Origin of the sequence: Chryseobacterium sp. CFS15 (assembly GCF_031118795.1) — a bacterium.
Taxonomy (GTDB): Bacteria; Bacteroidota; Bacteroidia; order Flavobacteriales; family Weeksellaceae; genus Chryseobacterium; species Chryseobacterium indoltheticum.
Map to the genome: position 1 here is coordinate 173,015 of NZ_JAVHYL010000008.1, position 41,113 is coordinate 214,127.

At 34.6% G+C, this 41,113-nt stretch carries 43 protein-coding genes and 1 tRNA gene (1 of these 44 only partly in view); 26 read left to right on the forward strand and 18 right to left on the reverse strand.

Annotated features, from left to right (window positions below):
* From fahA to OH814_RS14060, 6 genes are all read right to left on the reverse strand, one after another.
* Positions 1–998 carry the 5' portion of a fumarylacetoacetase gene (fahA, locus tag OH814_RS14035; protein WP_308828571.1) on the reverse strand. 250 nt of this gene lie to the left of the window's left edge, so only the first 998 of its 1,248 coding nucleotides appear in the window; its start codon is at positions 996–998; its stop codon lies off the left edge, out of view.
* 45 nt (positions 999–1,043) lie between these two features.
* Positions 1,044–1,523, reverse strand: a complete 480-nt coding sequence (locus OH814_RS14040; protein WP_308828572.1) for a hypothetical protein — start codon at positions 1,521–1,523, stop codon at positions 1,044–1,046.
* 71 nt (positions 1,524–1,594) lie between these two features.
* Complete coding sequence (hppD, locus tag OH814_RS14045; RefSeq protein ID WP_308828573.1) at positions 1,595–2,725, reverse strand: 4-hydroxyphenylpyruvate dioxygenase; 1,131 nt, start codon at positions 2,723–2,725, stop codon at positions 1,595–1,597.
* A 229-nt stretch (positions 2,726–2,954) separates the two neighbouring features.
* Positions 2,955–3,737, reverse strand: a complete 783-nt coding sequence (locus OH814_RS14050) for a hypothetical protein (protein WP_115621347.1) — start codon at positions 3,735–3,737, stop codon at positions 2,955–2,957.
* Positions 3,738–3,852: 115 nt separating this feature from the next.
* A complete protein-coding gene (locus tag OH814_RS14055; protein ID WP_308828574.1) occupies positions 3,853–5,127 on the reverse strand; it encodes an acetyl-CoA hydrolase/transferase C-terminal domain-containing protein in 1,275 nt (424 codons plus the stop codon).
* Between the two features lie 202 nt (positions 5,128–5,329).
* Positions 5,330–6,517, reverse strand: coding sequence for a homogentisate 1,2-dioxygenase (locus tag OH814_RS14060; RefSeq protein WP_308828606.1), 1,188 nt, complete (start codon positions 6,515–6,517; stop codon positions 5,330–5,332).
* Between the two features lie 121 nt (positions 6,518–6,638).
* Here OH814_RS14060 and OH814_RS14065 point away from each other — a divergent pair, with 121 nt between their 5' ends.
* Both OH814_RS14065 and OH814_RS14070 read left to right on the forward strand, forming a co-directional pair.
* Positions 6,639–8,711, forward strand: coding sequence for a TonB-dependent receptor (locus tag OH814_RS14065; RefSeq protein ID WP_308828575.1), 2,073 nt, complete (start codon positions 6,639–6,641; stop codon positions 8,709–8,711).
* 162 nt (positions 8,712–8,873) lie between these two features.
* A complete protein-coding gene (locus tag OH814_RS14070; RefSeq protein WP_308828576.1) occupies positions 8,874–9,338 on the forward strand; it encodes a thioredoxin fold domain-containing protein in 465 nt (154 codons plus the stop codon).
* Between the two features lie 71 nt (positions 9,339–9,409).
* On the opposite strand, the gene OH814_RS14075 is transcribed toward OH814_RS14070, so the two are convergent.
* From OH814_RS14075 to OH814_RS14090, 4 genes are all read right to left on the reverse strand, one after another.
* Positions 9,410–10,264: a glycine betaine ABC transporter substrate-binding protein gene (locus OH814_RS14075; protein WP_308828577.1), complete on the reverse strand. Its 855-nt coding sequence runs from the start codon at positions 10,262–10,264 to the stop codon at positions 9,410–9,412.
* Entirely contained in the window at positions 10,261–11,094 is an 834-nt protein-coding gene (locus OH814_RS14080) for a proline/glycine betaine ABC transporter permease (RefSeq protein ID WP_123887012.1), read from the reverse strand. Before OH814_RS14080 ends, OH814_RS14075 begins: the two co-directional genes overlap by 4 nt.
* A 1-nt stretch (position 11,095) precedes the next feature.
* On the reverse strand, positions 11,096–12,346 hold the full coding sequence (locus OH814_RS14085; RefSeq protein ID WP_308828578.1) for a glycine betaine/L-proline ABC transporter ATP-binding protein: 1,251 nt from the start codon (positions 12,344–12,346) through the stop codon (positions 11,096–11,098).
* 467 nt (positions 12,347–12,813) lie between these two features.
* Positions 12,814–13,179, reverse strand: a complete 366-nt coding sequence (locus OH814_RS14090) for a DUF1304 domain-containing protein (RefSeq protein ID WP_308828579.1) — start codon at positions 13,177–13,179, stop codon at positions 12,814–12,816.
* Positions 13,180–13,243: 64 nt separating this feature from the next.
* Here OH814_RS14090 and OH814_RS14095 point away from each other — a divergent pair, with 64 nt between their 5' ends.
* The 3 genes from OH814_RS14095 (at position 13,244) to OH814_RS14105 (ending at position 14,760) form a co-directional block, all read left to right on the forward strand.
* Complete coding sequence (locus tag OH814_RS14095) at positions 13,244–13,816, forward strand: Crp/Fnr family transcriptional regulator (protein ID WP_308828580.1); 573 nt, start codon at positions 13,244–13,246, stop codon at positions 13,814–13,816.
* A gap of 63 nt (positions 13,817–13,879) precedes the next feature.
* Complete coding sequence (locus OH814_RS14100) at positions 13,880–14,311, forward strand: DoxX family protein (RefSeq protein WP_308828581.1); 432 nt, start codon at positions 13,880–13,882, stop codon at positions 14,309–14,311.
* A 5-nt stretch (positions 14,312–14,316) separates the two neighbouring features.
* Positions 14,317–14,760, forward strand: a complete 444-nt coding sequence (locus tag OH814_RS14105; protein WP_308828582.1) for a carboxymuconolactone decarboxylase family protein — start codon at positions 14,317–14,319, stop codon at positions 14,758–14,760.
* Between the two features lie 78 nt (positions 14,761–14,838).
* On the opposite strand, the gene OH814_RS14110 is transcribed toward OH814_RS14105, so the two are convergent.
* From OH814_RS14110 to OH814_RS14130, 5 genes are all read right to left on the reverse strand, one after another.
* Positions 14,839–15,348 (reverse strand): DNA-binding protein, encoded by a 510-nt coding sequence (locus tag OH814_RS14110; protein WP_308828583.1) that lies wholly within the window; start codon positions 15,346–15,348, stop codon positions 14,839–14,841.
* A gap of 67 nt (positions 15,349–15,415) precedes the next feature.
* A complete protein-coding gene (locus OH814_RS14115; protein WP_308828584.1) occupies positions 15,416–16,399 on the reverse strand; it encodes an aldo/keto reductase in 984 nt (327 codons plus the stop codon).
* Between the two features lie 143 nt (positions 16,400–16,542).
* Complete coding sequence (locus OH814_RS14120) at positions 16,543–17,292, reverse strand: type 1 glutamine amidotransferase domain-containing protein (protein WP_308828585.1); 750 nt, start codon at positions 17,290–17,292, stop codon at positions 16,543–16,545.
* A 147-nt stretch (positions 17,293–17,439) separates the two neighbouring features.
* Positions 17,440–17,727, reverse strand: a complete 288-nt coding sequence (locus OH814_RS14125; protein WP_308828586.1) for a putative quinol monooxygenase — start codon at positions 17,725–17,727, stop codon at positions 17,440–17,442.
* Positions 17,727–18,341, reverse strand: coding sequence for an NAD(P)H-dependent oxidoreductase (locus OH814_RS14130; RefSeq protein WP_308828587.1), 615 nt, complete (start codon positions 18,339–18,341; stop codon positions 17,727–17,729). The genes OH814_RS14125 and OH814_RS14130 overlap by 1 nt, the downstream gene beginning before the upstream one ends.
* 203 nt (positions 18,342–18,544) lie before the next feature.
* On the opposite strand from OH814_RS14130, the gene OH814_RS14135 reads away from it, so the two are divergent.
* The gene (locus tag OH814_RS14135) at positions 18,545–19,453 is read left to right on the forward strand and encodes a LysR family transcriptional regulator (protein ID WP_308828588.1); all 909 of its coding nucleotides are present in this window, start codon (positions 18,545–18,547) and stop codon (positions 19,451–19,453) included.
* 347 nt (positions 19,454–19,800) lie between these two features.
* Entirely contained in the window at positions 19,801–21,390 is a 1,590-nt protein-coding gene (gene abc-f, locus OH814_RS14140; RefSeq protein WP_308828589.1) for a ribosomal protection-like ABC-F family protein, read from the forward strand.
* A 253-nt stretch (positions 21,391–21,643) separates the two neighbouring features.
* On the opposite strand, the gene OH814_RS14145 is transcribed toward abc-f, so the two are convergent.
* The 3 genes from OH814_RS14145 to OH814_RS14155 form a co-directional block, all read right to left on the reverse strand.
* On the reverse strand, positions 21,644–22,000 hold the full coding sequence (locus OH814_RS14145; RefSeq protein WP_308828607.1) for a serine aminopeptidase domain-containing protein: 357 nt from the start codon (positions 21,998–22,000) through the stop codon (positions 21,644–21,646).
* Positions 21,975–22,484 (reverse strand): alpha/beta fold hydrolase, encoded by a 510-nt coding sequence (locus OH814_RS14150; RefSeq protein ID WP_308828590.1) that lies wholly within the window; start codon positions 22,482–22,484, stop codon positions 21,975–21,977. The genes OH814_RS14145 and OH814_RS14150 overlap by 26 nt, the downstream gene beginning before the upstream one ends.
* 118 nt (positions 22,485–22,602) lie before the next feature.
* A complete protein-coding gene (locus OH814_RS14155; RefSeq protein WP_308828591.1) occupies positions 22,603–23,199 on the reverse strand; it encodes a hypothetical protein in 597 nt (198 codons plus the stop codon).
* 284 nt (positions 23,200–23,483) lie between these two features.
* Between OH814_RS14155 and OH814_RS14160 the strand changes: the two genes are divergently transcribed.
* The 19 genes from OH814_RS14160 to OH814_RS14250 all read left to right on the forward strand — a co-directional run bounded on the left by OH814_RS14160 (position 23,484) and on the right by OH814_RS14250 (position 40,996).
* Positions 23,484–24,770 (forward strand): adenylosuccinate synthase, encoded by a 1,287-nt coding sequence (locus OH814_RS14160; protein WP_076561120.1) that lies wholly within the window; start codon positions 23,484–23,486, stop codon positions 24,768–24,770.
* Positions 24,771–25,395: 625 nt separating this feature from the next.
* The gene (locus OH814_RS14165) at positions 25,396–26,244 is read left to right on the forward strand and encodes an energy transducer TonB (RefSeq protein ID WP_308828592.1); all 849 of its coding nucleotides are present in this window, start codon (positions 25,396–25,398) and stop codon (positions 26,242–26,244) included.
* Between the two features lie 164 nt (positions 26,245–26,408).
* Complete coding sequence (locus OH814_RS14170) at positions 26,409–27,182, forward strand: ParA family protein (RefSeq protein WP_076561123.1); 774 nt, start codon at positions 26,409–26,411, stop codon at positions 27,180–27,182.
* A 61-nt stretch (positions 27,183–27,243) separates the two neighbouring features.
* On the forward strand, positions 27,244–28,134 hold the full coding sequence (locus OH814_RS14175; RefSeq protein ID WP_076561124.1) for a ParB/RepB/Spo0J family partition protein: 891 nt from the start codon (positions 27,244–27,246) through the stop codon (positions 28,132–28,134).
* Entirely contained in the window at positions 28,135–28,779 is a 645-nt protein-coding gene (locus OH814_RS14180) for a DUF5683 domain-containing protein (RefSeq protein WP_308828593.1), read from the forward strand. It abuts the gene before it with no gap.
* Positions 28,780–28,818: 39 nt separating this feature from the next.
* A complete protein-coding gene (gene dapB, locus OH814_RS14185) occupies positions 28,819–29,520 on the forward strand; it encodes a 4-hydroxy-tetrahydrodipicolinate reductase (protein ID WP_308828594.1) in 702 nt (233 codons plus the stop codon).
* Between the two features lie 121 nt (positions 29,521–29,641).
* A complete protein-coding gene (gene lepB / locus OH814_RS14190; protein ID WP_308828595.1) occupies positions 29,642–31,285 on the forward strand; it encodes a signal peptidase I in 1,644 nt (547 codons plus the stop codon).
* 64 nt (positions 31,286–31,349) lie between these two features.
* Positions 31,350–31,964 (forward strand): WbqC family protein, encoded by a 615-nt coding sequence (locus tag OH814_RS14195; RefSeq protein ID WP_308828596.1) that lies wholly within the window; start codon positions 31,350–31,352, stop codon positions 31,962–31,964.
* A gap of 83 nt (positions 31,965–32,047) precedes the next feature.
* Complete coding sequence (locus OH814_RS14200; protein ID WP_308828597.1) at positions 32,048–33,733, forward strand: S8 family serine peptidase; 1,686 nt, start codon at positions 32,048–32,050, stop codon at positions 33,731–33,733.
* Positions 33,734–33,859: 126 nt separating this feature from the next.
* Positions 33,860–34,357 carry a lipocalin family protein gene (locus OH814_RS14205; RefSeq protein WP_308828598.1) on the forward strand — a complete coding sequence of 166 codons (498 nt, stop codon included), beginning with the start codon at positions 33,860–33,862 and terminating at the stop codon, positions 34,355–34,357.
* 18 nt (positions 34,358–34,375) lie between these two features.
* A complete protein-coding gene (locus OH814_RS14210; protein ID WP_076561131.1) occupies positions 34,376–35,065 on the forward strand; it encodes an OmpA family protein in 690 nt (229 codons plus the stop codon).
* A 110-nt stretch (positions 35,066–35,175) separates the two neighbouring features.
* A complete protein-coding gene (locus tag OH814_RS14215) occupies positions 35,176–36,087 on the forward strand; it encodes a UbiA prenyltransferase family protein (protein WP_308828599.1) in 912 nt (303 codons plus the stop codon).
* 2 nt (positions 36,088–36,089) lie between these two features.
* On the forward strand, positions 36,090–37,406 hold the full coding sequence (locus OH814_RS14220; RefSeq protein WP_308828600.1) for an FAD-binding oxidoreductase: 1,317 nt from the start codon (positions 36,090–36,092) through the stop codon (positions 37,404–37,406).
* Between the two features lies 1 nt (position 37,407).
* Entirely contained in the window at positions 37,408–38,133 is a 726-nt protein-coding gene (locus OH814_RS14225; RefSeq protein WP_308828601.1) for an SDR family NAD(P)-dependent oxidoreductase, read from the forward strand.
* Between the two features lie 7 nt (positions 38,134–38,140).
* Positions 38,141–38,728, forward strand: a complete 588-nt coding sequence (locus tag OH814_RS14230; protein WP_115621379.1) for an HAD-IB family hydrolase — start codon at positions 38,141–38,143, stop codon at positions 38,726–38,728.
* Positions 38,729–38,752: 24 nt separating this feature from the next.
* Complete coding sequence (locus OH814_RS14235; protein ID WP_308828602.1) at positions 38,753–39,223, forward strand: hypothetical protein; 471 nt, start codon at positions 38,753–38,755, stop codon at positions 39,221–39,223.
* A gap of 3 nt (positions 39,224–39,226) precedes the next feature.
* The gene (locus OH814_RS14240; protein ID WP_308828603.1) at positions 39,227–40,402 is read left to right on the forward strand and encodes a cysteine desulfurase family protein; all 1,176 of its coding nucleotides are present in this window, start codon (positions 39,227–39,229) and stop codon (positions 40,400–40,402) included.
* Positions 40,403–40,473: 71 nt separating this feature from the next.
* Complete coding sequence (trxA, locus tag OH814_RS14245; protein WP_034682284.1) at positions 40,474–40,791, forward strand: thioredoxin; 318 nt, start codon at positions 40,474–40,476, stop codon at positions 40,789–40,791.
* 131 nt (positions 40,792–40,922) lie between these two features.
* Positions 40,923–40,996: transfer RNA gene (locus tag OH814_RS14250), tRNA-Asp, on the forward strand.
* Positions 40,997–41,113: the final 117 nt, after the last annotated feature.

The window sequence follows — 41,113 nt, forward strand, 5'->3', positions numbered from 1 at the left end:
GTGTGATGAGCCAGTTGCTGAGCCATGTTCCAGTACATATGTTTGTAGTTGCTTTCAGAAATTAAGTTTGCTTCACCGTTTTCAGGCTGTAAATAAACTTCCAAACTGATATCGTAATTTTTGTCCCCTTCAAATTTTAAATAATCTAAAACTTCAGGATCTTGTGTTGGAGAAGTTGTTTTGAATGGTTCTAAAGCTTCCAAAGTAACTACCCATGGAGAAACTGATGAGCCAAAGTTTTTCGCCAAAAATGGTCCCAAAGGAACATATTCCCAAGATTGGATGTCTCTTGCCGACCAGTCGTTGAAAACGACCATTCCGAAAATTGCGTCTTCAGCTTCTTTTGTAGAAATGCTTTCGCCCATTTCGGTGTTTTTGTTGACGATGAATGCCATTTCAAGCTCAAAATCTAATTGTTTGCATGGTCCGAAAACCGGTTTGTCTGCATCTGCAGGTTTCATCTGACCTTTCGGACGATTGATATCAGTTCCCGAAACAACGATTGATGAAGCTCTACCGTGATATCCTACAGGCAGATGTTTCCAGTTTGGAAGTAATGCGTTTGCCGGATCTCTGAACATTTTTCCGACATTGGTTGCATGCTCAATGCTGCTGTAAAAATCGGTGTAATTTGGAATGTGAACAGGCATCATCATTTTTACCTGATCCAGATCGTAGAATGCTGCTTCTATCGTTTTTTCATCCTTAGATAGAATAGAACCTTCAAGTAATAACTCCTGTATTTTAAGACGTACGGCGTTGGTAACTGGTTTCCCAAGTTCGATAAATTCATTTAAAGTGTAAGCTTCAAAAATATTGTCATCAAGACCTTCGATTTCTTCAAAATACGCTAAATCATATAGGGTTGCCAGATCTACGACCTGGTCTCCGATTCTTGTACAGCATCCAATGAATTCTTTATTGAAAACAGCTACTCCAAAAGGAATATTGTGGATTGAAAAGTCTGAATTTGATGAATATTCTACAAATGATTTCATAATTTTTGTAATTTAATTTAGATTAGAATAAAATCAATAATGATTTTACTTTTTAGCTTTAATCTTCGGGTTAGAAAAAGATTCTTCATCGATCCATCTGTCTTTGTTGTTGACGTCGATAAGGTACAAAATACCATCCTGTCTTGTAAGTAACAGGGTTTTGGTAACCGGAATGGGAACTTTTTTACCTTCAAGCAAATCTGCTCTCAGCGAAATGATGTTTTTTCGGCTTCTTATAATATCACCGGAAAATACATTAGAAGTACTTTCTCCGGTAGCTTTATCGTCAAATATTTCAACATAAGTAGCTTGCTGGCCTTTTATAACAATGAAATTTCTTTCTGTATGATCTGCCAGATCTTTAATGAGAACAAACTTCTTATTATCTATATTGACAGATTCCAGATTTTGATTCACACCTTTTCTCTCTTCAAGACGGGTAAGAATTCCGTTTAATGTTCCATATTGGGCTTTAAAGCCAAAAGTGGCTCCCCAAAAAAAGATTCCTATCAAAAGTTTTCTCATAATACTGTGTTTTATAAAAAAGTTTTGTCAAGATCTGCATCCTGACAAAACTCTGTATTTATTATTTTAGATTAAAGATTTCCTCTTTTTTCCTGCTCTCTTTCTAATGCTTCGAATAATGCTTTGAAGTTACCTGCACCAAAACTTTGTGCACCGTGTCTTTCAATGATTTCGAAGAATAGAGTAGGACGGTCTTCTACAGGTTTTGTGAAGATTTGAAGCAGATATCCTTCCTCATCATGATCAATAAGTATACCTAAAGACTGAAGTTTTTTAAGATCTTCGTCAATGTGCCCAACTCTTTCAGGAACCAATTCGTAATAAGCTTCCGGTGGAGCTGAAAGAAATTCTACACCACGCTTTTTAAGCTCAGTTACGGTATGAATGATATCTTTTGTTGCAACAGCGATGTGCTGTACACCTTCACCTTCGTAGAAATCTAGATATTCTTCAACCTGAGATTTCTTTTTACCTTCTGCAGGCTCATTGATCGGGAATTTTGCGAAACCGTTACCGTTCGACATTACTTTAGACATCAAAGCAGAATATTCTGTGTTGATTTGCTTATCGTCAAAAGATAGGATGTTTACAAACCCCATTACTTTTTCGTACCATTCTACAGTGGGGATCATTCTGTCCCAATCTACGTTACCTACACAGTGATCAACATATAGTAACCCTGCCTCTTCAGGCTCGTAGTCGCTTTCCCATTTTTGATAACCAGGCATGAAAGGTCCTGTATAATTTTTTCTTTCGATAAACATGTGAACGGTTTCTCCGTATGTATAAATTCCCGACATTTTCACTTCACCGTGCTCATCAGTAAGGGTTACCGGCTCTAAATATGGTTTTCCACCTCTTTTTGTTGTTTCTTCGAAAGCTGCATATGCGTCATCAACCCAAAGTGCCAAAATTTTAACACCGTCGCCGTGTTTTTTTACATGCTCATTAATTGGAGAGTCAGATTTAAGACCTGTAGTAAGGATCAATCTGATTTTCCCCTGCTGTAGAACGTAAGATGCACGATCTCTTACACCTGTTTCAGGACCCGCATAAGCAACTGACTGAAAACCAAATGCGGTTTTATAATAATGTGCAGCCTGCTTAGCGTTACCTACATAAAATTCAATGTAATCTGTACCATTAATTGGTAAAAAATTCTCAGCTTGAGCAATTTTTTCGGCAAATGTTAGTGTTGACATATTTTCTATTTTTACTTTTATTTAACGGTTGCAAATTACAAAATTCCTGTAAATAATTAAAAACAAAATTGTTATGCAATCGATTGTCTTATTCGTAATGAATATTAAAGTTTGTTTAAGTATGTTTAAGTTTATTGTTATTTTATTATTTACTTTATATTTGTTAAAGATACAGGATGTTGAAAACAAAATTATTTCAAACAAAGAAAGCCGTAATTATTTACGGCTTTTACTTTTTATTATTTAACCTTCCCGCATCGGGATTATAATTATCCCATATTTTCCACTCATTATTTATTTTGCGGATAAAATAAATTTGTGTGTTGAGCTGGTTGACAAAGTGCTCTTCTCCGGTTTCTCCTACTTTGAAGAGAAGATTCCAAAATTCCTGGGTCTCAAGAATCTTTTTATCGGGATCGTCTGTTATAATGTTGACATCAAATATTTCAAAATTTGAACGATTGTTTTTAGTGACAAGTTCAAACTGTTTTTCACAAAGTTCTTTACTGAACGCTGAAGCTCTTTCAAGAAACGGAGAATTGTCAAATACCCAATCCTCGAATAAGTCTAATTTTAATGTGGGAAAATTTTTATATAAATTGAAAACGGCTTCGCAATACTGATAAACAATATCTGTTGAAAAAACATCGCTGCTTGCTTTTTCTTCGAGTATCTTGTTTTCTTTAATATCATGAATGTATGAGTTGAGATCTTTAAATCCCAAAAAGATGCATATTTTATCAAGTGTTTTTAAAAAACGCAGATCATTGTGGGTTTTATCTTGATAATCATTTTCGAAAAAACGCTGTAAGGTGATGTGCGAAATTGTATTTCCTAACTCAAATATTTTATCATTTTTGAGTTCTTCAGATGAAGCTAATTCTTCTTTAATGATTTCTGACAGAATGATGTAATGACTTCTTTTCCATTCGCCTACTGTTCCTAAAACTGAATCTTTAATTTTTGGATGCTTGGCAACCTTTTCTTTTATAGAATTATAAATCGTCTTCATTTGTGTAATATTTTAAACAACAAAAGTTTTTGACAAAGGATTGCCAAAAACTTCATGGTTATTTAACTAATGTAAGAAATTTTTTTGTTTGAAAAGCTATGTTTTTTATTTTTTTTTAATGCTTAAATCTCTCATAAGCTGCTCTTTCCAGCATTTCCCGGTCATCAGGATGTGCAATGCTGATTAATTCCTGGGCTCGCTGACGAAGATTTTTACCGTATAAATAAGCCGTTCCGTATTCGGTTACCACCCAATGAATATGGCCTCGTGTCGTCACTACTCCGGCTCCCTGTTTTAAAAAAGGTACAATTCTGGAAACTCCTCTTTTTGTTCTTGAGGTAATGGCAATAATTGGTTTTCCGTCTTCGCTTAATGCAGCTCCTCTCATGAAATCCATTTGTCCGCCAATTCCGCTGTATTGCATTGTTCCGATAGAATCTGCACAAACTTGTCCGGTTAAGTCGATTTCGATAGCCGAATTGATAGCAACCATTTTTTTGTTTCTCATAATATTAATCGGGAAATTAACATTACTTACATCATCAAATGAAAAAACGGTATTATCATCTACGTAATCATATAATTTTCTCGTTCCGAAACAGAAACTCGTAATGGTTTTGTTATCGTTGTAGCCTTTATATTTATTATTGATGACATCGTTTTGAATCAAATCGATCACTCCATCACTTAACATTTCGGTGTGAACACCAAGGTCTTTGTGATTTCCGAGACATTTTAAGACCGCATCCGGAATGGTTCCTATTCCCATCTGAAGAGTTGATCTGTCATCAATAAGTTCGGCAACGTTTTTTCCAACTAACATTTCATCGGGACCTACTTTAGCACCGTAATCAACGGTTGGAAGTTCTTCTTCATGCCAAACCAGTTTATTAATTTTACTGATATGGATCATTCCGTCACCATGAGTTCTAGGCATCAAAGGATTTACGATAGCGACAATAGTTTGAGCGGTGTCTACAGCTGCTCGGGCAATATCCACAGAAGTTCCCAATGTACAGAAACCATGTTTGTCTGGCGGAGATACAGTGATGAAAGCTACATCAAGCGGTAAAATATTTTTTCTGAAAAGAATTGGGATTTCACTTAAAAATACAGGAACAAAATCACCTCTGTCAGAATTCACGGCATTACGCACCGGCGTTGAAACAAATAATGAGTTCACAAAAAATTTGTCTTTGTATTCTGGTTTGGCAATTTCTACATTTCCCTGTTGGGTAATAGAAACCATTTCTACGTTATCAAGTCGGTGAGACTGTCTTGCCAATTCGTCAATTAAATGATTCGGAGTACATGCGCTGCCGTGAAAAAACACGCGGTTTCCGCTCTTTACAGTATATACAGCTTCTTCTGCACTTATATAATTGTACATTTTCTAAAATTTTACAGTTATAATTCTACGGTTTTCGTTGATTGTTTAAAGTTACTTCATATTGTTTGCACCGGAAATAAATAAGAGAAAATATTTATCATGTTTTAGTGAAATTAATAAAAATAAAGGACTGAATGTGTAAATTCAGTCCTTTATTTTTGATAACAAGTTTAGAGCTAAAAGCTAATTGCCAAAAGCTGTATTATTCCTGTGAACGATCTTCCAGACTATGATCTTCGCTTTCCAGCCAAGAAGTTTTGTAAGACGGATCTTCCACTTTCATTGCCTCTTCGGTAATTTTTAAAGGACGGAAAGGGTCTACCATTACAGCATATTCTTCAGTGAATTTTTTACCGATGCTTCTTTCCATTGCTCCGGGATGAGGCCCGTGAACGATGCCTCCCGGGTGAAGTGTAAAATCCATTAAGTCAATATGATTACGGCTCATAAAATCACCTTCTGTGTAGAATAAAACTTCGTCAGAATCAATATTCGAGTGGTTGTAAGGTGCTGGAATTGCCATCGGATGATAATCATACATTCTTGCACAAAACGAACAAACTACAAAATTGTGCGCCTCGAAAGTCTGGTGAACTGGCGGCGGTTGGTGTATTCTTCCTGTAATTGGTTCGAAATTTTTGATATTGAATTTATAAGGATAAAAATAACCGTCCCAACCTACAACATCAAACGGATGTGTTGCATAAATGAAATCGGTAATCTGGTTTTCTTTTTTTACTTTAATTAAAAATTCTCCTTTTTCGTCTTTGGGCTCAACAAAAGTAGGTGCGATAATGTCTCTTTCGCAAAATGGAGAATGTTCCAAAAGTTGTCCAAATTCGTTTCTGTATCTTTTTGGCGTGTAAATCGGGGAATGACTTTCTACAACAAAAAAAACGGTGTCTTCAGACTGTAGTTCAACCTGATAAATCGTTCCTCTCGGAATAATCAGATAATCACCAACAGAAAAATCTAGATTTCCTACAAAAGTTTTCAAAATACCGCTTCCGTTGTGAACATATAAAAGCTCATCACATTCGGCATTTTTGTAAAAATAATCCATTGACTTTCTTGGTTTTGCCAACCCCATTTTCAGGTCATTGTTCACCAAAAGAAACTTTCTGCTATCCATAAAATCATCTTCGGGAGTGACATTCATTCCTTTAAACATTCTTGGAGTAACGTTTTTGTCTACGGCAATTTTCGGTGTTACATCTTTCGGCTCGCCAATCGATTTTATTTGAGTGGGGCGATGAGTGTGATATAGCAAAGAAGAAATTCCATGAAAACCTTCCGTTCCGAAAAGCTGTTCGTAATAGAATTTATCTTCTGGAGATTTGAAAACTGTATGCCTTTTTTGAGGGATATTTCCCGACTGATGGTATCTCATTTTACTTTGTATGTTGAATCTCAAATTTAATATTTTTTAATGAATTGAAATTAAAAACAAAATTTATTTAAGTTTTGTTGTTCTAAAAATAAATGTTAGTTTTGTCTAACAATTTTATTTCATGAAGCGAATATTACTTTCTGCCGTTTTACTATCATCATTTTGTTTTGCTCAGAAAACAGAGAATTTAGGTTTGAATAGAACTCAAAAAACCGATTCTGTTAAAATTTCAATTAAAAAAGAAATGAGAACAAATGATATTGAAGATGTTGTAATTACCGGAACCATAAAACCAATTAGCAGGTCGAAAAGTCCGGTTGCTGTAGAAATTTACAGTCAGAAATTTTTTCAAAAAAATCCGACTCCAAATGTTTTTGAAGCGATTGCAATGGTAAATGGTGTAAAACCTCAGCTGAATTGCTCGGTTTGTAACACGGGAGATATTCACATCAACGGTTTGGAAGGACCTTACACGATGATTCTGATTGATGGAATGCCAATTGTGAGTTCACTTTCAACAGTATATGGTTTGAGTGGAATTCCGAATAGTTTGATTGACCGAATTGAAGTGGTAAAAGGTCCGGCTTCGTCGCTTTACGGATCTGAAGCGATGGGCGGAGTCATCAATATTATCACAAAAAATGCTTTGACAGCTCCGAAATTGAGTATTGATCTGATGACAACAAGCTGGGCAGAAAATAATGTCGATCTGTCTACGAAATTTAATTTGTCTGAAAAAATAGCGTCACTCTTAAGTTTAAATTATTTTAATTCGACCAAAAGATTCGACGAAAATAAAGACAATTTTACTGATGCAGCATTACAAAACCGAATTTCAGTTTTCAATAAATGGAATTTTAAAAGAAAAGAAAACCGACAGGCAAGTTTTGCATTAAGGTATTTATATGAAGACCGTTTTGGCGGAGAAATGCAGTGGAATAAGTCGTATCGTGGAAGTGATGAGGTGTATGGTGAAAGTATTTATACGAATCGGGTAGAAGCTTTTGGAGCCTATCAATGGCCGGTGAAAGAAAATATTGTGACGCAGTTTTCTTACAATTTTCATGACCAGAACTCTTTTTACGGAACCAATCCTTTTGAGGCGACTCAAAAAGTAGCTTTTGCTCAAACGTATTGGGACAAAAAACTAGGAAATCATGATTTGATTTTAGGCGTTACTTTCAAAAGAACTTTTTATGATGACAACACACCCGGAACTTTATCAAGCGATGGATTGACCAACGAACCGATGAAATCACCAATTTTAGGAGCTTTTATTCAAGATCAATGGGAAATTAATGATAAAAACACTTTGTTGCTTGGTTATCGATTTGATTATGATAAAATACATCACGCTGTGCATTCGCCTCGTTTTGCATGGAAATTTTCGCCGAATCCTTATCATACTTTACGCTTCAATTTCGGAACGGGTTTTAGGGTTGTCAATTTATTTACGGAAGATCATGCAGCGTTGACGGGCTCTCGAGATGTTGTAATTCAATCTAATTTAAAACCGGAAAAATCAGTTAACGGAAATCTGAATTATGTCTGGAAAATTCCTGTTGGTGACAAGTTGATCAATTTGGATGCTTCAGCGTTTTATACGTATTTCAGCAATAAAATTGTCGGCGATTTTGATACTGATCCTGAGAAAATTATTTATGATAATCTTAATGGCTACGGAATTTCAAAAGGTGCTTCGATGAATTTGGATTATAGTTTTAATTTTCCATTAAGTGTAAATCTGGGGGTCACCTATTTAGATGTGTATCAAAAATTTGATGGTGAAACTGAAAAATCCCAACAACTTCATGCTCCGAAATGGAGTGGAACATACAGTTTGACGTATAAATTTCAGAGTAATTTAACGATAGATTTTACAGGTCAGTTTTACGGACCGATGCGATTGCCGGTTTTACCAAACGATTACCGACCTGAATATTCACCGTTCTATAATCTTGCCAATATTCAGGTTTCGAAAAGCTTCAAATCCGGATTTGAAGTGTATTGCGGAATTAAAAATCTGTTCAACTTCACACCAAAAGATCCTTTAATGCGACCGTTTGATCCGTTTGATAAAAATGTTGATGACCCAATCTCTAATCCGAATCGTTATACTTTTGATACCACGTATGGATATGCTCCGATGCAGAAAATCAGAGGTTTTTTAGGCGTGAAATATATTTTGAAATAGATATAACCGCAAAAGAGACAAAAGAAATGATTAAAAAAAGATTTTTAAAGGTTACAAAATATAAAGTTTTATAAACATCATATTTTGTTTGCTTTTAATTATCTAAAAAAGGTTCAAAAATCTTTTGTCTCTTTTGCGGTTTAGAATAATAATTTCTCAGTGATGAAAAGTTTACTATTTTTATTTTTAATGTTGGTGCCGAGTTTTTGTCTTTCACAGATAAAAACAGGCACTTTTTCGGATTGGGAAATTCAGCAACAGAAAAAAGCAAAACCTACAATTATTCATATTTATACCGATTGGTGTTCGGTTTGTAAAATCGAATCTTTTCAATTAAAAAAAGACAAAAAATTGGTGGAAATGATGAATGAGAATTTTTATTTCATCAATTTTGAAGCTGAAAAAACAAAAGAAAAAATCAACTTTCAGGGAAAAGAATTTAGCTATTTACCCAACGGGAACTCCGGAATTCATGAGTTGGCTTTAGGTTTATCTAAAACTAAAAATCAGCCTGTTTATCCGTTGTGGATTATTTTAAATGAAAATCAGGAACTGATTTTTTATCATGAAGGGCAATTCAAACCTGAAAAAATGAAACAGAAATTGTTGGAGATTTTAGCTTTGTAATGTTTTATATCAACAAAAAATCCCCAGGCTTAAAAGCTGAGGATTATATCTGTACAGAAAACAGAGTAAAATCAATTTTTATCCAGCCATGAATTCACAAGCGTAGGATGAGCTTTCACCCATTGCCTAGCGGTGGCTTCTTTGTCTTTGCTGATTTCCATTTTAGTCAAAAGATCGGTCATGGTTTGGTCATCAAAGTACATCTTAGAAAAGAATTTTATCAGTTCAGGATGGTCTTCTCCAAAGCTTTTTCTGCTGTAGGTTTTGATTTTTTCTGCTTCTCCAAACGTTTTTTTCGGGTCTTCTAAAAATTTAAGTTTCATTTTACCAAACATCCAGTGAGGTTGCCATGCTGCTGCTGCAATCCATTCTTTACGTTTTATTGCATTCTGAAGCTCGGTAATCATGGCGATTGTAGAAGAATTGATCTGTCGATAATTTAATTTATAATCAACGATAGCTCGGTCTGTTGCAGAGGTTAATCCTGCTCCTTTTTCGATGCCGATGATTCTGTTTTTGAATTTCTCCTCATATTTCGGCAATTCTTCAATAGAATTTATAGGTACATAATCTGGAACTACCAAACCAATTTTTCCGTTGTCGTAATTTGTTCCAATGTTGATCAGCTCCGGAAATTTAGCTATTTTATTTGCGTGAGTGTAAGGTAGCCAAACTCCCAGAAAGAGGTCTGTGTCTTCGTTATTCATAGAAGCGAGAATCATATCTGTGGAAGCTTTTTGAATCACAACATGATATCCCTTTTCATCCAAAATAGCTTTTACAACGTGTGTCATTGCAACATCTTCTGCCCAGCCATCGACCATTCCGATGTTGATGTATTTGGAATTTTTTAAGTTTTTACAAGAATTAAATATTCCAAAAATAATAACAGAAGTAATTAATAATAAATAATTTATTCTTTTCATTTTACTGTTTTTTTCTTTACAAATCCTTGAGTAATCCGGTCGAGAATAATGGCTAAGATCACAACTGATAAACCACTTTCAAATCCTAAACCGATATCCAGGTTATTAATTCCTTCCAAAACTTTTTCACCCAAACCACCTGCCGCAATCATTCCGGCGATTACAACCATTGATAATGATAATAAAATAGTTTGATTGATTCCTGCTAAAATTGTGTTCGTGGCCAAAGGAAGTTCTACTTTAAATAAGATCTGTCGATTGGTTGCTCCGAAAGCTCGGGCTGCTTCTACAATATCTTTAGGAACTGACTCAATTCCCAAAGTCGTTAACCGTACTGCAGGTGGCATGGCAAAAATAATCGTTGCAAATGCGCCGGGAACTTTACCGATACTGAAAAATAATACAGCAGGAATTAAGTAAACAAAAGCAGGCATTGTTTGCATTAAATCGAGTAATGGACGAATAATTTTGGCCGCAAATTGATTTTTAGCAGCCCATATTCCGAGTGGGACAGACAGGATTAATGCGGTAAGTGTTGCCACAAAAATAAGTGCCAATGTTTCCATAGTTTCTTTCCAGAATCCCATTAAAAATATTAAAGTAAGTCCGGCTGCCGTCATAATTGCGGTTCCTTTTCCTGCTTTCCATAAAGCTAATAACGTGAAAAGTAGAATGATAATGTAAAAAGGAGTATTTACTAAGGCCCATTCAATACCTAAAATCGAAGAGTTGCCGACATTTTTTATGACATCAAATACAGGTTTTGCGTTATCTGTAAGCCAATTGATAGCGGTTTCTACATATTGGCCAATATCTATAGTTTTATTCATCTTATTGGTTGTTTGCGATTTCTTTTAATTCTATAATCTCTTCTTCATTAAACTTGGTAGCCTCGATGATGAGTGACAATTGAGTGACCAGACCTAAAAATTTATTGGTTTCATCAACCACAGCAATTGCTGATTTGCTTCCCGAGATCAAAGGCAGCATTTCTTCGACGGTGGCTTCCTGATATACCGACGGGACATTACTATTAATCACAGATTCAACAGTTGGTTCTTTTTTCTTTGCGATTTGAACAATATCACTAAGCGTCACAAAACCCAGGAATTTATTTTGAAAATCTACAACTGGTAAATTTTCCAGACCTGTCGTTCTCATTTTTCTAAGAGCACCTTCCGGACCGTCTTTTCTGAAGCGAACAACAGTTGGCTTATCAAACATTAAAGATTTCGCTGTAATAATCGTTTTACGGTCAACTTTTTCTACAAAAGCTTTCACATAATCGCTCGCCGGATTGGTTAAAATGTCTTCTGCAGTTCCTATTTGTTCGATGACACCGTCTTTCATAATGACAATTCGGTCTCCGATTTTAATGGCTTCATCCAAATCGTGAGTAATAAAGACGATTGTTTTCTGTAAAGTTTCCTGTAACTCGAGCAGCTGATCCTGCATTTCAGATTTTATCAACGGATCGAGTGCTGAGAAAGCCTCATCCATCAACAAAACTTCGGGATCGTTTGCTAAAGCTCTGGCTAAGCCGACTCTTTGCTGCATACCTCCTGAAAGCTGTGAAGGCAATTGATTTTCGAAACCATTTAAACCTACAATGTCTAATGCTTTTTGCGCTTTTTCTTCACGGACAGCTTTGCTTTCTCCCCGTATTTCAAGTCCGAAAGCGGCATTGCTTAAAACAGTATGATGAGGTAGTAATCCGAATTTCTGAAACACCATACTCATTTCCGTTCTTCTCACTTCCAGAAGGTCTTTATTATTTTTATCGGTAATATTATCGTTATTGATATATACTTTTCCTGCAGTCGGTTCATTCAGTCTGTTCAGACAACGCAGTAAAGTTGATTTTCCGCTTCCTGATAGACCCATAATGACAAAGAATTCTCCTTCGTATATTTCGAAGCTGGCTTTGTTGATTCCAACCGTACAGCCTGTTTTTTCAAGAATCTCTTTTTTAGAAAAACCTTTATCCAGAAGTTCTAGCGCCTTTTCTTTATTTTTTCCGAAAATGATCGTGAGATCTTCAACTTTAAGTTTTACTTTTCGATTAGTATCAATTGTATCCATATTCAGAGTTTGTTAATGTATTTGAAATAAGAAATTGAAACAATGCTGCTTTAATGAATGTACATACAAGCAAAATGTTTAGTATAAATTTTTATAATCACATTGAATCACAAAATATATACAAAAACATATCCACTTTGTGATTATGTTAACTGTTTCAAAAGGTTTTATTTTGACAAAGAATGTATTACGTAAAAAAAAGAAATCAATCTTTTTTAAATTGAATCAAAGAATAATTATCATCATGATAATTAAAGATATTTGCCAGAACAACTTTAATTTATAATCATGCTAAAAGCATAAAAAAAGCTGTACATCAATTTCTTATGACGGTGCAAATTTACGGATTTTATATTTAAACGAAATTTAAATAGGTAATGTGTTGGTTTATAATTAGTTGTTTTTGTTGTGTTTTTCGCTTGGAAAGAATTCTAATTAAAATAAATAATAATATTTTTTGAAATAATTTATTTTAATAAAACAGCAACAATCGCCAAAATTGCCGGCAAAGCCTGAACGAAAAAAATCTTCATCGTTGCTGAAATGGCACCGTAAATTCCTGCAATCGCGACACAGCTCAAGAAAAATAATGCAATATTGGTTTGCCATTTTTCATCTTCAATAAAAAAAGACCAGATCAATCCTGCGGCTAAAAAACCATTGTACAATCCCTGATTGGCGGCCAATCCTTTTGTGGGTTTAAACATTTCAGCTGGTAAAGCGGCTTTAAAAACTTCTTTTCCTTTGGTTTCCCATGCAAACATTTCCATCCAAAGAATGTAAAGGTGTTCTAATGCGACAACTGCGATTAAGATTTTGGCAACGATTTCCATGATTTTTTGTTTGTTATTGTAAAACTAAAAAAATAAAGTTAAGTTTGGTTACATAATTTCAAAAATGGAAACTTTCAAAGCACATTTAGATAAATTTATTGCAATCAGTGATGAAGAATTTATTTCGATATTTTCTTTCTTTCAGATTTTGGAACTGAAGAAGAAAGAGAATTTGATGCTTGAAGGTGACATTTGCAAATTCAAATATTTTGTTTTAAAAGGCTGTCTGAGAAAATTTTTCGTGAATGAAAAAGGCGTGGAGCAAACCACAGAATTTGCCATCGAAAACTGGTGGATTTCTGATACTTTTGCTTTTGAAAAACAAGTGAAAACAGATTTTAATATTCAGTCTGTTGAAAATTCTACAATTTTGGCGATTGATTTCCATTCTCAGGAACTGTTGCTGCAAAAACATCCGGTGATGGAACGTTATTTCAGAATGGTTTACCAAACCGCTTACGCAGCTGCAGAAAAAAGAATACGCTATATTTATGAGATGACGAAAGAGGAATACTATGTGCATTTCAGCACTCTGTATCCTTGGTTTATCCAAAGAATTCCGCAATATTTACTGGCTTCTTTTTTAGGTTTTACCCCGGAATATTTAAGTGAAATCAGAGCAAAATTACGTTCTTAAACCAGTTTAAGATTTTTACAATTCCTAATTCGCAACTTTGTCCTGTTCATAAAAACAAATGCAATGACAGGCAAAGATTCCATATTTCCACAGTTATTTTTAAGAGTAATAATTTCCGTAACAATGCTTTCTGCAGTGGCAGACAGATTCGGTTTGTGGGGTGATAACTCAGCTTGGGGAAACTGGGGAAACTTTGAAAAGTATACCCGACAATTGACATTTTTTCTACCCGAAATGTTAAGCAAATTTTCTGCTTATGCCGCTACATTTTTAGAAATACTTTTTCCATTGATGTTGATTTTAGGTTTCAAAACAAAAATAGCAGCTTACGGAACCGGGTTTTTATTGCTTGTTTTCGCTTTATCGATGGCCATTGCTTTAGGAATAAAAGCACCTTTGGATTATTCGGTTTGGATAGGAAGCGCAGCGGCTTTTTTATTGGCAACACAAAAAGAATTTTATTTTTCAATAGATACATTAACTAAAAAATCATAAACGTTATGAGTACAAGAATCAACATGGCAACTGCAGATGCTGCCGCTTACAAAGCAATGATGGGATTGGAAGGTTATCTTCAAACCATTTCTTTAAACCATATTCAGAAAGAATTAATCAAAATCAGAGCGTCACAAATCAACGGATGTGCTTTCTGTCTGGATATGCATACAAAAGACGCAATGAAATATGGTGAAACTCCTCAAAGAATTTATCTTCTAAACGCATGGAGAGAAGCGTTGGAGCTTTACACTGAAGAGGAACAAGTGCTTTTGGCAATGACGGAAGAAATTACTTTGATCAGCCAAAAAGGTCTGACTGAAGAAACGTATTATAAGGCTAAACAATTGTTTGATGAAAGCCAGATTGCTCAAATTATTATGGCAATTGTTACGATCAATTCATGGAACAGAATTGCAATTTCTACCCATTTGCCGATTGCAAAGTAAATTTAGATTTATTTAAAATAACTAATAAAAATCGCTTCTCAATTATTGAGAAGCGGTTTTCCTTTTAAGGAATTAATTTTACTGTTTGCAATTGAGCTGCAGAACATTTGCATTTAAAGGCTGTTCGATTTTTCGATCTAATTTTTCATTATTCAAAGTCACATACACTTCCATAGAACCTGTTCCGACATGCAGAGACAAAATGTGTCCGCCAAAAGCATTGAATTGATCATCAGTCGCCACGCCGTGAACGTGAATTGACGGACCTTTTTCGTTCCATGCGATTGAACCCGTCAAACTTCCCATTTCCACTTTACTGAATGTTTTTGGATTAAATTTTTTAGCATTAAAATCATAAAATCCAAAAGTTACTTCTGATGCAAAGCCAATTCCCGTAAAACTTGCAGACGGAATATTTTCTGTTTTCGCCAGATTTTCAATATTGGAAATTACATCATCACCTTGTCGCAATACCATCAGATAACCTGTCGGCGTTTTGATGTAACGACAATTGTCTTTTTGTTGTGCTGAAAAAGTATTCGTAATTAAAACTGTAAATAGCAATATAATAGTTTTTAATACCTTCATAATCAATTATATTTAAATTTTTAGAATGGAATTTTCACACCAAATCAACAATATATTTGCTTGGAAATTAAATTTCTTTTAGTTCAGAATTAATAAAATTCAATTCTTCTTGTGATAAATCGAGAGACATTGCTTTTGCATTTTCAATTGCTTGCTGTGCATTTCTTGCTCCGGCTAAAACCACTGTAATTGCTGGTTGTAAAGTTGTCCAACGCAAAACTAATTGAGAAAGAGTAGCTTCTTTGTCTTGTGCGATAGGTTCTATTTTTTCTAAGAAAGATTTCACTTTATGTAAGTCGAACTGTGAAAAATAGCCGTTTCTGTGATCGTTTTCTTTTAATTGATCTTCTTTGAAATATTTTCCTGTCAGAAGACCTCTTTCCATTGGACTGTAGACAATTATTCCTGAATTATTTTCTAAAGAATAAGGAACCAAATCATTTTCAATCGCACGGTTCAACATGCTGTAAGAAACCTGATTGCTTGCTAATTTCAGTCTTTTATTGGCTTCTTCCATTTGTTCAACAGAATAATTGCTCACACCAGCTGCACGGATTTTTCCTTGTTGAATCAACAGTTCCATCGCTTCCATGGTTTCACTAATTGGCGTTGTAGAATCTGGCCAGTGCAATTGTAAAAGATCGATGTAATCTGTTCCTAATCTTTTTAAACTTTCCTCAACTTCCTTAATAACGTTTTCTTTTGAAGCGAATTTGTACACGGGAAGTATTTTGCCGTCATCATTTGCATCAAAGAAAAATTCACCTTTTCCATTATTGCTTCCGTCCCAAACCAATCCGAATTTTGTCAACAACTGAATTTTCGAACGGTCTTTTCCTTTGATAGCTTCACCAATCATTTCTTCACTCAATCCGAAACCATAAAAAGGTGCAGTATCAATGGAAGTTACACCATGGTCTAGGGAAGCATGAATTGAGTTAATAGAATCTTGTTTTTCATTTCCACCCCACATATTTCCACCGATCGCAAACGCTCCGTGAGTAATCACTGAAAGTTCTAAACCTGTGTTTCCTAATTTTCTGTATTGCATTTTTGTTCTAATTTTTAAATTTATTTAACCACAAAAATTTTCTATTTCGTTTGTCATTCCGTAGGAATCTCAGCAAAATCAATTTAATTCTGAGAGTTTAGATTCCTGCGGAATGACAAAAAGGATGGTTAAATAACTATGTATTATTTTTTTAATTCCTTTAAAATAGCTTCACCTGCACTTTTCGCAGACTGAGGATTTTGTCCTGTAATCACTCTTTGATCGCTTACAACATGATTTTCCCAAAGCCCTGATTTTTCAAATTTCGCACCTCTTTCCTTCAACTTATCTTCCAAAAGGAAAGGAACTATGTTTGTTAATTTTACTTCAGCTTCCTCTTCATTCGTAAAAGCGTTGATTTTTTTACCATCCACCAAATACTTTCCGTTATCGAGTTTAATATTCACCAAACCAGCCGGACCGTGACAAACTGCGGCTACAATTCCTCCGTTTTCATAAATTTTTGAAGCAATTTTTGATAATTCTGTATTGTCTGCAAAATCCCACATTGCACCGTGACCGCCTGCATAAAAAATGGTAGAATAATCATTTGGATTTACTTGTGAAGGCTGTAAAGATTGGTCAATTTTACTTTTGTCTTTACTTTCCCAAAACTCTTTGTTGACAGGATCTTTTAAATCAAATCCATCAACAGGAGGAGTTCCGCCTTTCGGGCTTACAAAATCAATTTCGTAACCGGCTTTGTGAAGAACTTCCCAAGGATGCGAAACTTCACCCAGATAATATCCGGTTTCTTCGCCTGTGTCACCTTTTTTATCATGACTGGTCACGACAAATAGAATTTTCTTTTTGATTTTTTTAGATTTTTTGGTTTGTGATTGTACAAATCCTACTGTAAATAATGCAAGAATTAATAATGCTAATTTTTTCATATTTAATGATTTTTTAACCATTAAGGTTTATTTAAGAAGTTTAGAATATTAAGATGTAGCTACGCTTTAAGCGTTTGCTTTTAAAAAAAATCTGTTGATTTTCCTTAATTAATCTTAACATCTTAAATTTTTTTAATGGTTTAATGTTTAAATAATTTCAGTTAAATAAATTTGAGGTTTTTCCTGCAGCTTTTCATCAACCAAATTTCCAAAAGCTTTAATGTAAGGCTGTTCGTTATGCTGTTTCAATCCTTCTTCGCTTTTCCAGATTTCGTAGAAAACAAAATGATTTTTATCTTCAATTCCTTGATGAAGTGTGTACAATTCGTTGGCTTCTTCTTTTCTGGTTTCTATTACCATATTTTGAAGAGTTTCCAAAACTTCAGTTCTGTGCTCTTCTTTTGCTTTTATTATTGCAGTAAGATAGATTTTCATTAGACTAATTGTGGTTTTAATTCTTTTTCAAAAACGTTTGTAAGGTGTTCTCTGTATAATCTCATATCGCGCTCGATATTTGCATTTTTTTCGACATCATGGAAGTGGAAACTCTCCATTTTTTCTAAAGAAACGAATGCATTCATTCTGTGAAAACCAAATAATGGTCCATTGTCTACACTTGTTTCGTTGAAAAATTCTCCTGGAAGTGTGAAGGCTGTTTCAGGTGCATTCCAGCTTGTGGTCACCATATATTTTCTCCCACCCAACATTCCGCCTGTTCCGTAGTTGATTTTCGGATTTTCAGAAGTTCTTCCGTCGCTCATGTAAATTCCTTTTGCGTGACCGGCTGTGAAAACTTCATCAATATATTTTTTCAAACCATTCGGCAACTGAAACCACCAAATCGGAGTGTGGTAAATAATATAATCTGCCCAAACAAATTTTTCTACTTCGTCATTTTTGTTGAAATTGTCACTTACGTTGGTGATTTTCACTTCTACATTTTCAAATCTTTTTAAAACTTCCAATGTGTTGTCTGCAATTGTCTGATTATATTTTCCTCCTGAATGTCCGAAGTTTTGTCCACCGTTGATGATTAATACTTTTTTCATTTTGTATGATTGTTTAAATTTTACTCTGCAAAGTTATGTTGGGATTTTGTATAATTAAAATAATATAAATCATACCTTTGTATTATAATTCTGATGAACCGTGAAGTGAATAGTGAATAGTCAATTTGCTCCGTTGGTGAATTTATCAGATTTAAAATTGAAGATTGACTCCAAAGCAATTCGTAATTGAAAAACAAAAAATTATGGTAAATCTTGAATGGTACCGCACTTTTAAAGCAATCTATAAAACCGGAACATTAACCGGAGCTGCAGATTCTCTCTTTATTTCGCAACCCGGAGTAAGTTTGCATTTAGGTTCGCTTGAAGCGTATGTTGGGTACAAATTATTTGACAGAACAGGAAGAAAAATGATTCCGACCGAGAGAGGAAAGGTTTTATTTAATGCCGTCTCAGAACCTCTGACCAAGCTCGAAGAAGTTGAAAAAAACTTTCAGAAATCTACTGAAAAACATACGCCAACCATCAGTGTCGGAATGTGTTTTGAGACTTTTCAAACTACTTTAGAACAATATGTTTCGACGCTGGATTTTAATTTAATTATCAGTTTTGGTGAGTATCCTGAAATGCTCGACCAGCTCGATAAAGGAATTTTAGACTTAATTATCACTCCCAAAAAAGGAACGTCACCCAATATTTTGCATGAAGCATTTTCTTCTGAACAAATTATTTTGGTAGGAGGAAAAGATATTGATACAGAAAGTTTTGGTGAAGTTTTAAAAACCGAAGATTTTCAAAAAATTGAAAGCTGGCTGAAAAATGAAAAATGGTACGGTACAACGGGCGATATGGAACATCTTTTTCAGTTTTGGCTGATGAATTTTGGGCATAAACCTAATTTCAGACCCAATTATATTGTTCCAAACTTAAATTCGATTATCCGTTGTCTGAAAGGAGGAACCGGATTAGCTGTCGTTCCTGATTTTTTATGTAAAAATGAAATTGAAAGCGGTGAAATACAACTGATTTGGGAAGGCGATAAAAAATTAGAAAATACACTTTATTTCGGCTGCCGAAAAAAAACCATGTATCAATCTGAAATCGACCACATCAAAGGACTTTTCCGTCAGGTGATGAGTGGAGTTGAGGTTTGAGACTAAGGAATCACTATTTGAAATGGTATAGGAAGCATGAGCGTTAAGAAAATTTAATTAATCTGTTAAAAACTTCCCACTGTTTGAGCGTGTTGCAATTTTGGAAATTAATGATAAATTATAAATTCATGCGAGTTTTGGGAATTTTAGGATTAAATTTTAATTTTAGCGAAGGATTCCAAACCTTGAATTTTTGCTTCTTTTGTTTTAAGACAAAAGAAGAATATACTATATTTGCATCACACAAAACCCAAAACATCAGACATGTAGAATTTAATTTCTTTCAGATTTAATAAACAATAACGGAAAATGTTATTGCAGTTTAACCTTACTAAAAGAAAGAAATTATGCTTTTTCTACACAATATATCCTTTGGGTTTCCTGCGGGAAATCTGCTTTTTAATTCTATCAATTTAACGATACTTTCTCACTCAAAATCGGCTTTGGTCGGAAGTAACGGCATGGGGAAATCTACTTTGCTGAAAATTATTGCCAACGAAATTGAACCTTTGGCAGGAAATGTCAATATTCAGGGTGATCTATTTTATGTTCCGCAAATGTTTGGAAATTTTAATCATTTGACGGTTGCTGAATGTTTAAAAATCGATAAAAAACTCAATGCACTTCAAAAAATTACCGATGGCGAAGTGGACGAAATTTATTTTGAAACTTTAAATGACGATTGGGACATCGAAGAACGCTGTCAAATTGCCTTGCAATATTGGAAACTTGAAGATTTAAATTTAAATCAAACCTTAGAAAGCTTGAGTGGCGGACAAAAAACAAAGGTTTTTCTTGCCGGAATTCAAATCAATCAGCCTGAAATTATTTTACTCGACGAACCTACCAATCATCTCGATGTGGAAGGTCGAAATCTGTTGTATGATTTTATTGAAAAGACCAATTCAACGGTTGTGATTGTGAGTCATGACCGAACTTTGCTGAATTTAGTTGATACTATTTTTGAATTAAGTAATCAGGGAATTTCAACGTATGGAGGAAATTATGATTTTTATGCAGAACAAAAAGCAATCGAAAATGAAGCGTTACAAAACGATATTCATTCTAAAGAACGTGCTTTGAAAAAAGCTAAAGAAAAGGAACGTGAAACTTTGGAACGCAAACAAAAACTCGATGCACGAGGAAAAGGAAAGCAGGAAAAATCGGGTGTTGCAAGAATTATGATGAATACTTTGCGAAATAATGCCGAGAAAAATTCTTCAAGATTAAAATCTGTTCATGCCGAGAAAATCAATGATATTTCGGGGGATTTGCGGGATTTACGTTCGTCGGTGAAAAATGCTGACCAAATGAAAGTGAATTTTAATGATTCGAATTTGCATTCGGGAAAAATTTTGATTTCGGTGGAAGAGATTAATTTTAAATACGATCAAGAAAATCTTTGGAAAGAAAATCTCAAGCTTGAAATCCGAAGTGGTGATAGAATTTCTATCAAAGGTTCGAACGGTTCGGGGAAAACAACTTTGATAAAGCTTTTATTGGGAGATTTAAAACCTTCTGTCGGAACTATTTGGAAGTCCGATTTTCAGACGATTTATATTGATCAGGAATATTCTTTGATTGATAGAAATGCAACGGTTTATGAATTTGCCGAACAGTTCAATGATAATGCAATGCCGGAATCTGAAGTGAAAACATTGCTTTCAAGGTTTTTATTCGGAAAGGAAACCTGGGACAAAAAGTGTGATGTTCTGAGCGGCGGAGAACGCCTGCGACTTCTTCTGTGCGGACTTTCCATAAGCAACAAAGCTCCCGATATGATGATTCTCGATGAACCAACAAATAATTTAGACCTTCAAAATGTAGAAATTTTGACGAATTCTATTAAAGATTATCATGGGACTTTGCTGGTGATTTCGCATGATGAGGTGTTTTTGGAGGAGATTGGAGTTGATAAAGAGATTGTTTTAAAATAAGTCTATTTAAACTAAGCATATTTAAACTAATTTTAGATTTAACCACAAAAGGAACAAAAGACAATTATAAAGTTATCATTAGATATTCAAAGTTCTCAAAAGAATAAAAAATCTAAGATTTTTAAAAGCTTTTGTGTGCTTTTAAACCTTTAAATAGAAATATCAAAATCTTTTGACTCTTTTGTGGTTAAATAAAAAGTTTGAAAATTAAAAAGCTAAAATAGCTTCGGTAGTTGAGGTTACTGAAGTTATTTTATTTTAAAAGTTTTAAAATCCATTGATGGATTTCATTCAATACGTTTTCTCTGATTTCTTCATTCAGTATTTCATGACGCATTTCAGGATATATTTTCATATCTACGTTTTTAAATCCGTCGAGCTTTAAACTTCCAACAGTCTTTGTCACGCCTTTTCCAAAATCTCCGATGGGGTCATTTTGCCCGCTTACAAAAAGAAAAGGGAAGGACTTCGTAATGGTTTGTGCCCAATTTCTCGCTGTTGCTTTTTTGTAAATACTGAATAACGCATAAAACGCATTGTTGGTGAACGGAATTCCGCAAAGTGCATCCTCAGAAAATGCTTTTCTATTGGCGGGATTCAGCCAGTTTATTAGCTAAGGAAAAATAGGTTTTCACCAGATTAATTCCTGTTAAAGGTCCGCCAGTTCCAGTAATAATAACACCTGAAAACTTATTGCTTGTTTTTTGAAGAAGACACCGCGTAATAAAAGAACCCATCGAATGTCCCAAAATGAAATGCGAAACATTAGAATATTGCTCTATCAGAAATTTGCTCATCTTTTCGGCATCTGTAATCAATCTCTCGTCAGGATTGTTACGTTGAAAAAATCCAATATCTTTCCTTTCTCTTACCGATTTTCCGTGTCCTAAATGGTCATAAGTCAACACCGCAAATCCTCGGTCGGCAAAATATTCTGCAATTTCTGAATATCTTCCACTGTGTTCCTGCATCCCATGAACGATTTGTAAGGTTGCTTTTACAGGAATTTCTTCGGGATAGAATAAAGTGTAAAAGAGTTGGGTTTGATCGGTGGTGTTTTCAGATAAGTATCCTGATTTTTGCAGTGATTTCATGGTGTGGATTATCTTTGGTATTTTGGAAGAGATTGGATGAGTGGGAAATTGTATTAAAATATGTCTTTGTAAACTCTAAACCTAACAGGTTTTTAAAACCTGTTAGGTTTGATAATGATTATTTAATTTCTGAAAGTGTCCATCTGAGATAAATATTAGTACTGATAAGATCAATAAGTACATCTTCTAAATATTTATCAAAGTTGTGACCCAGATTCGCAGGTGTTTTTTGTAAAACTTCTTTAAGTTTTTCTTTAGTGTAATAGTGCCTTTTTACTTCATTGTTTTCATTACGTAAAAGATAATAGATTTTGTTTCTTAGTAAAACAGTTGTAAACTCGTCAAGTTCTTCATAATCTTCATATTCATCGTCTTCGTAAATGTCATTAATTATTAAATCATAATTGTTATTTTGAATATTATAATCTTTTTGGAAAATTCTTATTAGCCTTTCCTTATTCAATTTAGTAATGACCTCAAGTAAGGCTTGTTTTATACCTGTAGCACTTCCAAATTCAAATATTCTTCCGTCTTTTTTTACAAGAAGTATTGGACCTTGACCTACTAAACATACCTTTTTATCTTTTGCTTGGTAACCAAAAACGAAGAGTTCATCGTAATCTTCTGTGTAACTGACTTCAACATGATCTCCAGCATTATTTAGTACGTATTTTTCTGCGATTTTTAGATATTCATCTTTTGAGTTTTCTTGCATTCTATTTTAAATATTTTTTGTGAAGATTGTTTAAGAAGATTTTACGATTGAAGTCTTTAGCAAAACCTGAGTTTTCGCCTTTTCGCAATTCAGTTTGTAATTGTGATTGATTTTTCATAAGGTGTTTCTAAGGAATTTATTTTCAAATATAATCTAATTAAAAGGTAGATTTCTAAATACAACCATAATGATTTTCCACCCCACCCAAAAATAAAAATCCCTTCAAATTTGCCCACCCAATTTTTTAAAAGTAATTTTGCATGAATCTAAAATAAAAGTAAAATATGTCAACTTACGTAGTTGTAGGTCTTCAGTATGGAGATGAAGGTAAAGGAAAAATAACGGATGTTTTATCGGCAAAATCAGATTATGTGGTACGTTTCCAAGGGGGCGACAACGCTGGTCACACGGTTTATGTAGGCGATGAAAAGTTTGTTTTGCACCTTCTTCCATCGGGAGTTCTTCAGTGCAAAGGGAAGTGTATCATTGCCAATGGTGTAGTGGTAAATCCTAAATCTTTCATTAAGGAGGTGAATCAGATCGAAAGCAAAAACATGAGAACTGATCACATTTTCATCAGCAGAAGAGCGCATGTCATCATGCCTTACCACATTCTTTTGGATACTTACCGTGAAGAAGAGCACGGAGGAACACAAATCGGGACTACTAAAAAAGGAATCGGACCATGTTATGAAGATAAGATCGCAAGAATCGGTATCAGAATGGTAGATCTTTTGAATCCTGAGATTTTAAGAGACAAAATTGAGAAAAACTTAAAAGTTAAAAACTCTCTTTTCGAAAAATATTACGATAAGCCGACTTTAGATGTTGAAGAAATCTACAATGAATATTTAGAGATTGGAAAGCAGCTTCAAGATAGAATCGTAGATACTGAATTAGAATTAAACGAAGCCATCAGAGACGGTAAAAATGTATTGTTCGAAGGAGCGCAAGCTTTGATGTTAGACATCGACTTCGGAACATATCCTTACGTAACTTCATCTTCTCCGTCAACAGGAGGAGTTTGTACAGGAGCGGGAGTTCCACCAACTTCACTTCAAAACCTTATTGGTGTTGCCAAAGCATATTGTACAAGAGTAGGAAACGGACCTTTCCCTTCTGAATTAGATAACGAATTGGGTGAGAAAATCAGACAAATCGGTGGTGAATTTGGAGCAACTACTGGAAGACCGAGAAGAACAGGTTGGTTAGACCTTGTTTCTTTGAAGCACGCTTGTATGATTAATGGGATCAATAACTTGGTAATTACAAAATTAGATGTTCTTACAGGAATTGAAAACCTAAAAATCGTTACACATTACAAAACTGAAGACGGAAAGATCATCGATTATTTCACTTCTTCAACAGAAAAATTGTACAACTACGAACCAATCTATCAAGATTTACCGGGTTGGAACGAAGATTTGACAAAAGTAAGAAGCTACGACGAACTTCCTGATACGGCTCAAAAATACATCGAGTTTATCGAAAAATATTTAGGAATCAACGTATATTTAGTTTCTGTAGGCCCTGAAAGAAGCCAAAACATTATCAGAAAAGAATTATTCTAAGGAATATTTTCAAATAAATAAAAAAGAGACTATCAATTTGATGGTCTCTTTTTTTTGTGTCATTGCGAGAAGCGAAAGCTACGAAGCAATCTTAAACGAGCAAGAATAAATAAATCCAGTCATTCAGAGCGAGGCGAAAGCGCAGTGAAGAATCTCTATATACTCAAACTCTCTCATTCTCAAACCCTCAAACTCTCCGACTTAAATAAGAAGCTATTTCCCGCTGTCCACTATATCTTTTTTGTTTTTCCCGAACCTGATTTCCTTCACCAAGAAAAACAAAAAAGGATGCCGTTCCCATCGGGGCTAAGAAAGCGGTTCTCTGTTCCAAATAAGGTTGTAGCGAGTTTTTTTCACATTCTTAAACCACCCCGTCAAAAATTCTTCCGTATTTTCGCCACCCCTCCAAAGGAGGGTAATTCAAAACCTCCAACATCAAGCTTCCTTCACCCAACCTCAAAAACCTTATTCGTAAAATAGTTAAATTTTAAAGTTTAACACCGATTTTGATATAAGGTTAGGTTTTTGTTAAGTTTTTGGCAGAAATTTTGATATTGTTTCAAAGATTATTAACAATCATATTGAAAACTGATAATCTATATATTAACAATTTAATTTTATAGTGATGAAACATCTAGAACACAATCAGGAATTTCGACTGAATGAAATCCTTTTCGAAAACCGTAACAAAGCGTATGGTGCGTATGTATTAAGAACAGAATCAGACAGAATTTTAACCAAAGCATTTTTTATAGGTGTTGGTTTATTGGCTGCGGTTTCTATTATTCCAACTGTTATATCTGCTTTTAAAACAATTGAGCCGGAGCCAACTGGAACAACACAAGGACCCATTGTGTTGGTTATTCCAGATGAACCTGTTGTAAAACCACCTGAAAAAGTGACTCCACCTGAAAAGGTAACACCACCGCCGCCAAGTGTAAAGCAATATAATTCTACAGTTGCTACGCCTACAAGAAATGCAGACGAAAGCAATATTATAAAAGATATTCCGAAAGATGCCATTGCTGGAGTGAAAAATGATTTTGTAGCACCACCAGCTCCAAAAATTAATGTGCCTACAAGTGTAATCTCAGGTCCGGGAACAGTTGTTCCTCCAAAAGTGGTTCCGACGGTAGATCCAGGACCGGATAATTCTGTAAAAGATGCAAATGAACTAAGTGTAACTGCAAAATTCGAAGGAGGGATTGATGCTTTCAGAAATAAGGTGATGAACAAATTTGATGTTTCAGCTTTTGAAGATGAAGGAAGTGTAAATACAACGGTTACTTTTATTGTAGAAAAAGACGGAACTATTTCAGATATTAAAACCAACGGAAAAGATGCTTCTTTCAATGCTGAAGCAATCAGAACCATTAAAGCGGTAAAAGGAAAATGGATTCCGGGTAAAAATAAAAAAGGAGAATCTGTAAGAAGTTATTTCAAGTTTCCTATTTCAATGAAATTTGATAATTAATATCTTAAACACAAATCTCAATAGTTATCCACAAAGATTTATTTTTGTGGATAATTTTTTTAATGTCTAAAATGCTTGTTAACAATATTTTAACTCTATTTTCGTTTTAGTCATTCCCCAAGAGCAGAGAAAAAAGTGTATTTTTGAGGCTTAAAGTTTGAGCAATGGCAAAAATTATAGGTATCGCTAATCAGAAAGGTGGAGTAGGAAAGACTACTACTGCCGTAAATTTAGCTGCAGCATTAGGAGTTTTAGAAAAGAAAATACTGATCATTGATGCAGATCCACAGGCAAATGCAACATCTGGTCTTGGTGTGGAAGAAGTGCCGTATTCTACCTATAATCTTTTGGAACACAGTGTTGAAACCAGAAACTGTATTCAGAAAACAACGACTCCGAATCTTGATATCGTACCTTCTCATATCGATTTGGTAGCTGCCGAAATTGAATTGGTAGACAAAGATAACCGTGAGTATATGCTTAAAAAAGCATTGCAGGAAGTAAGAGACGATTACGATTATATCATCATCGACTGCGCACCGAGTTTAGGTTTGATTACGGTGAATGCATTAACAGCTGCAGATTCTGTGATTATCCCGATTCAGTGTGAATATTTTGCTTTGGAAGGTCTTGGTAAACTTTTGAATACGATTAAAAATGTTCAGAAAATTCACAATAAAGATTTAGATATCGAAGGATTGTTGTTGACGATGTATGACAGCCGTTTAAGACTTTCAAATCAGGTAGTGGAAGAGGTAAATGCACACTTTCCGGAAATGGTTTTTGAAACCATCATCAGCAGAAATGTAAGATTGAGTGAAGCGCCAAGTTTCGGTGAAAGTATCCTTAATTATGATGCTGAAAGTAAAGGCGCCATCCAGTATATTCAGCTTGCAGAAGAAGTGTTGCTGAGAAACGAAAATTTAGTAAAAAATTAAAATGATTTTTGTATTTAATAATTAAACAATTATCATTAATCAATAATCATTTATACAAAAAATGAAGGACAAAAAAAGAGCGATGGGACGTGGTTTGGGAGCAATTCTAAGTGCAGAATCCAAAGCTACGGTCAATACAGCTACTGATGAGGGAGCAGATAAATTTGTAGGAAATATCATGGAAGTTTCCATTGAAGATATTTATCCGAACCCGACACAGCCAAGAACTTATTTTGATGAAAAAGCATTAAACGAACTTGCACAGTCGATTACAAACTTAGGTGTTATACAGCCTATTACGTTAAGAAAAGATGGTGAGAAGTTTGAGATTATTTCCGGGGAAAGACGTTTCAGAGCGAGTAAAATTGCAGGATTAACCACTATTCCGGCATATATCCGTTTGGTGAATGATCAGGAGCTTTTGGAAATGGCTCTTGTGGAAAATATTCAGCGTGAAGATCTTGATGCCATCGAAATTGCGCTTACCTATCACAGACTTTTGGAAGAAATCGGCCTTACTCAGGAAAATTTAAGCCAAAGAATAGGAAAAGATAGAAGTACGATTACCAATTCGATGAGATTGTTGAGATTGAGTCCGGACATTCAGAATGCAATCCGAAGCGGAGAAATTTCTGCCGGCCACGGAAGAGCAATCATCAGTCTTGAAAATGAAGAGCATCAGCAAGTTTTATTTGATTTAATTATCAAAGAAAAACTGAATGTACGTCAGTCTGAACAAGCGGCGACTGCTTTGAAAAATCCAAAGTCTCCGGCTGCTAAAAGAGCAAAAGCTGAGCTTTCTAATAATTATAAAAGAGCTCAGAAAGCAATTTCAGATATTCTTGATGTGAAAGTGGAGATAAAAACAACAGGTACCGGCAAAAAAGGCAAAATTGTTTTAGATTTTAAAAATGAAGATGAGCTGGAATATATTTTATCTCATATTAAATAAATGAAAAAAATAGTTTTCACATTTTTTCTTTTTTTATCAGGATTAGCTTTCTCACAAACCAATCCGAGAGATACTATCAGATTAGAGCATTATGCGACTGATACAATTCCTGCTGCAAAACCTCAGGCTCAGGCTGAAGCTCAGGTAATTGATGATATAGAAAAAGCAAATGCACCGGCATCTCTGAAAGTAAAAAAGCTGAATCCCACAAAAGCAGGTCTTTATTCTGCTGTATTACCGGGTTTGGGACAGGTTTACAATAAAAAATACTGGAAAGTTCCCGTTGTTTTGGGAGCAGTAGGAACCGGAGTAGGTATCGCAGTCTGGAACCAAAATCAGTATAAAAAGTATCGTGAATATTATATTGCAAAACTTAATGGTGCCCAAAATGACTTCTTAGACAGAAATCCGACTCTTGATAAAGTGGCATTAGGAAATGCGCAAGACAGAGTGAAGAGGCAGAGAGATTATGCAATTGCGATTACAGGTTTAATTTATATTTTAAATATTGTAGATGCTGTTGTAGATGCTCATTTATATGAAGGTCGTAAAGATCCTGATTTAACATTAGCTCCTGCGGTAATCTATGATGATTTTAATACTAATCCTCCGAAAACAGGCTTGGCTTTAAGTTTCAGATTCTAGGAAAATAATAAATAGTAAGATAATAAGTTTCAAAATTTTATGAAAATAGCGTTAGTTGGATACGGAAGAATGGGGAAGATTATCGATGAGATTGCCTTAAAAAGAGGTCATGAAGTTGTTGCCCGACTGAAAGAAACTCCGACTGCTGAAAATCTTAACAATCCGGATGTCGTGATTGAGTTTTCACTTCCTGAAGTGGCATTTGATAACATTAAAGCTTGTCTTGAAAATAAAATTCCGGTGATCTGTGGAACTACAGGCTGGCTGGAAAGAAAATGTGAAGTTGAACAATTAGCCGTTGAAAATGAAACGGCGTTTTTATATGGTTCAAATTTTAGTTTAGGGGTGAATTTATTTTTTGCTTTAAATGAAAAACTGGCTGGTTTGATGAAGAATGTTGATGAATATTCTTGTCAGCTGGAAGAGATTCATCATATTCACAAATTGGATGCCCCAAGTGGAACCGCAATTTCTCTTGCTGAAGGAATCATTAAAAACAATGATAAATTTGATGCATGGAAACTGGAAGAAACTCAGGAAAAACAATTAGGTATTTTTGCCATCCGTGAAAATGAAGTTCCGGGAACTCACTCTGTTTATTACAGAAGTGAAGTAGACGAGATCGAAATAAAACATACAGCGTACAATAGAAACGGCTTTGCTTTGGGAGCGGTAGTTGCTGCTGAATGGATTAAAGATAAAAAAGGAAACTTTACAATGAAAGATGTTTTAGGACTCTAGATTTGTAACAAAATTCCTACATTGCAAACTAATACGAGTACATCGTGAATAGTCAATAGTGAATCTATTACTTATTACACATTGCTCATTAATCATAATTACAGATTAGGCACAAAAATTTATGAATTATTTTTTAACGTATACAGTTTATGTTCTCATTTTATCAGTATTGATGGGACTTTCCACTTGGAAGCTGTTTAAGAAATTAGGGTATAGTCCGTTATTCGCATTTATACCTTTCTATAATTATTTCATTATACTTAAAGAAACGAAACACCCGAAATGGTGGGCGATTTTATCATATTTACCGATTGTTGGTCCTATTATGATGAGTGTTTTTCATTTGTATTTAATGAAAAAGTTCGGGAAAAATTTATTCAAAGATCAGTTATTGACGGTAATTTTACCGTTTATCTATATGGCAACGGTAAATTATTCTAAAGAAACCGAGCTTGAGGATGAAAATGATTTGTATTTAACGGAAGAAGAAAAAAACGCAAAAAAGAAAGATACCTTCATGGGATCAATCACTTTTGCGGTAGTTTTCGCAACGATCATTCACGTTTTTGTTACACAGCCTTTCGGGATTCCTACCGGTTCAATGGAACGAACTTTACTGGTTGGCGATTTCCTTTTTGTAAATAAATGGAGCTACGGTTACAGATTACCAATGCGTCCTGTAGCAATTCCTTTCTTACAGGGAACAATTATGGATACGGGAGAAAAAGGAAATCCTAAAGATGATCCTAAATCTTATGTTGAAGGAATAAAATTACCATACGAAAGAATTTTCCAATTCAGCAAACCTCAGAGAAATGATATTGTCGTTTTCAACTATCCAAGAGATTCTGTGCATACTTCACTAGACAGAGCAGATCCTTATGTAAAAAGATTGGTTGCGGTTGCAGGAGATACTTTTGAGATGAGAGATGGTAGACTTTTCGTCAACGGAAAACCTGAAACTGTTTTAGGAGATCAGGAAGTTCAGCACAGATATATTGTAAACACAGGAAGTCAGTTAGATATTCCAAGTTTATATAATACTTTTGGATTTTTACCTGTTCAGGAAGGGCAAAATGAAAAAGGAGGATTTGTATATTATTTTCAGGGTCTAACTGCAAAGACAGCTGCTGAAATTAAAAAACTTCCTCAGGTAATTGATATGCAGGAACATATTCAGCCGAAAGGTGAATCAGCTATTGCGTACCGTGATGAGACAAGAACCAAAATTGATACTACGAATTCTATATTTCCGATTAACAGTGGATGGAATCAGGATCAGTATGGCCCGTTAAAAATTCCTAAAAAAGGAGATGTGGTTACAATAAACCAACAGACATTCCCTGAATATCAATGGATCATTAAAAACTACGAACATAATTCATTAGAAAATAAAAACGGTAAATTTTTCATCAACGGAAAAGAAACAAATCAGTATACAATCCAGCAGGATTATTATATGATGGTGGGGGATAACAGAGATGCTTCTCTTGATGCGAGATTCTTTGGTTTTGTTCCTGAAGAAAATATCGTTGGAAAACCGATGTTTACTTGGATGAGTTTGCAGGGAGCGTTTAAGGATTCAAGTTCTTCTTATCAGGCTCCATTTAAAATCCGTTGGGATAGAATGTTTAAAGCAACCAATACCGGAGAAGCCGACAAAACTTCTTATTGGTGGATTGCAGCAATGATTCTTGTTCTTTTCTTTGGCTGGGAATATTTTATGAAATTATTCGGAAAGAAGAAAAAAGAAGACGAGATATAATTAAAATTAAAAATAAATAAAATGAAGTGTTTGAAAAAATGCTTCATTTTTCTATATAATAGTTATGCAGAATATATTATTACCGGTGTTTTATTTACCGCCAATTTCATGGTTTTCAGAATTTTTGAATCCTGAAAATGAAGTTGTATTCGAACAGTTTGAAACTTTTCCGAAGCAGACCTTTAGAAACCGTACCAATATTTATGGTGCTAATGGAAAGCTTTCATTAATTATTCCGATCAATCACAATGGAAGCCGTGAATTTAAAAATACAGAAATGTCTTATCGCGAAGATTGGCAGAAGCTTCATTGGAAATCTATTAAAACAGCCTATCAAAGTTCTCCATATTTCGAATATTATGAAGATAAGCTGATAAAGCTTTTCGAAAACAAAGAAAAATTTCTATTAGATTTTAATATCAAAAGCATTAAGATTATTTTAGATATTTTAAAAACAGAAAAGGCATACTCTTTGAATAAAGAATATATCAAAAATCCGGAAGAGGTTAATTTTAGAGAAAAATTTTCTGCGAAAATACCTTCAGAATATGAGATGAATGAATATTATCAGACGTTCTCAGATAAAATGGGATTTTTGAATGATTTGTCGATTGTGGATCTTATTTGTAACAAAGGCCCGGAATCGATGACTTATATTAAACATATTAAAAAATTATAATCAGAGAAAGCTGTATAATTGGTAAAATGCCGATAGATATTGCTTTTGTGGATGATTATTAAATTAATAAATAAATTCTACATATGAAAAAGGTAATGTTAGCCGCTGTTTTTTTAGCAGGCTTTACTTATTCATCAGCTCAGCAGACTCCTGCAGTTGATCCAAAAGAAAATAAAGATTTAATGACTTGGTATCATAAAGATTTTGCGACGACAAAAGTTTATGGTGTTAATACTGAAAATGCATACAAGTTTTTAGAATCAAAAGGTTTAAAACCTAAAACAGTAGTTGTTGGTGTTTTGGATAGCGGAGTTCAGGTAGATCACCCTGGCTTGGTGAAAAATATGTGGAAAAACCCTAATGAAGTTCCAAACAATGGTAAAGATGACGATGGAAATGGATACATAGACGACGTTCATGGATGGAATTTTATCGGTGGAAAGAACGGTGACATCGGAATTGATAACATGGAAGTTACCAGAGTTGTTGCAAAATACAAACCTGTTTTTGAAGGTGATAATTCGACTCAGAATAAAGCAAATCAGGCAAAAATGCCGGAGGAATTTGCCATGTATATGAAGTCTAAAGAGCTTTTTACTAAAAAAAGTATTGATGCAAGACAGAGTTTTCAGCGTTATTCAATGATCAATGATGCTATTCCTTCAATGGTAGCTGTTTTAGACGGTAAACCATTAACGGCTGAAAATATAAAAAACAGAAAGCCATCAACCCAGCTTGAAGCGGTAGCATTGGAAGTTCTTACCAATGTAGCTAAAGATCCTGCCTTCGCCGGAAAAACACCTGCTGAGATTGAAACATTAATGAAAACTGAAATGAAGGGTGCACTCGAACATTTTGGTCCAATGGCAAAGCAATATGATCTTAATTATGATCCTAGAGCAGAAATTGTAGGCGACAATTATAATGATTATTCTGAAAGAATTTATGGAAATAATCATTATCAAGGCCCGGATGCAGAACACGGAACACACGTTTCAGGAATTATTGCAGGTCTGCCGCAAGGAAAAGAAGTACAATACGGTGTGGCATCAAGAGTTGCAAAAATAATGTCGGTAAGAACTGTTCCCAACGGTGATGAAAGAGATAAAGATGTTGCCAACGCAATAAGATATGCAGTAGACAACGGAGCGAAAATTTTAAATATGAGCTTCGGAAAACCTGTTTCACCAGGTAAAAATGTAGTTTGGGATGCATTTCAATATGCTCAGGATAAAGGTGTTTTGTTAGTAAAAGCTGCCGGAAACGAAAATGAAGATGTTGCAGAACATTTGGCTTATCCTACCAACTTTAAAAATATTACAGACGAAGCACCTTTTGTTAATAATGTAATGGTGGTTGGCGCAAGTACCAACAGAAATAACGAATTGAGAGCCAGCTTCTCAAATTACAATAAAAAAATGGTGAATGTATTTGCACCGGGAGAAGAAATTTATTCTACGATTCCTACCAACGATTACAGTTATCAGCAAGGAACGTCTATGGCATCACCTGTAGCAGCAGGAGCAGCGGCGGTATTGCTTGCTTATATGCCAAATCTTAAACCTGCACAGATTATTGAAGCTTTAGTGAAAACAAGCAATGCAAGTACAGAAAATGAATTCGGAGAAAAATCTCAGGCAGGCGGTGTAATCGATGTGAAAAAAGCAGCAGAATACGCTTATACTAATTTCTACGACGGAAAATCGAATACTGTTAAAACAAAAACTGTTAAAAAATCGAGACCGGTTAAGAAATCTGTAAAGAAATAGTAATCAAATACATTTAAGAAATAATTTATAAACAAGCCTGAGTTTTTCAGGCTTGTTTTTTTGAATAAATAAAATTTGGCACGGTTTTTTGTATTATCTTTAATGTTAAAATAATAAAACTACAATATGAAAAAGCTATTACTTGCAAGTATAGTGGGAACCTCACTTTTTGCAGTGTCTTGTTCCACAGTGAATAAAGCTAAAAATGCACAAGCCGTAAGATCAGAATTTCTAAAAATGAAAGGTGATTGGCAGATTGTAAGTATCGACTACGATAAGGCTTATAAAATTAAACCTTTCGACGAAGGAGCAGATGCACAATGCTTTGTAGGAAGTCACTGGAGATTTATTCCAAATAATTATTCAGGTTCTTATACATTAAACGGCGGAGGATCTTGCCCTAAATTTATACAGCCGATTAAGGTAGATATTAAAGGTGATGTTTTCACTTTCAAAAAAATTGTAGACGGTACAAAAGCAAAACAAAATACAGCTGGATATACTCTAAACGTAGTTAATTCTATGACTGACCAGTTTTCTTTAGAGCAAAATATTCCATTTGAAGGAAGTTCTGTAAAAGTTGTTTACAACTTCGAAAGAACAGGAATGGACTATACTAAATAATAAATAAAATATTTTAAAATGAAATTTAATAAAACATATATCGCAGGATTATTTTTATCATCAGCCTTGTTGCTAACAAGTTGTGAAGCCGTACAAAATTCTAATCACCAACAAAGAGGTACTGCAGTAGGAGTTGCTTCAGGAGCTGTAATTGGTGGTGTACTGGGTAACAATGTGGGTAAAGGTAAAAATGCTGCATTAGGAGCTGTTTTAGGTGGTATTATCGGTGGTGTTGCAGGTAACGTTATCGGTAATAAAATGGATAAACAAGCAAAAGATATCAAAGAAACTTTGCCTGGTGCAGAGGTAGAAAGAGTAGGAGATGGTATTAAAATCACAATGAATGAAAGTATTGTTACTTTCGCATTTGATTCATCAGATCTTACGGCTCTTGCTAAAACAAATCTTGATAAATTGACTAAAGTTTTGGTTGATAATCCAGATACCAACATCAATATTTACGGACATACTGATAGCAAAGGAGCAGATGATTACAATCAAAAGTTGTCAGAAAGAAGAGCAAATTCTGTAAAATCTTACTTAATGTCTAAAGGGATCGCATCAAGCAGATTATTTGCTTTAGGAGAAGGAGAGGCGATGCCTGTTGCTTCTAATGATACTGATGCAGGCAGAGCAAAAAACAGAAGAGTTGAGTTTGCGATCACAGCAAATGAGAAAATGATTAACGACGCTCAGCAGGGTCAATAGTCATTTAACATATATATATTATTTCTTAAACCGCTTTGGCGGTTTTTTTGTATTTTTATACCTGATTTTTTTGTCGTAAAATCACTATTTTTGCAATCGAAACCACATAAATGAAGAAATATTTAAAATTACTTCGGGTAGAACAATGGGTGAAGAATCTTTTTGTTTTCGTTCCGCTTTTTTTCTCTGGTAATGTTAAAAATTTAGATTTACTTAGTAAAAGTATTTTTGCATTCATCATATTCTCTCTGGCTGCAGGCGTTGTTTATATTCTTAATGATTATAACGACATCGAGGCAGATCAAAAGCATCCCGAAAAAAGACGGCGCCCGCTTGCGAGTGGAGCTGTTTCAAAGAAAACGGCAATAAGCATTTTAATAGGATTAATCATTGTAGATCTGGCATTGATTTTATTTGCGCAATACTATTTTAATACCCCAATCTGGAAGTTTGCATTCATAATCGTGTTTTATTTCGTGATGAATCTTGCTTATACATTTAGGCTGAAGCACGTTCCCATTATTGATATTTTTATCATTGCAATTGGTTTTGTACTTCGTGTACAGGCGGGTGGTTACATTACAGGGATCTTTATTTCGCAATGGGCAACTTTACTGACCTTTGTTTTGGCGTTGGTTCTTGCAATAGGCAAACGACGAGGTGAGCTTATTAATGCACAGGTTTCAGGGAAAACAAGAAAATCTTTGGATGGATACAATGTGCAGTTTGCAGATATTGCACTTTCTATTTCAGTGACGTTGGCGATCGTTTGTTATCTTATGTTTACGCTTTCGCCGGAGGTTCAGCTCAAATCGCATTCCAGTATTTTTTATACCGTAATATTTGTTGTTTTTGCATTTCTAAGATATTTGCAGCAGACATTGGTTTATAATCGTACAGAATCTCCTACGAAGATTTTGTACCGAGATCGGTATATTCAGATTACCTTGGTGATGTGGGTTATCTCGTTTTTAATATTGATCTATTTTAAAGAAAGTATTCATAATTTTAATCTACTGTAATTATGAAGCAAAATTTCATACAAAAAGTTACAAACTGGGGCAATTTTCCCATCGTAGAAAAAGAAATGAAGTCGGAAGACAGCTTCAGGAAGATTAAAGAATTTGTTCTGAATAATAACGAAGTAATCGCGAGAGGAAACGGAAGATGTTATGGTGATGCTTCATTAGGCGAGCATATTTTTTCCACTAAAAAATTAAATAAATTCATCAGTTTTGATCGTTTAAACGGAATTATCGAATGTGAGTCTGGTGTTTTGTTATCTGATGTTTTAGAAATATCAGTTCCGCAGGGATATTTTCTTTATGTTACTCCAGGGACAAAACTGATTTCAGTGGGCGGAGCAATTGCTTCTGATGTTCACGGAAAAAATCATCATTCTGAAGGTTGCTTTTCAGAATATGTGCTCGATTTTAAACTGATGACAGAGAATGGCGACATCATAATCTGTTCTAAAGAAGAGAATTCTGAGAAATTCTATGCTACAATCGGCGGAATGGGACTTACAGGAATTATTCTTTCAGCAAGATTTAAGCTTAAAAATATTGAAACAGCATACATTCGTCAGGAAAGTATAAAAGCTGAAAATTTAGATGAAATTTTTAGGCTATTTGATGAAAGTGAAAGCTGGACTTATACGGTTGCATGGATCGACTGTCTGCAAAAAGGAAAAGATATAGGAAGAAGTATTCTGATGAGAGGTGAGCATGCTTTTGCCCACGAGATTCCTCAGAAGTTTTCTAAAAATCCGTTAAGATTAAAGAAAAAGTTTTCTCCGACTGTTCCGTTCTATTTTCCCGGATTTGTCTTGAATGCTCTTACTGTAAAGCTTTTTAATCTGTTATATTATAAAAGACAGACAAAAAAAGAGGTGAAGAATATTATTGATTACGAAACTTATTTCTATCCGTTGGATGCTGTTAATGATTGGAATAAAATTTACGGTAAATCAGGGTTCATCCAATATCAAATGGTGATTCCGAAAGAAAATGGAAAAGAAGGGATGAAAAAAATTCTTGAAACCATTGCCAACAGTGGAAACGGTTCCTTTCTTGCCGTTCTGAAATTATTCGGAAAAAATAATCCTGAAGCATATAATTCTTTTCCAATCGAAGGATATACTCTTGCGTTAGATTTTAAGGTAAATTCTAAGCTGAAAAAGCTGGTCGAGCAATTAGATCAAACCGTGCAGGATTTTGGAGGCAGAATTTATCTTACCAAAGACAGCATGAGCAAATCTTCGCTTACCGATTATCTCAAAAACGTAGAAAGTTCAAAATTTGTGTCTTTACAGCACAAAAGAATCTTAAATAATAAGTAAAATGATAGTTCTCGGAAGTACATCTGAAGTGGCACAGGCTTTTGTGGAAAAAGCCTTGCAGGAAGGCGAAAAGTATGAAAGAATTTATCTTTTTACCTCAAACAAAGAAGCAACGGAACGTTTTGCAAAACATATCGATGTGAAATTTTTGCAGCAATCTGAAATTATTGAACTCGACTTGACGAAAGATATTAATTATTTTGATTTTGACCACGTCAATTCAAATGTCCTGTTCTGTGCGACCGGATATTTGGGGGTAAGTACCGAAGATGGCCTGTACGACAATAAAAATACAGAACGGATTATTGATATTAATTACTCAAAACTGGTTCCTGTAATGAATTATTTTGCTCAAAAATTTGAAAGCAAAAGATCAGGGACAATTATTGGCCTCTCGTCGGTTGCAGGAGATCGCGGAAGACAGAGTAACTTTATTTATGGAAGTGCAAAAGCAGCATTCACAGCCTATTTGAGTGGTCTTCGTAATTATCTTTTCGAAAAAAAGGTGCATGTTTTAACCGTAAAACCTGGTTTTATGGCAACAAAAATGACAGAAGGTTTACCATTAAATCCGAAACTGACTGCAACGCCAAAGCAAGCTGCAGAATGTATTTACAGCGCATTCAAAAAACAAAAGAATGTTGCATACGTTTTACCGATTTGGGGCGTTATAATGTTGATCATCAGAAATATTCCTGAGTTTATATTTAAAAAATTAAAGCTTTAACTGTAGTATGAAAAAATTGTATTGTTTTGATTTTGACGGAACTATTACTTATAAAGATACCATGTTTATGTATCTTAAATTCTACAATCCTTCCAAGTTCCGGGTGCAGTTTTTGAAGCATATTCCACTTTTTATTTTATTAAAACTAAGATTGGCTGAGACCGAAAAAGTAAAAAGAAGTTTCATTGGTTCTGTTTTGAAAGGGCAACTTCAGTCTAAAATAGAAGAAAAATCGAAACAGTTTTTTGAGGAAAATTATCCTAAAATTGTCAGAGAAAATGCTTTAGATTTTATTAAAAATATAGATAGAGAAAATACACAGAGTCTTTTGGTAACTGCCTCGTTAGATATTTGGGCTAAACCATTTGCCGAAAAATTACAGATGAATCTTGTTTCTACAAAGGCAGAGTTCAAAAATGGGGTTTTTACAGGAAACTTTATTGGTAAAAACTGCAATGGAAAAGAAAAATTAGAACGTATAAAAAAAGAAATTTCAGACTATAAGTACGATAAAATCATAGCGTTTGGAGATACTTCAGGAGATAAGCCAATGCTGAAATGGGCAAATGAAGGTCATTACCAATTTTTTCATTAATTTTGAAGGATTAATAAAAGTAAAATGAATAAACTGCTGATTTTTTGTTTTGCAACCCTGATGAGTTGTACAAGCACAATTGCACAAAAATCTGATGATATGCAGAATAAAGGTGAAATTATAATGTCTGAATCGCAAGGTGGTGCCGAGCAGGCTGGCTTTGTAATTATAAAAGATGAACAGGAGTTTCAGAATATAATAAAATCTAAACAGGGAACATCGCTTGTAGAACTAGGAAGTGAACCTGTCGTAAAGTATCCCGCATTTCCTGTTAATAAGAAGGTAGTTCTGTATAATATAGGCTCATTCAGGGCAGGTGATCATACCGTAAGAGAAATAAAAAATATTTCTGTAAAAGATAATGTGCTGTATGTGGAAGTTCCGATGCGTGAATCGGGCGGAATGCAAATTCAGGTACTTTCAAACCCTTGGTTTATTTTCTCAGTCCCTTCAAATTATCAATTCACTTCAGTACAATTAAAACCTTCAAACTAAAAAATGAATAAAATATATTTAGATAACGCTGCTACAACGCCTCTTTCAGAAGAAGTAATCGATGCAATGGTTGATACCATGAAAGTGAATTTCGGAAATCCTTCTTCTACACACAGTTTTGGTCAGGAAGCAAAAATTCTTATAGAAAATGTAAGAAGGCAGGTTGCAGATTATCTACATGTAACTCCGGCTGAGATTATCTTTACCTCTTGCGGTACAGAATCTAATAACATGATTATCAAATCAAGCGTTGAGCATCTTGGTATTGAAAGAATCATCAGCTCTCCGATGGAGCACAAATGTGTTTCTGAGAGTATTCTGGATATGAAAAACAGAAAAGGTGTTGAGGTTGCTTACATTCGTCCCAATGAAAAAGGAGATATTGATTTAGCTAAACTAGAAGAATTACTTAAAAGTTCAGATAAAAAAACATTGGTGAGCTTAATGCATGCCAATAACGAAATTGGAAACATCGTTGATATTAAGAAAATAGCGCAGCTTTGCAAAGAAAACAATGCGCTTTTTCATTCTGATACCGTACAGACGATGGCACACATGAATCTCGATTTTTCAGACATTCCTGTGGATTTTGCATCTTGCAGTGCTCATAAATTTCATGGTCCGAAAGGAATTGGTTTTGCTTTTATTAGAAAATCTAGCGGTATGAAAGGTATTATCACAGGTGGTCCTCAAGAAAGAAGCTTGAGAGCAGGTACCGAAAATGTTGCAGGTATTGCTGGTTTAGGTAAAGCATTGGAGCTTTCATTAAATAATATGGAAGCTTATACGGAACACATGCAGAATATTAAACAATATACAATTGACAGGGTTTCTGCAGAAATTCCAGACGTTAAATTTAATGGTAGAAGTTCAGAAGCAGATAACAGTTTGTACACTTTGGTAAGCCTTTTACTGCCTTACAAAAATCCTTTAATCGGATTGCAGCTTGATATGAAAGGGATTGCCGTTTCTCAAGGGAGTGCATGCTCATCTGGAGCTTCAAAACCTTCAATGGTGATGATGATGGTGCTTTCCGAAGAAGAAATGGATCACTGTACTCCTTTGCGTGTATCTTTCAGCCATATGACAACAAAACAAGATATTGATGTTTTTGTAGATGCTTTGAAAGAAATCTCTCAAGATTTTGTTATAGAAAATACAAATGTTGAGCATAGATAAGCTTTTCATTTTAAAATGGTAATTTTGACTCAGGAAATTAAATAGAATATTAATAATTAAAAGATAAAAAAATGGCTTTAGAAATTACGGATAGCTCGTTTCAGGAAACGGTTTTAAAATCAGACAAACCAGTATTGGTAGACTTTTGGGCAGTATGGTGTGGACCATGCAGAACTTTAGGACCGATCATCGAAGAAGTTGCAACAGATTTTGAAGGAAAAGCTGTCGTAGGAAAAGTAGATGTAGATAACAACCAGGAAATTTCTATGCAATACGGAATCAGAAATATCCCTACAGTTCTTATTTTCAAGAATGGTGAGGTAGTAGATAAATTGGTTGGTGTAACGCCAAAAGAAGTAATCGCTGAGAAATTAAGCGCACACTTATAAAAAAAATCATTTGATAATGAATGCTTTCCGTTTTGGGAAGCATTTTTTGTTTCTAAAGATTTGCAGAATTGCCAAAAATTTGTATTTTTGCAATCACAATAACGGAAGATACTTCTGAAAGTTGTGAAAAAGATCCGGTAGTTCAGCTGGTTAGAATGCCGCCCTGTCACGGCGGAGGTCGCGGGTTCGAGTCCCGTCCGGATCGCATAAAAAGCTTTAAAACATTTGTTTTAAAGCTTTTTTTATTGTTGTATTTGGGAGGACAATTTTTATAAATCATTCAATTTGCTGTAATAATGTTGTGGATTGGTAACGATAAATC

What these genes read in the sequence shown, in the direction of transcription:
- OH814_RS14040 (WP_308828572.1), bottom strand. Translation starts at nt 1,523, where the DNA reads ATGAGAAAACTTTTGATAGGAATCTTTTTTTGGGGAGCCACTTTTGGC.
- hppD (WP_308828573.1), bottom strand. Translation starts at nt 2,725, where the DNA reads ATGTCAACACTAACATTTGCCGAAAAAATTGCTCAAGCTGAGAATTTT.
- OH814_RS14050 (WP_115621347.1), bottom strand. Translation starts at nt 3,737, where the DNA reads ATGAAGACGATTTATAATTCTATAAAAGAAAAGGTTGCCAAGCATCCA.
- OH814_RS14055 (WP_308828574.1), bottom strand. Translation starts at nt 5,127, where the DNA reads ATGTACAATTATATAAGTGCAGAAGAAGCTGTATATACTGTAAAGAGC.
- OH814_RS14060 (WP_308828606.1), bottom strand. Translation starts at nt 6,517, where the DNA reads ATGAGATACCATCAGTCGGGAAATATCCCTCAAAAAAGGCATACAGTT.
- OH814_RS14065 (WP_308828575.1), top strand. Translation starts at nt 6,639, where the DNA reads ATGAAGCGAATATTACTTTCTGCCGTTTTACTATCATCATTTTGTTTT.
- OH814_RS14070 (WP_308828576.1), top strand. Translation starts at nt 8,874, where the DNA reads ATGAAAAGTTTACTATTTTTATTTTTAATGTTGGTGCCGAGTTTTTGT.
- OH814_RS14075 (WP_308828577.1), bottom strand. Translation starts at nt 10,264, where the DNA reads ATGAAAAGAATAAATTATTTATTATTAATTACTTCTGTTATTATTTTT.
- OH814_RS14080 (WP_123887012.1), bottom strand. Translation starts at nt 11,094, where the DNA reads ATGAATAAAACTATAGATATTGGCCAATATGTAGAAACCGCTATCAAT.
- OH814_RS14085 (WP_308828578.1), bottom strand. Translation starts at nt 12,346, where the DNA reads ATGGATACAATTGATACTAATCGAAAAGTAAAACTTAAAGTTGAAGAT.
- OH814_RS14090 (WP_308828579.1), bottom strand. Translation starts at nt 13,179, where the DNA reads ATGGAAATCGTTGCCAAAATCTTAATCGCAGTTGTCGCATTAGAACAC.
- OH814_RS14095 (WP_308828580.1), top strand. Translation starts at nt 13,244, where the DNA reads ATGGAAACTTTCAAAGCACATTTAGATAAATTTATTGCAATCAGTGAT.
- OH814_RS14100 (WP_308828581.1), top strand. Translation starts at nt 13,880, where the DNA reads ATGACAGGCAAAGATTCCATATTTCCACAGTTATTTTTAAGAGTAATA.
- OH814_RS14105 (WP_308828582.1), top strand. Translation starts at nt 14,317, where the DNA reads ATGAGTACAAGAATCAACATGGCAACTGCAGATGCTGCCGCTTACAAA.
- OH814_RS14110 (WP_308828583.1), bottom strand. Translation starts at nt 15,348, where the DNA reads ATGAAGGTATTAAAAACTATTATATTGCTATTTACAGTTTTAATTACG.
- OH814_RS14115 (WP_308828584.1), bottom strand. Translation starts at nt 16,399, where the DNA reads ATGCAATACAGAAAATTAGGAAACACAGGTTTAGAACTTTCAGTGATT.
- OH814_RS14120 (WP_308828585.1), bottom strand. Translation starts at nt 17,292, where the DNA reads ATGAAAAAATTAGCATTATTAATTCTTGCATTATTTACAGTAGGATTT.
- OH814_RS14125 (WP_308828586.1), bottom strand. Translation starts at nt 17,727, where the DNA reads ATGAAAATCTATCTTACTGCAATAATAAAAGCAAAAGAAGAGCACAGA.
- OH814_RS14130 (WP_308828587.1), bottom strand. Translation starts at nt 18,341, where the DNA reads ATGAAAAAAGTATTAATCATCAACGGTGGACAAAACTTCGGACATTCA.
- OH814_RS14135 (WP_308828588.1), top strand. Translation starts at nt 18,545, where the DNA reads ATGGTAAATCTTGAATGGTACCGCACTTTTAAAGCAATCTATAAAACC.
- abc-f (WP_308828589.1), top strand. Translation starts at nt 19,801, where the DNA reads ATGCTTTTTCTACACAATATATCCTTTGGGTTTCCTGCGGGAAATCTG.
- OH814_RS14150 (WP_308828590.1), bottom strand. Translation starts at nt 22,484, where the DNA reads ATGAAATCACTGCAAAAATCAGGATACTTATCTGAAAACACCACCGAT.
- OH814_RS14155 (WP_308828591.1), bottom strand. Translation starts at nt 23,199, where the DNA reads ATGCAAGAAAACTCAAAAGATGAATATCTAAAAATCGCAGAAAAATAC.
- OH814_RS14160 (WP_076561120.1), top strand. Translation starts at nt 23,484, where the DNA reads ATGTCAACTTACGTAGTTGTAGGTCTTCAGTATGGAGATGAAGGTAAA.
- OH814_RS14165 (WP_308828592.1), top strand. Translation starts at nt 25,396, where the DNA reads ATGAAACATCTAGAACACAATCAGGAATTTCGACTGAATGAAATCCTT.
- OH814_RS14170 (WP_076561123.1), top strand. Translation starts at nt 26,409, where the DNA reads ATGGCAAAAATTATAGGTATCGCTAATCAGAAAGGTGGAGTAGGAAAG.
- OH814_RS14175 (WP_076561124.1), top strand. Translation starts at nt 27,244, where the DNA reads ATGAAGGACAAAAAAAGAGCGATGGGACGTGGTTTGGGAGCAATTCTA.
- OH814_RS14180 (WP_308828593.1), top strand. Translation starts at nt 28,135, where the DNA reads ATGAAAAAAATAGTTTTCACATTTTTTCTTTTTTTATCAGGATTAGCT.
- dapB (WP_308828594.1), top strand. Translation starts at nt 28,819, where the DNA reads ATGAAAATAGCGTTAGTTGGATACGGAAGAATGGGGAAGATTATCGAT.
- lepB (WP_308828595.1), top strand. Translation starts at nt 29,642, where the DNA reads ATGAATTATTTTTTAACGTATACAGTTTATGTTCTCATTTTATCAGTA.
- OH814_RS14195 (WP_308828596.1), top strand. Translation starts at nt 31,350, where the DNA reads ATGCAGAATATATTATTACCGGTGTTTTATTTACCGCCAATTTCATGG.
- OH814_RS14200 (WP_308828597.1), top strand. Translation starts at nt 32,048, where the DNA reads ATGAAAAAGGTAATGTTAGCCGCTGTTTTTTTAGCAGGCTTTACTTAT.
- OH814_RS14205 (WP_308828598.1), top strand. Translation starts at nt 33,860, where the DNA reads ATGAAAAAGCTATTACTTGCAAGTATAGTGGGAACCTCACTTTTTGCA.
- OH814_RS14210 (WP_076561131.1), top strand. Translation starts at nt 34,376, where the DNA reads ATGAAATTTAATAAAACATATATCGCAGGATTATTTTTATCATCAGCC.
- OH814_RS14215 (WP_308828599.1), top strand. Translation starts at nt 35,176, where the DNA reads ATGAAGAAATATTTAAAATTACTTCGGGTAGAACAATGGGTGAAGAAT.
- OH814_RS14220 (WP_308828600.1), top strand. Translation starts at nt 36,090, where the DNA reads ATGAAGCAAAATTTCATACAAAAAGTTACAAACTGGGGCAATTTTCCC.
- OH814_RS14225 (WP_308828601.1), top strand. Translation starts at nt 37,408, where the DNA reads ATGATAGTTCTCGGAAGTACATCTGAAGTGGCACAGGCTTTTGTGGAA.
- OH814_RS14230 (WP_115621379.1), top strand. Translation starts at nt 38,141, where the DNA reads ATGAAAAAATTGTATTGTTTTGATTTTGACGGAACTATTACTTATAAA.
- OH814_RS14235 (WP_308828602.1), top strand. Translation starts at nt 38,753, where the DNA reads ATGAATAAACTGCTGATTTTTTGTTTTGCAACCCTGATGAGTTGTACA.
- OH814_RS14240 (WP_308828603.1), top strand. Translation starts at nt 39,227, where the DNA reads ATGAATAAAATATATTTAGATAACGCTGCTACAACGCCTCTTTCAGAA.
- trxA (WP_034682284.1), top strand. Translation starts at nt 40,474, where the DNA reads ATGGCTTTAGAAATTACGGATAGCTCGTTTCAGGAAACGGTTTTAAAA.